This is a genomic window from Pseudomonas sp. BF-R-01 (assembly GCF_019946615.1).
GTDB lineage: Bacteria > Pseudomonadota > Gammaproteobacteria > Pseudomonadales > Pseudomonadaceae > Aquipseudomonas > Aquipseudomonas migulae.
Genome location: NZ_JAGYFX010000001.1, coordinates 225,900 through 283,570, shown reverse-complemented (window position 1 = coordinate 283,570; position 57,671 = coordinate 225,900). Strand labels below are relative to the sequence as shown.

Below are 57,671 nucleotides of genomic sequence, written 5' to 3'. Positions count from 1 at the left end.
GCTGCTGACGAACGCGATTCCGATCAACCTGCCGAAGACCGAAGCGGTGACACCGGTGGAACAGAAAGATCCGCTGGTGGTGAGCATCGATGACAAGGGCAAGGTGTTCATCAACAAAGACGAGATTCAGGCGGATCTGCTCGAGTTCAACCTACAAGCGGCCAAAGCGAAAAATCCCGACGTGCGTGTGCAACTGCAGGCGGACAACGGGGTGAACTATGGTGAAGTGGCCAGGGCCATGGCGTCAATCGAGCGAGCGGGGAACACCAAGTTGTCGGTGATAACAGCGAAATAGGAAATCAGGCTTTCCGAACGCCGCTGATCCGTTGCCGGGAACGCGGCGTCAGTGTCTGGCGTTTGACGCTAATTATAATGTTGCTCAAACATCGCTACCTGATCCGGCGTGATCAGTTGAAATGGCTCCCGGACATCCGTCTCGACAGGCTCCCCTTTGATCATCTTGATGGCCGCGTGGTCAGCACCCGTGGCGAGCGTCGGCTGTACATCGCTTGCGTGGAAATCCTGCCGAACATGCTCAACCCGGTGCTGACGGATCTGGGGCTGCGCTTCGGTTTCATCGTGCTGCTGCTCAGTGGCATGAGCTTCCTCGGCCTCGGCGTACAACCACCGGATGCAGACCTTGGTTCGCTGGTACGGGAAAACGTCGGCAGTCTCAATCAGGGCGCGCCAGCCATCGTGATTCCGGCGCTGGCCATCGGCACTCTTACCATCGGCGTGAATCTGTTCTGTCAGCACCGCCGTGGAGCTATTCGTCCAAGCCTATGCGTGAGACGCGGGTTCCCAATTGGATTGCCGCTGACCGCTGGGAGGTCGTTCTCTGCGTTTTATCCCAGGCCGCCGCACGCCTTGATAGAGACATGCGGGCATAGACGGATGGCGCGAAAGCTAGTTGGCTTTGTGAGGTCTCGGTTGAATGCAACCACGGCGCGATGACTAAGGTTGCGGGCAAAGAGTTCAGGGAGGTGCGCGTTGAACGCCTCCCGCTTTTGTGCAGCCGCTCCCTTCACTGCGGCCGCGAATGCCTGTCGCATCTCATCTGCCGAGTAGTCACAGCTAGCAGCTGACGGTACTTCACCGGGACGGCTTGTCCAGACGCACCGTGTGTTTAGAGGTTCCCCCGCGAGTGGTATACCCCCTTACGGAATCCGCCCCCGCCATGACAGTTTTCATTGATCGGGCAGAGCTTCGTCGCAAGTTCGATAGTCGGTGGTACGATTTGCGCTCACCGCTTTGAGATTTTCCGATACTCGTTCGGTGACTGTCCAAACCAGCGCCGGAACGCACGCGCGAAGGCTGTAGAATCACCGTAGCCAAGCTGAAACGCTAGATCTTCCTGCTTCATCTCAGTATTTTCCAACAGTTGCCCAGCGAGTTGTTTACGCTCCGCCTCGACGAGTTTGCGGAAAGTAGTGCCTTCCTCTGTCAGCCTGCGATGCAGGCTGCGCGGAGCCATAGCCAGCTGATTCGCAACATCTTCGAGGGAGGCTGCCAGCCCCGTTGCCCCCAAGAGAAGTTTTCGGACCTGGCCGGTGATGCCGCCGACTTGCCGTCTCTCCAGTTGCGCGCGGCACTGCTCTTCCAATAGCCGGACCAGATGTACGTCGTACATCGGCAGAGGCAACTCCGCATCTTGCCGACGCAGCACGATGGCGTTGCGCGAGCATCCATAGTGTGGCGCGATGCCGCTGAGTGCTTCGATCCGGTCCGCGTGCGCCGGCGGCCTGCCCTGAAATTCGAGCCGCAGCACGTGCAACCCCGACAACGCGAGCTCGTCGAACAGTCGGATGCCTGTCGCCATATCTCGCTCCAGCAGGAACTGCCGCAGGTGGTGCGGGATCGCTGAGGCGTCGACGCTAGTGCCGTATTCGTGCTGATCGCAGAAGATCTCCAATCGGCAGTACGCCGTGCTAAGCGGCAGATAGCGCAGCGCGCACTGAATGGCCTCGCGCACATTGCGACTGGTTCGCAGCGCAAATCCCCAGATGCCGAAAGTCGCAACGTTGTACCGCAGGCCAAGTTCGAAGCCAAGTGCGGGAATGTCCGGCAAAGCGAGCATCAGGTTTTCAATCAGGCGCATCTCCTGCTCGCGTGCGATCAGGGCGTCCGCGTCCCGCAGCTGAGCTTCGATGATGCCGGTACCTAGCAGGCAGGTCTGTGCATCGACGCCGTAGCGCGCAGCGAAATTCACCATCACCTGACTGATGGCGACGGGGTGCTTAAAGCTCGCGTACTTTGGTATGCCCATGCCGGAATCTTCTGACACAACGGTGTGATACGGCCTGGCCAGAAATGCATGGCAAAAGGCTCCCCATATCCTACTAAGGGTACACGACTACCCGCTAAGGTTGCGTAACCAACAAACAACAAGAACGTCCCGGGAGGACGACCATGGATCCGGATCTCAACGCGCTGAATAAACAGGCCGTCGCCACGGCCCGCGAATACACCACTGAACTAGCCTGGCCGACGATAGTACTGGTGCTATTGGTGTGGACATCGCTTATTGGGAACTTTTACCTGTTCGCGATAGGCCAGTTGTCGCTGACAACTGCAACACTGATCTATGCCGTCGTCACATACATATCCTATACACCTCTGCATGAGGCCGTGCATGGAAACATTCATGGTGATCATAATCGACTGCAGTGGCTCAATGATCTTTGTGGGTACCTAGTAGCGCCTTTGATGATGGTGCCGTTCTCTACTCACAAGGTCGAGCATTTCACGCATCATCGTTACACCAACCAGCCGGACAAGGATCCAGACTACGTCGTTAACGGCATGAGCGGTGGATTTCTCGCCTTCTTGGTTTGCGGATTTCGCTTTCTGTGGATCCAGAACACCTTCTTGTTCCGCGACTATTGGCCGACCGCTCCGCGGCGGGTAAAGGTAGCCTATATTGCGGAAGTGCTGTTCGCGATCGGCTGGCGGGGCGCGCTCATTACTCTCATTGAGCGAGAACATACCTGGGCGCTGCTGGTGTTCGGCTACTTGGCTGGCGGATACTTCGTCGCGTACTGGTTCGCATATCGCCCTCACGTGCCGTACAAGGAATCCACTCGTTACCGGAACACCAACAGCCTGATCATGCCCGGATGGATGAAACTGTTGGAGTGGTTCTGGCTCGGCCAGAACCTGCACTCCGTGCACCATCTGTTCCCGCGGGTGCCGTTCTATCGCTACCATGCATTGCATCGTCGTATCGAGCCAATCATGCGTGCTCACGGTACACCAATGATCGGCACCTTCAATCGACGCAATGTCGAAGCCGCACGGCGTCCTGAGTAACAGGGGCTGCGACACAACCTTCGGAAATATGAGTGTGCGATTGTTGAAACGGGAGGTAAAAAAGAAACATTGAGTTGCCGCAACCCGCTGCGGACAAATCAATTCCCAGCACTTGTATTTCATTATCACTGCCTAATCGCGCCGAGGCGGCGTATTGCCATCTTTGATGGGCAACCGTGCCTGCTTTTGGCTTATCCCCAGCGGCAGCGCTGACCCGTAGCAGTGGGTCTGGGTGTTGGCGCTGATGCGATTTTGACCCAGGCTGCTGATTTTAGCTGCCCCATGTGCAGCCTCTTAAATCCCATGCAGGGCCATCGATTGCTGAGTATTCGTATGGGGCAATGATTCCGACGGATTGGGTCAAAATCGCATCAGCGCCAACACACATTGCCTCAAGGCTATCTCGCTACCGACATCGCGCGCGCTCTGACTGAGCAGCTTCGTAAAGCAGGTGTGATTGGTTCCTTCCTGGAGTTCTTCGGCCCGGGTGTACCCCAGCTGTCGCTGGCAGACCGTGGAACCTTGTCGAACATGGCCCCGGAATTCGGTGCGACAGCAGCCATGTTCGCAATTGATGATCGTACGCTGCACTACCTCCGTATGACAGGGCGTGGTGGTCAAATCTCGGGCCTGACGGAGGCTTACGCACGTGCACAAGGTCTCTGGCATGACAGTCTTGCCGATGCCGAATGCAACCGTGTCGTGACACTTAATCTCAGTTCCGTTGCACGTTCGAAAGCCGGGTGTTGGCGCTGATTGAAAACTGACCCACCTGCCGAGCTGACCCAGCCCGACTCCTCTCGAACCATTGCCTATGCTGGATTTGTGCCGATTAGGCGATGGGGCAGGCTGGCGTCGGCACGAGGGTCAATTCGGCATCGTTGTGAACAACCTGATTGCTTTGGCTGCAAGGTTGTTCCCCAGGCAAAGCATCCTGCGTCGTTCGGAAATGGATTTTGATCGACCTCACCGTGACACCTGATGAAAAGGAAAAGCTTACGAAGCTCTGTCTGCTTCCCGCGACGCAATTCGCTCATGAAGTAGTCCTGGACAGCAGAGGGCGCTTTCAACCAAGTATGTGGGTGCGCAGCAATTTTGGAGTGTCCTTCACCGAAGGCTGCATGTTTGAAACCAAAAATACCGTCTACTTGCTCTCAGGGGCAGGCCAAAAAAAAGAGGCTAGCGTGGCTGCCGCGTTTTCGATGTCCGCTGGGTGAGCATGACGCCACAAACACATAGTGAGTCATTTTGGAGATTTGGCCGGATGCCTGAAGAAATTGCAGTGGAAATCCACGGTAAGGATGTGAGTGACTTTCAGCTGGGTCGCTTGGTGAGAGCAAGCCATAGAAAATACTCCGTACCGATTACAGCTTTCATCAGTAACGCTTTCATCGCTGAGGATTCGTGCGTAGGTATTTCTTTTGAGCACTCCGAACGAAACGAGGCATACGGCAAAGCAGATGGCTCTATCCTTCGAACCGAAAAAATACACTGCACACGGAAAGAAGGGCGTTTCTGGCTGCTTGAAACTCGAGACGGCAATTACGTCATTGGCAGCTTTATGCGGGATGTCGGACGGCGGAGTTTTCTGAAGTTTCTGCGCGCCGGCGAGTGCATCTGTGGTTTCAGTTAAGGAGCTCTGAAACCACAATTCGCTGCCCATAATTTGGTCGGCTCTGTCCTGTGCTTCGTTGGATGTTCGTAAGCAATTAAATTCATATATCTGGCTATTGTGTTTGACATGTATTGCAATTAATTATGAGGTTTGACAAGGAATTATGTCTGAACATGTTGCTGAAGTTAACTGGGAAAACATACCCATGCGGATGACGCTTCTACCTACTCACGTAATCATGTTGGTCGGTTTGAAGGACAACAGAAATTTAATATTTCTGCTGCGGTTGAATACAAAGGCGATGCGTTATGTGCGGATCCAGAGCAGCTGATGGTCACTGCCGCAGCTAGCTGTCACATGCTTTTTTTCTGGCAATCGCTGAGCAACAGTGATTCTCACCGAGTCCTATAGCGACACTCCTGTGGGCTACCTTGAGAAAACTGACGGCGGCGGGTTGGAAATTACCCTGATTGAGCTTTATCCAAAAATAGTATTTTCTGGAGAAAAAACCGATGAAAGCGCTATTGCTCGTATACATGCAGGAGCACACAAAAAATACTTCATAGGGAACTCCATAAAGCGAAAATTACGGTGGGTAATTACTCCTGAGTGAATAAAACTGGCCTGCGCAGATAGTTGAAAATATGCGCAGGTATAAAGGTGATGATCCATGTCTAATGTAGATGATATAGTCTTGCACGAGCGTCGAAACGACGTTGTGACGTTGTGACGTTATGGCTTAACAGGCCGCAACCGTACAACGCGCTATCGGAAGAAATGCTAAGTGTACTGAAAGAACGGTTAGATTTAATCGCATCCGACTCCAGCATTCACTGTGTCATCTTAGCCGCTAAAGGAGATGCATTTTGCGCAGGTCACGATTTGCGCGAAATGCAGCAAAACCAAAATATCGTTTTTTTACCAGAACTTATTTAGTTTATGCAGTGATGTAATGGTAAAAATTCAGTCGTTATCTGTGCCCGTAGTTGCCCGAGTACAAGGAGTTGCAACTGCGGCAGGCTGCCAGCTCGTAGCGAGTTGTGACTTGGCAGTTGCGACATTTGGTACCCGCTTTAGGGTTTCAGGTATAAATTTGGGGATTTTCTGCTCTACGCCATCTGTTGCGCTTAGGTTGGAAAAGGTTCTTGAAGGCATCGAGTCGGCAATAGCGGCAGGCTTCAAGCGGCTTAATATTAATAGTGTTATTCAAAGTGGGGTCAATAGTGATGAGGTGTACGATCTAGCTATTTACGCATTAAGTCGAGGTTTGGATATTAATTTTATTGAGGAAATGCCGTTAGGAATAGTGGATAGTCATGATCGTAGTAGAGCGCTAGTAACCAGCGATGAAGTGCTTGAGCGTTTGAGTGACAATTTATATTTGATGCCAGTAGCAAGGCGCACTGGAGGATCTTCAAAATATTATAGCGTAAGGGGGTATGATAGTCGCATAGGCTTTATATCGCCCCATAGCCATAATTTTTGTAGTGCGTGCAATAGAGTTAGAGTGATGGCGGACGGTAAGCTTGTTCTCTGCCTTGGGCAAAATAACGCAATTGATCTTAAGAAAATATTACGTGATACTAGTTACAGTCGCGACGCGATGAGATCAATAATTGTCGATGCAGTGAAGTTAAAGCAGGCTGCACATAGTTTAGAATGCGCTCACGGCGTTCAAGTGATTCGCTTCATGAGCATTACTGGTGGTTAAATGTGGGTCATTACGTTTTCGTTGATAAGTTTATTAGATTTTTTAATAGAGGTGGGCAGGTAAACCATTTTTTTCCATGAGCACCTAGCGTGTGTTGATAATGATCTATTTTATCTAAAATAAATTCTGAGCCAGGCGAGGTTGCACTTTGCATCGGGGTTTTATGCTGCAGTGGCAACTTAAACTCTTGAGAGTAGACGTGATCAATGTCTTGAAAAGTCACACCTGGAAATTCTTTTATTAAGTTTGCACCTTCGATTATTAAGGTTGTTAGGAGGCGCTCTAAAATTTCTTGCTCAGTGATGTGAGGCCGATAGATGATGTCTGTTTCTTTGGCAAGCATCGCTGCTATTAATGAAAGTTCAGGGTCTGGTTTTTTTGATGAGTTTTCATACATATAAAATCCTCTTCCTGATTTTTTTCCATACCTGCCTAAAATAGATAGTTCTTTGCCAAGTGCAAAGTAGCTAGGGTCGGTGTTATGCTGTTTGCGATTTTTTATGCGCTCCCAAAAAAGCAAATCTATACCGTAATGATCATTAGACGCTAATATCCCCATATTAGATTTCGAGATCTCTATGATACTGTCCACGTCTGCAGGCCTTGCGCCCTCTAGGACTAAACGATGGGCTTCCCGATTTAAAGATTCAAATAGACCTTGAACGATATTAGTGCGGTAACGGATCGGTAGGTGAGTGTCAAATCCCAGTGCCTCGGTAAAAGATTCTGTAGCCTCAGCGGGAATACAAAGGTTTTTCGATGGCTGTTCGACATCTCTAAGCATAAAAGCTAAAGGCAGTAGGTTATTCATCATTGGCTTCTTATTGTGCTCTGTCGTGATATATGAGTAACTCTTATTAGTAATCTTAAGCGAAGCCTGTGCGAACGCCAAGCAGCTCCAGCTTGTTTGTCGTGTTCTGCATAATCGCTGGCCTATATAGCAAATTTTTATTGCTGTACCCTTATAGGATTGAGATTCCTAGGTGCGATCTAGGTAGGTCAATCAGTTAATTAATGCTTGAGTGAGGCATATATGAGTAAAAATCGTAATAGATTTTTTATTGACGGCGCTTGGATTACTGCAATTCACATGGTCTCTCTCCCCAATCGGTATAACGCCGGAGGCGAGGGTTTCGCCCCTGCCGTTATGCGCGGCAGCCATTTCAGCGCCGCGCTGGCTTCGCCGGTTTAGGCCTGCCGGGCGCAGAGCAGCGCCCGGTACAGCGCACTTACTTGGTCGCCATCACCGCCGCATGCTGATGCGCCGGCTGCAAGGTGTCGGTATCGGCGACGTCCGGCTGGATGCAGACGAAGGCAGGCAGGCCGTCCTCGTGGGCATAGGCCGGCAGGTTGGAGTTGGAGGTGCACACGCGGCCATCCTGGGTGAACTCGAAGTCACGGAACCAGATCACCCGGTTGGGCATCGGGTAGGCGATGAACTTCTTCTGCGCCGGGATATAGCGCATCACCCGATCGGTATTGTTGGTGGCGATCCACACGTCGCCGTGCTTGTCGACGTTCAGCGCATAGGGGATCTCGTACTCGTTCGCCGCCAGCAGAGGCAGCGCGATGCTCTCGAAGGTCTTGCTCTGGGTGTCGAAGCGCATCAGGTAGCCCTCGTCGAAAGACGGAATCCACAGGCTGCCATCCGGCCCGAAGCGCAGGCGGCGTGGGCCCTTGTGCGGCACGTCGTACTCGGTGACCTCATGGGTGACGGGGTCGATGTGGCCGATCTTGTTGGCCAGTACCTTGCTGTACCAGACGCCGCCATCGAGCGGATTGATATCAATGCCGTAGGGCCAGTTGAACACGTTGCGGCCGCCGTTGAGCCACTTGTGGTGCGACAGCGCCAGGTGGAAATTCTGCTCGGGGAACCAAGCGGAGATCTTCAGCACGACGCCGATGAAGGTGTCGGTGATCCAGCGCAGCACGCCATTGTGCGGGGTTTCGATTTCAGTGAATTGCTCGGTCTTGGTGTCGAACTTCATCACCGTGTTGGAGATCAGCACGGTGAACCAGACATTGTCATCATTGTCGACGCGGATGGTGTGCGAATACAGGCCCTTGCGCCAGAGGAAGCCCTGCGGGATCGGGTAGAGCTTCCAGGCCTTGGTCGCCGGGTTGAACATGATCAGGTTGCTCGACAGCGCGCCGGTGAAGAAGATGCGCCCGTCGGAGATCTGCGCGCCGCTGTGCGGGCCGTGCTTACCGGTGAAGATGCCGATCGGCATCTGCATGCCGCGGAAGTTGCCGCCCTTGACCTCGTCGGTCACCGGCATCTGGTAGGTGTCGATCTGCCCGCTCTGGCGATCGAGGATGTACACCTCGTCGCGGCCTTCGTCGATGCCCATCAGCTTGTCGTCTGCCAGCACCATGGTGTCGTGCAGGAAGGACAGGGGCGTGGCCGCATGCCACTCCTCGACGCGCGCCTTGGCCAGTTCGGGGCTGAATTCGTGGCTCTGGATCGCCTTGATCGGCTTGCCGTCGTAGCCCTCGGCGAACATCTTGGCGATGCTCTTTTTCTCGCCATAGGTCAACGTCGCCAGATAACCTTCCATGCGACTGATTGTCCCCCCCCACTGCTCCTCGCTGCGCGGCGTGCGAGTGAGTGCGTTGCCCTGCTGGTGGCAGAAGCTGCACTGGGAAATGAAGGCTTCCTTGGTCGACGCATCCGGGAACGGCAGGGTCGCGGCATGCGCCGAGGCGGTCAGGCTGTTGGACAGCTCCTCGGCCGAGGCGATCTTGGCCACGCGAAAATCCAGGCGCTGCCGATCGGCAGCGGCCAGTTCCAGCGGCTGCACGATATCCTTGAAATAGGGGGTGCGCGTGCGCACCTGTAGCTTGCCGGCGAAGCCGGTTTCCAGCGAGTAGCGACCGTCGGCGTCGCTGTAGACGGTTTCCTTGCGGTTACGCGCTTCGTTCCAGACGGTTACCATGCTGCCGGCGACCGCTTTGCCGTCGTCGGTCATGACGTGGCCGCTGAGGGTGGCGGCGCTGGCGCTGGCACCGAATAGCAGGGTGAGCAGACCGAGGGAGTAGGCTGATTTCATGGGAGGCATCTCGCTCAACCGAAGTGATAGAAGTAGAAGTGCAGCGCGGCGACGATCACCACGGGCATGACAATGCTCAAGACGATGTATTTGCTGATGGATTTCAGGATATGCATGCTGTTTTTCTCCAGATTCATGGGATGGCCAGGGGGCCATGCTCAGTTCGTCAGCTGGCGGCGCAGGCCCGCGAGCGCAGTATTGAGCTTGTGTTCGAGCAGATAACGCAGGGGCACACCCAGGCCGGGGATGCGCGAACGGAAGCGGATCTGCCAGTCGACGCGGGTGCCGCCGCCGCAGGGGGTCAGGCGCACTTCGCCTTGATGGCAATACACCGGCGAACCCTGGAGCACGCGATAGCGATAGCCCCGGTTCGGACTGAACTCGGTGATCTGTTCGTGAATGGCGCCAAATGGCGAGTCCAGCACCCGTTCGGCACCATAGCCGTTGACCTCGCCGGCCCCCTGCTTGACCAGGCGGCACTGCCCCAGACCCGCCCAGCGTCCCAGTTCCCGGTGGTCGCTGAGCAGGGCGAAGACCCGCTCCGGCGCGGTGGCGATTTCGATGCTCGCGGCGCAGGCCTGGTTGTCGGCGAGCGGGCGCCGCTCGCGCGGCAGCGGCAGGAAGCCGAAGTCACGATGCCCTCTGCCCGGGCGGGCCCACATGAACTCGTAGGAAAACCCCAGCGGATCGTTGACGTAGACGCAACCGGCCAGCGGCAGATGGATCGGCCGGCAGTTCGCCTTGGCGCCCGCGGCCAGCGCCCGCTGGTGCATGGCGTTGACGCCATGGCGGTTGCGCGGATCGCCAAAACAGATGTTTAGGATGCCCTGGTCGTTGATCCGGTAGCCCGCCTCGCGGCACCGCCCCGGGTCGCGGCCATACTCGACGATCTCCAGCAACAGGGTCGGCCCGCCGAATACCCGGCGCCTGGCGCCGGCGTCCGCCAGTCCCCACAGCGCTTCATGGGCGTCGTCGTGCAGCTGCAGGTCGTGCTCGGGCACGCCCAGGCCGCTGCCGACGAACGCGCTGGAGGCGGCCAGATCCGGGGTGGTCATGCTCACGTAACGGATCGCCACCGGGCAGTCCTGGCGACCACGAAGGTTCTCCTCGGGTAGTGGATCCTGCTCCAGCAACTCGACATAGACCCCGTCGGGATTGCGCACGCAGACGCGGCGCGCACCGGCTGCACCGAGCGGCGCCGTCAACGGCTGGGTACCGAGCTCGGCCAGACGGGCCAGCGCCAGGTCGAAATCGGCCACCCAGACGCCCATGCGGCTATAGCCGATGTCGTTGGGCTGGCGATCGGCCGGCATCAGGCGCGCCATCGGCCGCTCGTATTGGAACAGTTCCAGCTGACACCAGTCGTTGCGGCCGACCAGGCACCAGCAGGTCATCGCCGCGCCGGGCAGGTCGACGATGGTGGCGCTCAGCGGGCCGCGCATCATCAGGCGGCTGCCGCCAGCCGGGAGGAAGCCCAGACCGTCGCACCACCAGGCTTCGGTGCGGCGCAGATCGACCACGCTGAAGGCGATCTGGTTCAACGGCAGGGGCAAGGGCGAACGTGCGTTCAAGGTCGTCGTGCTGTTCATAGCAGGGCCACCGCGCTTTGCGGGTCGATCAGGATCTTCGCGTGCTGCTCCGGATCCTTGAGGGCGTCGAACGCGTTGGCGACCCCGTCCAGGCCGACGGTGCCGGTGATCATGGGCGCACAGTCGACCTTGCCCTCGGCGATCATGTGCAGGGTGTCGCGGTATTCCAGCGGCGAATGGCCGAAGACGAAGCGCAGGTCGATCTCCTTGTGGATCGCCAGGGCCGGCTCGTAACGGTCGACCTGCATGCACACACCGACCACCATCACCCGCGACAGCAGCGGCGCGCCATCGATGATCTGCTGCAGCAGCCCGGGCAGGCCGACGCACTCGAAGATCACCGGACGCTTCGGCGCCCCGACACCAAGCTTCTCGGCCAGGCGCCAGGCGATGTGCCAGGGCACCGGCAGCTTGCCGAGCTTCTCGCGGGTGCCCAACGAGAGTTCCAGCAAGCTGGGCAGATCGCGGATGAAATCCTCGCCGGGACGCTCGGCGTAGGGCGAGCCCTCGCGCGGATCGATCAGCACATCGGCCCCGCACCGCTGCGCCAGGGCACGCCGCCCGGCGGAGAAGTCGCTGGCCACCACGCGCGCCACGCCCCGCGCCTTGAGCAGGCAGATCAACGCCAGGCCCACCGGCCCGCAACCGATGATGATGGCCACGTCCTTGCGCTGGATTTCGCTGCGGCGTACCGCATGCCACGCCACCGCCATCGGCTCGGTCAGGGCCGCCATCTCGGCCGACAGGCCATTGGGCACCGGCACCAGCGCCGACTCCTGCAACAGCATGCGCTCGGCGTAGCCGCCGGTGGCCAGCGGCGACAGGCCGGCCAGGTGGATCGCAGCCCCGATACGCAGGATCGGCTGGGCCACCACCCGGGTACCGGGCTTGAGTTTCTTGTTGCACCCGGCGCCGTACTCCAGCACCTCGGCACATAGTTCATGGCCGAACACCACCGGATCGCTGCTGGACGGCAATACCTTGGCGAAGCCGACCTTATCCACCACGGCCTTGAACTCGTCGCAGTGGTGGCGCATGTGCAGGTCCGAGCCACAAATGCCGCAGCGCAGCACCTTGACCAGTGCCTGACCCTTGGCGGGTACCGGCTCCGGCAACTCGACGACCTGCAATTCGGTGTTCTGGCAAACAACAGCTTTCATCCGCTACCTCCGGAATGTTGGATGGGGTGGGGCCGGGCAGCGGCTGCCGCAGCGGCCAATGTAAGTTAGTGCGCAGGGCGCGGACCCAGGCCGCGGCCAGGAACAGCAGGCCAGCGCTGAGCCGGCCGGTTCAGCGCAGCAGCAGGCGCAGCAGACCCTCGGTGAGACGCCCATAGGGGGGTTTGAGCAGGAAGCTGCCATTGAAACGGGCCTGGTAGAAGATTGGCCGCATCTTGCTGAAGGTCTGGAACCCCTCCTGCGCGTGGTAATGCCCCAGCCCCGAGTTGCCGACACCGCCGAACGGCAGGTTTTCCTGTAGCACGTGAAGCATCACGGTGTTCACCGAGACGCCTCCTGATAGAGTCTTCCTCAGCACCTGCTCAACCCGCGCCTCGTCCTCGTCGAAGATGTACAGGGCCAGCGGTCGCTCATGCGCATTGATGTAGTCCAGGGCTTGCTCCAGCTCGCGATAAGCGAGCACCGGCAGCAGCGGGCCAAAGATTTCCTCCTGCATGATCTGCATGTCGTCGCGCACATTCAGCACCAGGTGCGGTGCCAGCTTACCGGCGCGGCGCGCCTCCTCGGCATCAGCCAGCGCCACGACTTGCGCGCCCTTGTCGTGGGCATCGGCGAGCAGAGCCTCGACTCGGGCCAGTTGCCGGGCATTGATCATGCAGCTGTAATCCGGGTTGCTGCCAAGCGGCCCCGGGTAGTAACGTGCCACGGCGCTCCGCGCCTGCTCGATGAACTGCTGCTCGCTACCCTCGGGCAGGAACAGGTAATCCGGCGCGACACAGGTTTGCCCGGAATTCAGGCACTTGCCCCATAGGATGGTCTCGGCGGCGCGCTGCAGCGAATAGCCTGGCGCCACCAGGGTCGGCGACTTGCCGCCAAGTTCCAGAGTCACGGGGGTGAGGTTCTCACTGCAGTTGCGCATGATCTGCCGTCCGACGCCCGGCGAGCCGGTGAAGATCAGGTGATCGAACGGCAGGCGGGAGAACTGGTCGTTGATCCCGGGTCCCGGCTGGATCACTGCCACCAGATCTTCCGCGAACCGCTCGCCCAACAAGCGCGCGAGCAACGCCCCGTAATGGCTGGAGTCGCTGGCGATCTTGATCATGGCGCGATTGCCGGCAGCCAACGCACCACACAGCGGCCCCAGGGTCAGGTACAGCGGATAGTTCCAAGGCGCCGCAATACCGATCACCCCGAGCGGCTGCGCCAGCAGAGCAGCACGCCCAGGCTGGAACCACAGACCGACCCCGCGCTTGTGCGGCTTCATCCACTGTTTTAGGCATCTGAGCGCGTGGTTGATTTCGCTCACCAGGCCAAAGATGTCGAGCAGCTTGCTCTCGTGGCTGGAGCGGTGGCCGAAGTCGGCGGCGATGGCTGCGGCGATCGCATCGGCATTGTCCAGCACCACCGCCTTGAGTGCCTGCAGGTTGGCCCGGCGCACCGGGTACGACGGATAGCGCTCGCGGGCGAAGGCGGCCCGCTGGCTGGCGAAGACCTGGCGCATCTGCTCGACGGCCGGCCCGACTTGTTCAATCGACATGAGAGGAACTCCGAATAAGGGGGGAATCATATGGGGAGGCTCCGCGACAGCCGGCAGCTCTCGCGTAGCTTCGCCGCCAGCCATGGTTCAGCTGCGACTGCGACGCAGCGCGCGGACCCAGGCCACAGCCAGGAACAGGATCAGCAGGCCAGCGCCCAACTGAGCATGGGCGGGATCAGATTGCCCTGCTCCTGCGCTGGCCAGGGCAGGTTCTGCTCTAGGCGACTCATGTAACCGTCGATCTCGTCGGCGCCGAGCTTGCTGCCCGGCGTGTGCCACTGGGATAAGACGAGGAGGCGAGCAGCGGCGCCGTCAGGGTCAGTTCGAAACGATAGGTGTGCATGTGAATTCCTTGCTCAACGCAGGCAGTCGAGTAGCAGTGGATTGAGTTTTTCCGGCGCGTGCAGCTGCAGCCAGTGGTTGGCGCCGTCGATGCACTCGTAGCGAAAAGGGCCGTCCACATGGCGCGCGGTGTCGCGCATCTGCCCTTCGGTCAGGAAGCGGTCGCCGCTGCTGTAGATGCCGCACACCGGCACCCGAGCCTTGGGCCAGGCGTGCGGCAGGATCACGCCGGGGTTGGCACGGTAATAGTTGATGCCGGCCGTGAGGCGCCCCGGCCGCGTCAGGGCCTGCCGCCAGTGGCCAAACTCCTCGGGAAAGTCGGTGACCCTGCGGAATAACCACCAGAAGCCGGCCTTCAGCAGCCACTCGGGAAAGCCGCGCAGCTGGAACATCAACACGTACCAGCCCTTGAGTTTCTGTGCCAAGCCGCCGCTGCCATAGGCCGCCGGATGGCCAACCGACAGGGTAATGTAGCGCTCCACCCGCTCAGGATGGGTCAGGGTAAAAAACCATCCCTGCATCGCACCCCAATCGTGGCCGACCAGGCGCACCCGCTCAATGCCGAGGGCATCGAGCAGCGCACGCAGGTCCGCCACCAGCAGGTCGCGGTGGTAGTCGGCGACCCGGCTCGGCATCTGCGACTCGCCGCAGCCGCGGGTATCCGGGGCGATCACCTGGTAGCCGGCCGCGACCAGCATGGGGATCTGCTTGCGCCAGACTGCATGGGTGTCGGGAAAACCATGCACCAGCAGCACCGGTGGACCTTCGCCGGCAATCAGCACGTTCATTTCCAGGCCGTTGATCTGCAGTCTGCGCATCGGATAGTCCATCTCGTTCAATTTCCCGGGGCGTTGGCCAGACGCTCAGGCAGGTGGCCGAGGAAGGGACGCACCAGCGCCCACGGGAAGGCCGATACCACGCCCGACTTCACGCGCTTGTCGGCCATCTCGCCCGAGGAGGCGCCGGTGATCACCACGGTGGAGACTGTATCTGTGTGCATGGGGCTATTCCTCTTTCTTAGAAATGGTCTGGGGTGGGGCGTGAGGCCATGGCGGGTCTCAGTCGATGGCCAACACCGAACGCGCCTGCTCGCGCAGGACGAATTTCTGAATCTTGCCGGTCGAGGTCTTGGGCAAAGGGCCGAAGACGAACTGCTTGGGCACCTTGAAGCGGGCCAGGCGTTCGCGGCAGAACGCGCTCAGCTCGTGCGCACTGGGCGCATGGCCATCGCGCAGTTCGAGGAAGGCACAGGGCACCTCGCCCCAGCGCTCGTCGGGAGTGGCGACCACAGCGGCGGCCAGCACGGACGGGTGGCGGTAGAGCACGTCCTCGACCTCGATCGAGCTGATGTTCTCGCCCCCGGAGATGATGATGTCCTTGCTGCGATCCTTGATCTTCACGTAACCATCCGGCTCTACCACCGCCAGGTCGCCGCTGTGGTACCAGCCACCAACGAAGGACTCCTCGGTGGCGCGCGGGTTTTTCAGGTAGCCCTTCATTATCAGGTTGCCGCGGTGCATGATCTCGCCCACGGTCTCGCCGTCATGGGGGACTTCCTCCATGGTCTCGGAATCGCGCACGCTGATGCCTTCCTGGCAGATGCTGCGCACGCCCTGACGCGCGCCGAGACGAGCCTGCTCCTCAAGTGGCAACGCATCCCACTCCGGGTGTTTGGCACATACCGTAGACATACCATAGGTTTCGGTGAGGCCGTAGCCATGGGTCAGGTCGAAGCCCAACTGCTTCATACCCTCGACCATCGCCATCGGCGGCGGGGAACCTCCGGTTATCGCCGACACCCGATGACTGATACCCTCGCGCCATTCAGTCGGCGCATTGATCAGTAGCGACTGCACGATAGGTGCGCCGCCATAGTGGCTGACCCGGTGCTCGCGGATGGCCTGGAAGATCAGTTGGGCGTCGACCTTGCGCAGGCACACGTTGGTGCCGGCATTGGCCGCCAGGGCCCAGGTGAAGCACCAGCCATTGCAGTGGAACATTGGCACCGTCCACAGGTAAGTCGCATGCGGCGGCATGCCCCAGGTGACGATGTTGGACAGCGCACTGAGGTAGGCGCCGCGGTGGTGGTAGACCACGCCCTTGGGATTGCCGGTGGTGCCCGAGGTGTAGTTCAGGCTAATCGCGTCCCACTCATCGCCCGGCAACGACCAGGCGAACTGCGGGTCGCCACTGGCGATGAACGCCTCGTACTCGTAGCTGCCGAGCGGTTCGCCGGGACCGTCGTATTCGCTGTCGCAGACATCGATGACCAGGATGTCATGGCTGACCCTGGGCAATGCCGCCCGGATGATCGGGGCGAACTCGCGGTCGGTGATCAACACCTTGGCCTCGCCATGCTCGAGCATGAAGGCGATGGCTTCGGCATCCAGGCGGGTGTTGAGGGTGTTGAGCACAGCCCCGCACATCGGCACGCCGAAGTGGCACTCATACATTTCCGGGGTGTTGGCCAGCATCACGGCCACCGTGTCCTCTTGCCCCACACCGGCGTCCGCCAGCGACGACGCCAGTCGACGACAGCGCGCATAGGTCTCGGCCCAGGTATATCGACGTCGACCGTGAATCACCGCCGGACGCTGCGGATAGATGTAAGCCGAACGCTCGATGAACGTCAGCGGGCTCAACGCCATGTGGTTGGCCGGTTGCTTGTCCAGCCCTACGCGATACGGACTCATACGACACACTCCTCAAGTACTGCGTTGTTCACTGAAATGGCATCAATCTCGCCATCCTGGCGAATGATCGAAGCACTGGGTTTACTTCACCAAGCGGCACGTTCAGCGCAGGCCGCTGCAGGTCAGGCGGGATGCCAGCAAGGGGTGCTGCCAGGATTCGAGCGTTCATGGGGTCTCCAGATACCTGTGCAATTGGCGCGGAGGGGGAGCAGCAGTCCGCCATACCCTTCCACGCTGCCACCATAGGCCGCCCGGACCGCGGCTCCGCCCCCCTCGATGGGGGGGCGTCGGAATCCGATCAGACTCGGCGCAAAGAACGTCTGGACTTCTGTTCGTCGGCAATGGCCAAATGAAAAGATCGCATCGCGTGCCGGCAGCATCGCCAGCCGGCGGAAACGGATACAGAATGGTCCGACAATAAGAACCGCCAGCGGCGCACCGTAGCCAGCTGGAGACCGCACTCCGTCAACCGTGAGAACAGCACTTGAGCCTAGTGAGTACCGAACCCGGGTTGGTCCTGAAGGCCACCCCGCCACGCTTGCAGAAGTCCGCCACGGCGCGCCCCCGGCTGAGCCTGGACTCCGCCGAGCTGGCCGACAAGGCAGTGATCGCGCTGCAGGCACCGGCGGGCTTTGGCAAGACCCAACTGCTCGCCCAGTGGCGCCGCGACTGGCTGGCGCAGGGCGGCGTGGCGATCTGGCTGGCCCTCGACGAGCATGATGATCCGCTGCGCCTGGCTCACGGCCTGGCCGTTGCCAAGGCGGTCGGCAGCGGTCGACCAGTAATGCCCCAGAGTAGTACCAGCCTCTTCGGCAAGGGCGCCGACGACCTCGACGACCTCGACGAGCTGACCAGCTGGCTGGCCGAAATCGCCGACCTGGGTGCCGAAACCCTGCTGATTCTGGATGACGCGCACAGCCTGCCGGAGGCGACGGCACGCCACTCGCTGACCTACCTGCTGCGCAACACACCCGCCAACCTGCGCGTGGCCATGGCCTCGCGCGGACGCATGACCCTGCCGATGGCCGACCTGCTGGCGCAGGGTTACTTCGGCGTGGTCGGCGTCGAGGACCTGCGCTTCACCCTCGACGAGACCCTCGCCCTGCTCGCGACGCGCTTCGGCCAGCGCTTGGAACTGGACGACTGCGCACACCTGCACGAGATCACCGAGGGCTGGCCGCTCGGCCTGCAACTGACGATCTCGGCGATCGAGCGCAGCAGCGACCTGCACAGCGCCATTCGCGACCTGGCCATGAGCAATGGCAATCGGCAGAATTTCTTCATCGACTCGCTGCTGTCCCGCCTCTCGCAGCAGCAGACCGACTTCCTCACGCGCATCTCGCTGTTCGAGATGGTCCATCCGCAACTGTGCGTCGTCTTGCTCGCCGATGAACGCGCCGCGGCATGGTTGCAAGAGCTGCTGAGCAGCACACCGATCCTGATCGAGGGCGTGGACAGCGATTGGTTGCGCATCCATCCGCTGGCCCAGGAGTTGCTGCGCAGCCGCTTCGCCGCATTGCCCGAAGCAGAGCGTCAACTGCTACACCAGCGCGCCGCCGAATGGCTCGCTGGCCATGGCCTGCCAGAGGCCGCCGCGCGCCAGGCACTGCTGGCCGGGCAAACCAGGCAAGCCTATGCACTGGCCGAGAGCTGCCTGTACGAATTGATGTTGCGCGGTCACTTTACCCGGACGCTGGACTGGATCGAGCAACTGCCCAGCCACGAAGTCGAGCGGTGTCCGCGCCTGCGCCTGGTCGTGGCCTGGTCACTGGCCTTGAGCGGGCACCAGACGCAGGCCGTGCAGATGATCGAGCAGGTCGGCAGCGACCCGAACGCCAGCGCAGAAGAGCAGTGCGAAGCGGCGGCGATCCTCTCGACCGCCGCCTTTTCCGCCGACCACCCCGATTCCTCGCAGCAGATCATCGAACCCTGGCTGGACAAGGCACCCGCCTTTTCCATCAAGTTGCAGGCCATCCTGGCCAACCACAGGATTCGCCTAGCCCTGGCGGCGGGGCATACCGAGCGTGCCCGCCATTACTGCCAGAATGCGCCGCGCTTCGAATGGACCTCCGGCATGGATGCCGTACGCGGCCATCGCGACTGGCAGTTCGGCTTGTCGTATTTCTGGGAGGGCCAGATGCTCAGCGCCGAGCGGGCGTTGCGCGCCAGCCTGAGCCAGGCCGACCAGGATATCGGCCGGCGCAGCGGCATCGCCTTGCTGATGGCCACGACCTTGGCCAACGTGTTGCTCGAACGCGACGCCCAGATCGAGGCCAGCACCGTACTCGCCAATCGCCTGGACTTGCTGGCGCGCCTGGCCGCCCCCGAGGCGATCGTCCAGGGCTATGTCAGCGCGGCCCGCCTGGCGGCCCTGCAGGGGCAGACCCACCGCGCCCACGACCTGCTCGACGAACTGTTCGCCATCGGCGAGACCCGGCAGATGCCACGCCTGTGCATCAGCGCGCTGGCCGAACAGCTGCGCCAGCACGCCCTGCGCGGCCACAGCGAAACCTGCCAGGCCCTGTGGCAGCGCCTCGACCAACTGCTGCCCGACTTCGTCCGCGAACCAAGAGGTCTGCTGGGCCCCGAACTGGCCCTGTACGCACAACTCGGGCATGTCTATGCCTGCGTCTCCAGCCATGACTGGAGCGGCGTACTGGCGCTGCTGGAGCAAGCCGCGCCACTGGCCGAGCGCCTGCGCCGTGGCCGTGAAAGCGTACAGATATTGCTGCTCCAGGCACTGGCCCGCCAGCGTCTCGGCGAGGACGGTGTGCCGGCCCTGCGCGAGGCCGTCAGTCTGGCCGAAGAATACGGCCTGCTGCGGATCCTCGCCGACACCCACCCGGACCTGCCGGCCTGGGCGGCCCAGCTACAGGGCAATGCCCCGACGGCCGCCGTGCAGCCACCCGCCGCAGCGCCCGGCCCGCCGCGCAAGCACTCGACGGTGAGTGTCTCGCCGAGCCGGATGCTCACCCCCAAGGAGCGCGAGGTCTTGCAATTGCTCGCGCGCAACATGTCGAACAAGCAGATCGCCCTGGCCCTGGAGGTCGGCGAAGAAACCGTGAAATGGCACATGAAGAACCTGTTCGGCAAGTTCCAGGCCGGCAACCGCAAGCATGTGCTCGATCGCGCCTATCTGCTGGGCATTCTGCAGCCCTAGCAGCCTCTCCCCGACCTCTCGCACACCCCCCCCCATCGCCGGGGGGGGCAAAGTAGCGCGCCGGGAATAATCTCGATCCCATGAAGAACCGCCGGCAGGTCTGCTGACGGCTCGGTGCGACGCCGATTGCAGCGTCGCGCTATCGACCTCGGGACAGAGACGATGACGCACAAGGTACTGATCGCAGGTGTTGGCATGACCCCGTTCACCGCATTGGGCAGTGGCAATGCCACTGAACTGACCAAGTCGGCGGTGAATCTGGCCTTGGCCGACACGGACCTCGATCTCGATCTGATCGACCAGACCTTTTTCGCCTGCGTGCACTCCGGCTCGGGCATCGGCGAGCGCTTGATGGCGCCTCTCGGACTGATCGGGACCAGCCTGGTCAATGTCCGCGATGGCTGCGTCTCTGGACATGCGGCCTTTCACCTGGCGCGCCAGAGCCTGCTTGCGGGCGAGGCCGAGTGCGTGCTGGTGGTTGGTTGCGAAGCCATGCCGGCAGGCATTTCCAGCCGGGCGTTCTTCGATCTGGGCGAACGCGAGGGCAAACCGCATGACCTCACGGCGGAAAATCATCAAGCCCTCGAACAGCTGGAACGACGGCAACATCCGGCAGAACTGTTCGCCGCCCAGAACAGCCATCTGCTTACCGGTCTGGGGGTCTCGGAGGCCATCTACGAACAGGTTGTGCTGGGGGCCAGAACCCAGGCACGCCTCAATCCCTATGCCCTGTTCAACCAGCTGGATGAGGTCGATAGCTGGCTTGCCCCTTACTTGAGTGCCCCGGCATGCGGTGCCGCCGTCCTGATCCTGTGCACGCCGTCGTTCGCCCAGCGCTACGGGCTGCGTGCCGATATCGCCTGCCTGGTCAGCCTGCGCGGCGGCGAAAACGATGCCGATCAGGAGTCGTTCAGTGCACTCGACGTGCTGGGCCGCGCCGCTACCCGGCGCCTGTCGACCCGTGCCTACGAGTTGGCCGGTCTCGGCCCGGAAGATATCGACCTGGTCGAGCTCCATGACCAAAGCGTCGGCGACTACCTGATCAACTGTGCCGCCCTGGGCTTCTGCCGTGAGGATCAGCTCGCCGCCTTCGCCCAGGGCCGGCATAACGGTGACGGCGGCGGCGTGGCGGTTTGCCCGTCCGGCGGCCTGCTCGGCCGCGGCCACGCACCCGGCGCCACTGGTATCGCCCAGTTGGTCGAGCTGGTCTGGCAACTGCGTGGCGTGGCGGGTCCTCGTCAGCTGAGCAGGGCCAGAACCGCCCTGCAGCACAGCACGGCGTTAGGCCGCGCGGTCTCTCTCAGCATCCTGCAACGGATTTCCCAGTAACGGCCGTAAGAGGTCCGAAATGTTTGCTGCACAACCAACAACGACAATAAAAAGGTGCATCAGCCCATGAAAAGCAATAACAGCCACCTCAACCTGCGGCAAAGCCTGCTGGCCTCGGCCATTCTGGCGGCCGCCATGCCAGCCCGTGCGCGCCGAACCGCAGCAGGATAAAGGCCGCGCCGAGTTCTATCTCAGCCGCGCGGTGCTCGATCTCGACGAACTGGCGATGACGGTGCTCGACTCGAGGAGCAGAGCTGAGAGGCGGTAAAAAATTCTCTCCTACGGGAGAGAGTCTCGCTACGGCGCTCGATATTTTCACAACCTCTGAACCCCATCGCCTTCCAACAAGCCAATCAATGCCTGATCCAGAGGCCTCACCGACAGACATTCCAACCAGCGAGCTACCCATGGCAATTGCACAACTGCAAGGCAAACAGATCCTGATCACTGGCGCGGCCTCCGGCATCGGCCGCGCGTCCGCCATTGCCTTCGCCCGCGAGGGCGCCCACATCATCGCCAGCGACTTGCAGCTCGACGCGCTGCGGAGCCTGCAGGAAGAAATCCACGCGCTGGATGTGCAATGCCACATCTACACGGTCGACGTCAGCAGCGAAGCGGCCATGCGGGGCTTCTGCGAGCAGGTGATCGCCGAACTGGGGGCACCTGACGTACTTTACAACAATGCCGGCATCGCCCACCTCGGCAAGTTCCTCGACAGCGACCTGGCCCACTGGCAGCGGGTGATCAACGTCAACCTGATGGGCGTGGTCTACGGCTGCCACCTGTTCATTCCGCACATGCTGGCCGCCGGCGGCGCGCGCCAGGTGGTCAATGTCTCCTCCACGGCGAGCTTCGCCCCGGCGCCGTCCATGGCAGCCTATGCGGCCTCCAAGGCGGCCGTCGCCGGCCTCAGCGATGTGCTGCGCATGGAACTGGCCGGTAGCGAGATAGTGGTCACCGACGTCTGTCCGGGGGTGATCAACACCGCCATCACCACCAGCGGCAGCGCTACTTCCCCGGGCATGACCTCGGCGCAGTTGCAGCGCCTGCAGAGCTACTACGCCCGCGAGGGATGCTCCCCGGATGTCGTGGCCAACGACGTGCTGCAAGCCGTGAAAACCGGTAAGACCCTGGTGCTCAGCGGTCCTTATGCGAGCCTGGCCTTTCACCTCAAGCGCATCTCGCGGCGCCTGTTGCAGAAGGTGACGCTTGGCAACGCCCGCAAGGCCGGCTATCTCTGAGGTGCAGCAGACGCCGAGTTGGCAACGCCCCGCACTCGACAAGGAGTGCTTTACCGCTTGGCGCCAGCAGCAACGGCCATCCGATACTTGGCCGGCGTCACCGCATGCGCAGCCCGAAAACAGGCCGTCCGGTGGCTTTGGCTGCTAAACCCGCTTTCCTGGGCAAATGCGCGCAATCGGCATGCTGGACATGGTCAACAGCTTGCGCGCCTGCTCCAGGCGCACACTTAGAACATATCGATGCGACGGCATGCCCGCGGCATCTTCAAAAACGCCGGAAGTGGGCACGGCTCACTTCGGCACGCGCCGCCAGAGTGTCGGCAGACAACTCCTCGGCCAGGCGGCCCTTCTGTAATTCGTTTATCAGCTGCAGAGCCGCGGAGCCCACCAGCGCATCGCTGAACGACATCGAGGTTGCCCAGATTCAGCAGATGGATCAGCAGATCGCCACCGCAGCAGAGCAGCAAAGCAGTGGCGGAGGAGATCAATCGGGGGTGTTACGCGTAATCCTGTGGTCGATGTCGGTAGCGCCGAAGCAGATCCCACCAGAGCGCAAAGAGGGCGGCGTAGAGCAGGGCGCGCCACCATCGCAGATAAGGTCGTGCGGATTCGAATGCCTGCTGCCAGCCCTCGAAACTACCCAGCGCAGTGCGGCCGATCCAGGCGACCAGTGCGGCGGTCAGGATCATCACCGCGGCAATCCCCAGACCTGAAAGCAGAGTGAATAGCGGTGAGCGTTTCATGGCTCACTTGCGTCTAGTGTCAGCATCATTGAGTCGGACCGGCTCTGGGTCGCCTTGCTCGACGGTACGCGAAGCATCGGCACCACCCGCATGTCGATCGAGCACCAGGCTGGCGGTATTGGTGGCGAGCATCTGTCGGACCTGCAGCTCGGTTTGTAGCAGACGTATTTTGCGCTCCAGATATTGGGTTAAAGAGAAAAGACGGTCGTTGATCTGGATAACGGTTACATAAAGTAATATAAAAAATCTGGCTCAGACTCTGTAGTTATTTTAGTCGCCATGTTGATATTCCTCCTCCTGGATAAACATCGCCGCACGGACACCGATCATTGCGCAAGGTACTTGGGTGTTTCCCGATATGAGTGTGGGCATCACTGAAGCATCCGCAACCCTCAGTCCTGCAACTCCTCGCAACCGTAGCTGTGGATCTAGCGGGGCAGAAGGATCACTGCCCATTCGGCAGGTTCCAACCGGATGATAAATAGTGTCACCATGAAGTTTAATAGCCGCACGCAGCTCTTCTCCTTCGAGTTTCTCGAACCCGTGAAGCGACCTGCCGGAGTACCTGCTCATTGACGGTGCCGAGAGTAGTTTTCGGGCAATACGGATTCCGTCGACTAACGTTTGCAGATCCTCAGGCTCCGAAAGAAATTGGGGATCGATCAGTGGTGGATGACGGGGATCGGCCGATCGGAGCCTTACTACGCCCCGGCTTTTTGGTCTGAGGCCACAGACATGCAGTGAAAAACCACGTTTGAGGTGCATACGTCGGCCATGCCTATCAACTATCCCCACGCAGAAATGGAACTGAACATCTGGTCGAGAAGTCTCCGGCCGAGTTGATACAAAAGCTCCTGCCTCTGCTACGTTGGTTGAAAGCAGTCCACCCAGCCCCTTCAAATAAGATAATAGACCCGTTAATAATTGTGGTACTAACGAAGGCACCAGGCCCAGAAGGCTTTTATCATCAACAGCCCGGGAAATGGTGACATCCAAGTGATCTTGCAAATTATTGCCGACTTCGGGACAGTCTTTATGAACCTTGATGCCTAAACTGCGAAGGTGATCGGCGGGCCCAATGCCAGAAAGCATCAATAGTTGAGGCGTACCGAATGTACCTGCGCTAAGCACGACTTCGCGACGGGCACTAAAACAACCCCCATCAGCCAATTCGACACCTGTCGCTCGCCCTTCTACGATTAAAACTCGAGTCACCTGTACACCCGTCAATATCGTGAGATTTTGAGGCTGTGGATTGAGAAAGGCTTGGGCAGCGTTGAATCGCTGGCCGTTATGCTGAGTGACTTGATAAAGGCCGACGCCAGCTTGATGGGCGCCATTGAAATCTGTGTTGAGTTCGATCCCGGACTCGACACCTGCGGCCACGAATGCTTTAGCGCACGAACTAGGCGTTCCGAGATCAGCGACTTTCCAAGGGCCACCGTCACCGTGCCACGTATTTGCACCACGCGCATTGCACTCCATCTCTTTGAAGATGGGCAGCACCTGATCCCATCCCCAGCCGTCTGCTCCGTTTTTTTCCCAACTGTCGTAGTCCTCTGACTGGCCGCGGAGATAGATCATGGCGTTGATAAGACTTGATCCTCCCAATCCTCTCCCGCGGGGCTGCAGACCACGTTTACCGTTCAATCCTGGCTGGGGGACCGTTCGAAAAGCGTAATTATGACGGTTTCGCCAAGGTACGAGCGCCGCGACCGCAATGGGCATGCGAGAAAGCCAGCTTGCTTTCGCGGGACCTGTCTCTATGAGCGCAATCTGCCTCTCCGGAAATGCAGTAGCCAGCCGAGCTGCGCATGCGCTGCCAGCTGGGCCGCCTCCAACGACCAGATAATCGTACGATCTCGTGTCTTCGCAGCAGGGCATAGCGCCTCCTTATTTTTATTGTGAGAGGTCTTCGTTATACCTATGTTGACAATTAGTGTAAATACTCTAGTTTTGGCTGGTGATTGTTTAAATCACTAAAGGCTCAGTGTTCAGGCACCTGAAAATCCTTGTCGAGCGTGGTTACTTGAGTCAAAACCTTCAGCCCTCAAAGTATCGACTGGGCATCCAGGCATATTTGCCGGACGGGTACTGATCCGGGCTCTGTCGATTGTTCCTACTGCTATTCAGCTCAGGTGCAAGCGTTCTATTTATTCCCCCCTCCTGACGTCACCCCCCCCACCAATGGGGGCGACTGACTGTGCGCGACGCAATAGTCTCAGATCCACGGTGAGTTTCTCCTCTGATTGGGTTGCCCGGCGGTATCTGGCGGCGCGTCACAAAACAGATCGACGATTATCACCGTCTGTATCGACTATCGAGGCGAGCGTTGAAGGGGGGAAATCCCATTTGCCCCGTTGAGTGTTCGCGATAGTAAGGCTTCGCTGGCCATTCAGGCTAACCACCCTGTAGTGCACCTAAGGAGAGGTTCCTACGTGTAACGGATTCAATGAATAACTTTTCGTGAACCACAGAGAAGGTGAGCAAATTAGATGAATAAAAATAATAAGATCTGCCATGCCAACATCCGTCGAGGCCTTCTTGCTTCAGCGATACTGACAGGGCTGGGGATTGCTCCCGTACAGGCTTTCGAAATCAATACGGGTAACGAGGATCTGTCGGTCCGTTTCGACAACACTGTCAAGCTTAACTACGCCCAGCGCGTGCAAGGTGCCGACTCCAAACTGACTAACTCGTGGAACAACAACGACGGCGACCGCAATTTCTCGGTGGGCGAGCCCGTCTCCGAGCGCGTCGATGTGCTCTCCGAGCTGGATGTGGCCTTCAAGAAGACAATGGGTTTTCGGGTCAGCGCCAACAGCTGGTACGACCACGCCTATAAGGATGTCGGCACCTACAACCCGTCGACCAACCAGCTCAACAATGGCAAGCCCGACTCGAACCACCTGAGTGGTTATGCCGACCGTTACTACAACGGTCCTTCCTCCGAGATTCTCGATGCCTTCGTTTTTGGCAGTACGGAAATCGGTGAGCAGTCGTTGCTCAGCGGCCGGTTGGGTAAAACCACCCAGTACTGGGGCGAAAGCATTTTGTCCTTCACCCATGGCAACAGCTATGGCCAGTCTGGCCTGGACATTACCAAAGCACTGACGGTGCCGGGTACCGAAGCGAAGGAATTGTTTATACCGCGTAGCCAAATATCCACCAACCTGACGATCAACCCGCAGTGGACCATCGGCGCGCAGTACTTCCTGGACTGGAACGCCGCGCGTCTGCCGGAATCAGGTACTTATCTGGGCTTCAATGACGGCATACAGAATGGCGGGCACAACCTGTCGCTGATCGGCGCACAGAATCCTCTTTTTGGTACGCCGGGCCCGCTCGGTGCGAACGAGTTCCTGCGACTGGACAATGGCCATACCTTTACCCCGAGCAAGACGGGCGATTTCGGCCTGATGGCCAAATGGAGTCCGGAGTGGCTGGACGGCACGCTGGGTTTCTACTACCGCAAAACCTCCGACATTCTGCCTAACGTGGTCCTGCAGCCGACCGCAGTGGGTCCAGCGCAACTGATCTCGGGCAATATCGGCAGCTACAACCAGTTCTATGTCGATGACATCGATATCTACGGCATCAGCCTGTCGAAGAACATCGCCGGCGTGAGCGTCGGGCTGGATGTGAACTATCGCAACAACATGCCATTGTCCAGCGTCCCGGCCACCGTCAATCCTTCGCCGGCGGCGGCTGGCACACCCGGCGTCATCTCAAGTTTTAATGGTGAAAACGGCGTCGCACGCGGTAATACCGTGCACGCGGTGCTCAACGGGCTGACCACTTTTGGTCAAACGCCGGTGTGGGATAGCTCATCGTTGCTGGTCGAACTCGCCTACAGCCGCTGGCTGTCTGTCACCGATAACGAGCAACTGTTCAAAGGTGAAGACTGGTACCACGGCATCGACAAGGTCACCAAGGATAACTACGTCCTGGGCGTCAACTTCAACCCGACCTGGTACCAGGTGTTTCCCGGTATCGATATGTATATGCCGGTCACCTATAACGTCGGCCTCAAAGGCGAGTCCTCGGTTCAAATGGGCGGCAACAAGGGCGCGGGCAACTACTCGGTCGGCGTCGGCATGGATGTGCGTAATCAATACCGTTTCGACCTGAAGTACGTGGCCAACTTTGGTGATTTCGATATGTGTAATGCACCAGGCAGCGCGGGTAAACCCGGCGATGGTACATCGCCTGGTGCCAACGGACAGTACAACTGCACCCTTGGTCAGCCCACCGCGTTCGCAGGCACATTTGCCCAGATCAGTGATCGCGGCATGGTCACCGCTACCTTCAAAACCACCTTCTGATCGAAGCGTTGCGTGATAACAGGAGACCCCCCATGAAATTCGTTAAAACATTACTGGCTACTACGTTGGCGCTGGCCGTCGCCGGTGCTGCTCAGGCGGCCGTATCCCCGGACCAGGCTGCGAAGCTCGGTACCACGCTGACGCCTGTCGGCGCCGAGCGGGCTGGCAACGCCGACGGCACCATCCCGGCGTACACCGGTAGCCCGATGGCGATCCCGGCGGGCTTCAAGGCGGGCGACGGGTTCCGTCCGGATCCGTTCGAGAGCGAAAAGCCGCGCCTGGTGATCACCGGCAAAAATGCCGCCGAGTACGCGGACAAGTTGACGGTGTCGACCCAGGAACTTTTTAAGCGGTATCCGACCTATCGGGTGGACGTCTACCCGACTCACCGCACTGTGGCCTTGCCGCAGAAGATGCTGGAGAACACCGCGGCAAACGCCGTGACGGCCAAGACCACCGAGGGTGGGCTGGCGCTGGAGAATGCGTTGCCAGGGGTGCCGTTCCCGATCCCCGCCGACGGTTACGAGGCGATGTGGAACCACTTGTTGCGTTACCAGGGCGTGGCCATGAATACCAAGTACGACTCCTGGATCAACGATGCTTCCGGCACGGCGACGCTGAGTTCGACCGGTGTCGTCTCCATTGAAAACCCATTGTCCGATCCGAAGCGTCCAGCGGGTCCGATCGCCGGGGATGAGGCCTATTACAAACTCAAGGTGTCCTACAGCGGGCCGGCGCGTCGCGTGGGTGAAGCAATCTTGGTTGTCGATTCGGTCAATCCGCTGAAACAGCCACGCCGTGCCTGGCAATACTTGCCGGGGCAACGTCGAGTCAAGCTGGCGCCGGATCTGGCCTACGACACGCCGAACCCGGGTACCTCGGGCATCATGACCTACGACGATACCTTCCTGTTCAACGGCGCCATGGACCGTTACGACTTCAAACTGGCCGGCAAGAAGGAAATGCTTGTTCCGTACAACACCTACAAGCTGAACTACCACAAGACCGCCGACGATCTGGTCACCGCCAAGCATTTGAATCCAGATCTGGTGCGCTGGGAACAGCATCGCGTGTGGGTGGTCGAGGCCACTCTGAAACCGGGCAAGCGCCACATCTACAGCAAGCGCACCTTCTACATTGACGAGGACAGCTGGACCGTTCTGGCCTCTGACGAGTATGACGCTCGCGGCCAACTGTTCCGTGGTGGCTTTGCCCACATGACCTACAGCTACGACGTGCAGGCGCCGGACAGCAATAACCACATGCTCTACGATTTCGTCGCAGGCTCCTACAACATCAACGGTTTCTACGGCCCCTACGGTGGCCTCAAGTACAACGAACCCCTGTCCAAGGCCCAGTGGACGGCCGAGTCGCTGGCCGGCACCGGTGTCCGCTAACCGCATCTGAAACAGCTGTACACCACCGGGGGTTTCCACTCATTCCCCGGTGGTTTTCAACCGAGATAATAATAATGACAACCTCAAAGTGGATCCTGCTCTGCACCTTGGCGACAGCGCTGGCGCTGCCGTTTACCCGTCCTGTGGTGGCGGCGGATTTTGCCGATGTGCTGGACACCCCGGCGGTGCACAGTGAGCTTGCTGGCAAAGGTCTGCTGACAGGGCTTACCCGCGCAGGTGAGCGTCTGATCGCTGTCGGCCAGCGCGGCCATATTCTCTATTCCGACGACGCGGGTCAGCATTGGCTGCAGGCTCAAGTGCCAGTCAGTTCGGACCTGGTCTCGGTGTATTTTCCTTCCGCTCAACAGGGCTGGGCCGTCGGACATGACGGGGTGGTCCTGCACAGTAGCGACGCTGGACAGACCTGGAACCGTCAGCTGGACGGGCGCCAGGTGGGCCCGCTCCTGTTCGATTATTACCAGAAGCAACTCGCCAAGCAGCCGGACAATCCGGAACTGCAGGCGCGGGTTGCCGATGCTCAACGGATGAAGGAAGAGGGCGCCGACAAGCCCTTTCTCGATGTCTGGTTCGAAAATGATCAGGTCGGTTACATCGTCGGTGCCTTCAACCTGATTTTCCGAACCGATGATGGTGGCCACAGTTGGACGCCGTGGCTGGACCGTACCGACAACCCGACGGCGCTGAACCTCTACGCGTTGCGTCCGGTAGGCAATGATCTGTTTATCGTCGGTGAACAGGGGCTGGTGCTGAAACTGGACCGGAGCACCGAACGCTTCAACGCCACTCCCACACCTTACAACGGCAGTTTTTTCGGCATCACCGGCAAGCCAGGCTTCGCCCTGGTGTTCGGTCTGCGCGGCAATGTCTATCGCAGCGTCGATGGCGGGGCGAGCTGGAACAAGATCGACCTTGGCCTGCCGCTGAGCATTACCGCCAGCACGATCACCGCCGATGGGCGGATCGTGCTGGTCAGCCAGGCCGGTCATGTACTGGTCAGTGCCGACGATGGCGCCAGTTTCAAGCTCCAGCCGAATACCGTACAGGCGCCGGTGGCCGCCGCACAGATATCCGCTGTCGGTTCCCTGGTACTGGCAGGCACCCGTGGCCTGCGGCAGTTGCCTCTTGAATAAGTCCGGCATTACAAAGAGAACACCATGATGGGTCACTACGAAACCGATACGATGCCGGTGATCCGCGAGCTCAAGGGCTTCGATGCCCGCTCCGGAAACCGGCTGGAACGCCTGATCTTCAACAACCGGTTACGGGTGGTGCTGACTTGCCTGCTGGTCACCCTGGCGTTGAGCTACTTCGCCAGCACCCGGCTGACGCTGAATGCCAGCTTCGAAAAGATGATCCCGCAAAGTCAGCCCTTCATCAAAAACTACCTGGAAAACCGACAGGCCTTGCGCGGTCTGGGCAATGCGGTGCGGGTGGTGGTGGAGAGCAGCAACGGCGACATTTTCGACCCGCATTACCTGGACGCCTTGAAGGAGATCAACGACGAACTGTTCGTGACCCCTGGCGTCGACCGTGCGTGGATGAAGTCGCTGTGGACCCCGGCCGTGCGCTGGACCGAAGTCACCGAGGAAGGTTTTCAGGGTGGCCCGGTGATGCCCGACTCCTATGACGGCTCGGCCCTAAGCGTGCAGCAACTGCGGCAGAACATCGCCCGTTCGGGGATCGTCGGCAGCCTGATCGGCAACAACTTCAAGTCGAGCATGATCTTCGTACCGCTGCTGGATAAAGATCCGATCACCGAGCAGGGTATCGACTACCACCAGTTTTCGAAAACCCTGGAAGAGAAACTGCGTAACAAGTATGAGTTCGAAGGCAGCGCACGGGTCAGCGGGGAGGAGGGCCGTGGCCCGATCAAGATCCGTGTGATCGGCTTCGCCAAACTGGTGGGCGATCTGCTCGATGGCCTGATGCAGGTCATGCTGTACTTCGGCGCCGCAGCATTGATCGCCACGGCGATCATTTTTTACTTCACCCGTTGCGTGCGTAGCACGGCACTGGTGATCCTCTGCTCGGTCATCGCCGTGGTCTGGCAACTCGGGCTGGTGGCGCTGTTCGGTTTTGCCCTGGACCCGTTCTCGATTCTGGTGCCGTTCCTGGTGTTCGCCATCGGCGTGTCCCACGGCGCGCAGAAAATGAACGGGATCATGCAGGACGTCGGCCGCGGTACGCACCAATTGGTCGCCGCACGCTACACCTTCCGCCGCCTGTTCCTCGCGGGCCTGACCGCCTTGCTGGCCGATGCCGTGGGCTTTGCGGTGCTGATGCTGATCGATATTCCGGTGATCCAGGACCTGGCGATCACGGCAAGCATCGGGGTGGCGGTGCTGATCTTCACCAACCTGGTGTTGTTACCGGTGCTGCTGTCCTATACCGGCGTGAGCCGCAAAGCGGCCGGGCGCAGCCTGCGTCAGGAAAACAAAGAGCTGCGTGGCAAGGGCCTGGGCGCCTTCTGGAATTTTCTCGATCGCTTCACTGAGCGCCGCTGGGCCACCGTGGCGGTCGCGGTGACGGGTCTGCTGGCGGTCGGCGGGCTGGTCGTCAGCAGCCATTTGAAAATCGGTGATCTTGACCCCGGCGCCCCGGAGTTGCGTTCGGACTCGCGGTATAACCGTGACAACGCCTACATCACCGCCAACTATTCGCTGTCCAGCGACCAGTTCGCGATCATGCTCAAGACCCCCAGCGAAGGCTGTCTGAAGTACGAAACCCTGGTGGAGGCCGATCGCCTGGGCTGGCTGTTGCAGCAGCAACCGGGGGTGCAAACCACGGTGTCGCTGGTCAATGCCGTGCGGCAGATCACGGCGGGTTCCTACGAAGGCAACCCGAAGTGGCTGACCATCGCGCGCAATCAGAACGTGCTGAACTACGGTGCGCAGCAGGCTTCGGTCAGCAGCCCGGATTTGTTCAATAACGATTGCTCGATGATGCCGATCGTGGCCTACCTGTCGGATCACAAGGCCGAGACCCTCGACAATGTGGTGCGGGTGGCCGAGAGCTTCGCCCGAGAACACAGCACGGGCGACCGTCAGTTCATGCTCGCCGCCGGCAGTGCCGGGATTGAAGCGGCGACCAACATCGTCGTGCGCGAAGCCAACCACACCATGCTGTTTTACGTGTACGGCGCGGTGATCGTGTTGTGTTTCATCACCTTCCGTAGCTGGCGTGCAGTGGTGGTGGCGGTGGTGCCGCTGATGCTGACCTCGATCCTCTGTGAGGCGCTGATGGTCTGGCTGAACATGGGTGTGAAAGTGGCGACCTTGCCGGTCATCGCGTTGGGCGTGGGCATTGGCGTGGACTACGCGCTGTACCTGCTCAGCGTGCAACTGGCGCAACAGCGTGCCGGGTTGTCGCTGACCGAGGCGTACAAGAATGCGGTGGCGTTCACCGGCAAGGTGGTGGCGTTGGTGGGCATCACCCTGGCGGCGGGCGTCATCACCTGGGCGTGGTCGCCGATCAAGTTCCAGGCGGACATGGGCATCCTGCTGACGTTCATGTTCATCTGGAACATGGTCGGCGCCTTGGTGCTGATCCCGGCGCTGTCGCATTTCCTGCTTAAAAAAACGCACTGATCAACCAACGCGCCATGCTCCGCCAAAATTATCAATCAAAGGGGGGGCGATGGGCGCAATTGTAGATCCGCCCCCCTGACGAGAGGGGCGGCTGACAAATAACGACGCTTTAAGGTGATTGCAGCGACGGTCATCACCCAGTCGCAATGGCGATGAGCGTAGCTTGATTGGTTCGGTTACGTATAAGTGGTGATAGCCCAGAGGCGGTTTTGAGGCGCTACGCACGCAGTGTGGAAGCTGAGTGCGAAACGGTCGGAAGTTGTTGGCGTGTTTGAGCGGATCTGGCCGCTTTCTCACCTCGCTAGCGGTCGAACACCCTAATCGAAGAGAGAGCAACTGCACGGTCAGCGAATAGTCATAGTAGCGTCGCTGCACGGCGCCGGTTCAGGTGGTGATTGAGAAACCAAGTAAGGTGTTTTCTTTGCCAGACTACGGTGTGTCCCATTGCCAGCGCTCAGCGATTACTGTTTGGATAGCCTTCGCCTTGCGGAGGTGGCGTTGGCGTGTGGCATGCGAACCGGTCAGCATGCCCGCCAGGAACAGATCTATATAGAATGGCATGGTCATGGTCGACCCCCGATGTACGCGCTACTAGGTCGATACGGCCATGCCCCAGCTCATAGCTAACCTGCTTTCGGGCTTTTTGATCGAGCGCTCGGTCTATCTGGTAGCACTTGCCGTTGTTGATCTGCGCGGGATGATGGGTGATTTGCTCATAGCGTTCGCACGCATACGCCACCCGCAACTCATGAAAGCTTTTGAGGTGATGTATGTGGGGGATATCCCGGGCGGGGCGGACCAAGCCCTGCAAACTTCGAGGTAGCTTCCAATCGGTGCAAGCAGGTTGCTGCTACCGTTGGGCGAGCCGGCATTATGTCTGCCTTGTGCGTATCCTTGGGAGGATGCCTACACACAATTTTTTGTGCGGTCGGGCTCACGGCGCTGCTGGCTACCGGCCTAGGAAAAGATTGAGCAAAACACCGATGATATTTTGATAGGTGAGCTCGCTGCGCTCGCTCAACGGGCTATGTGTTTTGGCCATTGCCTTTAGGTCATCCAATTCAAGCCCAACTGTTTGAAGATCAAGTAAAACATCTTGATGGTGCTGCTGTAGAGCGTTGAGCTCTCGTAGCAGGGTGTCCCGATCTGCTTGCAGCGCAAGAAAGGTTCCTAGATTGATTTTCTCTTGATCTTCTCTGCGTGACCCAAACAGAAAGCTTGGCTTTTGATCAGGATGGTAGACCTGCATCCAATGACGTAAATCAGAGTGACGGGTTGTTAGCTGAGCTGGCTCGACATGACTTCCCAAAGGGACTGAAATACCAAGACTGCCATACGGTAACTCTTTGTTTCGTATGGCATCATAGATTTTTTCAGTAGCTATATACAGACATGGCCATTGAGGGAGTAGGGCAGAAAGCTCATCAGGATAGGACCAAGTTGCTTGCATGATTTGTGCTTCGAAATGAAAGAGATTGCACCAGCGCAATGCCGCTTCAATTGGGCGATAGAGAATTTTGGCGTGTGGATTGTATGTGTCGGACATAAAACGATGGACCTCCATTCCTCATGGAAGGCCTCTGCCGAACACCTGTATTTCAATCAAACTAAGGGTAGTGGCTGTTTACTCGGATTTATGATTCGGTGAGGTCATCCATTCTCGTCGAAACATTGCGCGTAATTTGCATTGGTCGATACTAAGAACATCCCCTCCTCGACAATGAATGACGAATAAGCTTTGAACGCTTTTGCTAAGAAAGCTGCCACATACTCGTCAGAAAATTGCAGCATTATGAATGAATGCCCATCGTGGCGAAACAACGCAAGGAGTTTAGCAATAGCTTGGGACCCGATTTCATTTCGCCTGTGCTCCGGAAAAATAAACAAACGACGAATTTCAGATGTCGTACGACGAAAAATGCAAAAGCCGACAGCTTTGTCGCGCAATAATATGATAAGACACACATCGTCTAGATCCTTGTCAGGCTCATTGAACCAAGCGAGCTCCGGCTTGGCGACCACCTGAACGGTAGCAATCATTGCCAGACGCTGCTCCTTGCTAGCTAAAACAATCGTTAATTGCCTTACCATGTTGCTTGCTCTTTCGCAGCTGATCGCTTGACTATCATAGGTATCTGACTTTCCAGTATTAGTCGGCCTTGGGATCGGACTGTCCAATTGGCTATTGTCAGATGGCTACAGGCAATATCATTTGGAAGTTCAATATTAAAGGAGCTGCAATTTTTATTATTGACTGAAAAGGCACTCATGTTTTTAGACTCAAATCGTACGGAATTCAAGGTTGTTAAAGCTTTGGCAGTGTCGCAGTGAACATAAGTACACAACCTTCCCGTTTGAAGGTGACATTGCGAAAATGTTGTTTCAGATGGGTTTCAAAACCTGCTTCGGTATCCGCGCTATTACCGAAATGCCCTTTCGGTTGTAGATTGTCATCAGCTTGCGTCCAAAGCCATTGTGGTCGGCGGCATCACTCAGAATGGTTGCACCGAACAATATGCCTTGGGGATCGACAATGGTCAGGAAACCCAGTTCGTCGAACCTGCCGATATCGCCGATCAGGAAAGAGCCATCTGCGGTGAATGCCAAGGTATTAGCGTCTGGTTTGTTCCAGTAGCCGCGCAGCAGATTTCACCCGCTTCGCCAATGGCGACTTCGATGCCTTCTTCGTTGAGCAATTTGATATCGGTGCCAGGTACTGGCAGGCCGGTTGTGGCAGTGAACTCTCGGATTGACGCTGGATTGAACGAAAGGATCGGCGCTGTTTCTGAGAGACCATAGCCCTCGCGTACAAGCGTTCCAGTCAGGGTTTCCCATTTTCTTGAAGTGACGTCCAGAACAGGGGCGCCACCTCCACCCGCCAAATGCAACCTGGAAAAATCGACCTCGCCAATACGAGGATGCGCATACAGCGTATTCACCCCCATGAAAAGGCTCGGCCTAGCTTGAATGAGTATGTCAATGAACCCATCCAGATCACTAGGGTTGGCTACAAGCCAATTCTCCGTGCCAATTGAAAAACAGGTGATGAAGTTCACCATCAAGGCAAAGATATGATAGAGCGGTAACGCGGTCACCAGGATTTCCTCACCTGGCCGCAGGGTGCCAGCCATCATTGCCTGGAACTGCTCGGTATTCGCTAAGAGATTACGATGCGAGAGCGCTGCACCTTTTGATAATCCCGTGGTGCCGCCAGTGTACTGCAGGAGCAGCAGATCATCGCCCCCGATATCTAACGGAATACGCTGCAGCGTCGATCCCTGTTGCAGGACGGCATCAAACGCGATCGTATTGCTCAGTCGCGCACCAATCGGCAGGGGAGCGGGGGGAGACCTATTGTCATCGTCAACGCTGACACCCACTGAAATGACCGTTTGGAGTTGAGTCTTGTCGATGATGGCCGATAAGGTAGGGCTCGACCCGTTAAAGATAACGATTATGCGGCACCCTGAATCATTCAATTGGTGTTCGAGTTCTGGCACCGGGTACAGCAGCCACTGTTTCATGATGGTTGTATTCATATTGGTTCTTGGCTCGACACCGCGCCCGGTATTTTTGCATTGGCACTGGGCGCAAAATTGGTCGTCGCGGCTGTTAGCTCGTCCTTTACGCTGCAGACTTAGAGGACTTTTTTGGACAGGCTATTGCAGGCCACCCACAGGAAGAACAAGCCAAAGACCAAGTCTCCCGCCCCATAGATTGAATAGAAAATTGCGGTCAGCGGCGACTCAGCAAAGAGTGCCGGCAGGGTGTTGGAGTTTTTACTAAGCCACATCAGCCAGGTCAGGACGTAGAGCATCTTTCCCACGAAAAACAGCAGCACGAGATAAGGCACAGCTCGATAGGCTTTGGCCACTGACGTATAGGCCACGCCCCAGAGCATGATGAAAACCAGGCCAAGCCGGGAAAAGATAGTTGGGTCGGTGGCCGAGAGCAGGGTATTGGTGAAGAACTGTGAGAACGTCAGGACCCCCAAAATGTTGTAGCCACCAGCGAGCCAAAAAACCTTGGTAATAAGCGAGTTGGTGTGTTGATTATTTGGCATTGTTTGTTTCTCTCTGGGTAATGGTGGCGGGTAAGCCACGCACTTTTAGCACTCAAGATGTCGCGCAAAGATAGGCTCTCCGAGCGTTAGGCGTTTAGCTCGATATGTATATCTCTGGCGTCTGAAAATCTTCAAAGCCGCTCATCGGCGTCAGCAAGATTTAGGCTATGTCCCAGTTATGTGTTGAGCGCCGCACACCTTGTGGGAGGGGCTTTAGCCGCGATGGGCCACGGCAGGCAGTACAGCATCAATTCATGGTAGCCAAACGGTGGACTGTTCGCTGCGCTCCTGAGTCCACCCTACAATTTGGCCTTCAATACGTAACTGGTACAGAGCCTAATCAATGTGGTTCTCACGCCGCACTGGGCTCCGCGTCCAACAGCTCGGCTGGCTGCGACTGGCTTGCGCAGGTGACGAACTCGTAGTCCGCATCGCGCACCCGCCGGGTCTGCAGCCAAAAGCGCCAGGTGGCACCCGGCCAGATCAGCACGTTCTTGCCACCGGCCTGCTGATACCAGCTGGTGCAGCCGGACGACCAGGCTGTGCCGACAAATTTGGCCTGCAGCTTCTGGTTGAACTCGCGCTGCACCTGCGGCTTCACGTCCAGATAGTCGGCACCTTTCTCCTGCAGGCGCTTGAGGCACTGCATGATGTAATGCACTTGAGCTTCGATCATGAAGATGACCGAGTTATGCCCCAGGGCCGTGTTGGGGCCGAGCAGTTGGTAGAAGTTCGGAAAGCCGGTCACCGTCGTACCGTAATAGGCTTCCGGACTCTCTTTCCAGTCCTGCGTCAGGTCGTGGCCCGGCAGGCCGGTGCAGGGAAAATCCTTCATGTAAATGCGGGGGTCGGTGACGAAACCGGTTCCGAGAATGATGCAATCGGCCGGCAGCTCACGACCATCGCGCAACAACACCGAGTGCTCGCGCAACTCCTTGATGCCAGCGCCAATCAGCTCGACGTTGTCGCGATTGAACATTGGCAGCCACTTGTTGGAAATCAGGATGCGCTTGCAACCGATCAAATAGTCCGGCGTCAGGGCCTTGGCCAGCGCTTGGTTCTTGACCTTGACGTTGATAAACAGCTTGGCCAGTTTCTGTATAACTGCCGCTACCCGTGGCGCAAACAGCGGCCAGGCACGCGACTCGTTGCTCCAGTACAGGCGTGCACGGTGCAAGGTGCGGCTGAACGGCAGGCTGACGAACAAGCGTTTTTCCCAATCGGCATACGCCCGCTCGTCACGCGGAATCACCCAGGCCGGGGTGCGCTGCAAAATGCTCAGTCGGGCCACTTTGCGGGCAATTTCCGGGGCGTACTGAATGGTGCTGGCACCGGTGCCTACCGAGACCACCTGTTTGCCGCTCAGGTCATAGTCGTGATCCCACTGCGCCGAATGGAAAATCTTACCCTTGAAATTTTCCTGCCCTGGAAACGTCGGTATCGAGGGCACATGCAACGGGCCAGAAGCCAGCACCACATGGCGCGCGACAAACCGCTCGCCGGCGGCGGTATCGACTGTCCACAGGCCCTTGGCCTGATCGAAATGCATGCCGCACACTTCGCGATTGAAGCGCAGAAATGGACGGATACCGAACTTCTCCGTGGTATCGAGAATGTACTGCTGAATTTCCTGCCGCTCTGCGTACCGTTTGCTCCAGTCGTTTTTCGGCGCAAAGGAGAACGAATACATGTGCGATTGCACATCACAAGCCGCGCCCGGATAGCTGTTCTCGCGCCAGGTGCCGCCGACATCGCCGGCCTTTTCCAGCACGACAAAGTTGTCGTTACCGGCTTCGCGCAATTTGATCGCCATGCCCAGGCCGCCAAAGCCCGAGCCAATAATCACCACATCGACAATCTTGCTGGTGCTGGTGCTGGTGCTGGTTGCGGCTGACTTGTGCATGGGCGCTCCTTGACAGGGATAAATGGCAATGTCGCCAGTCTAGGAGCCACCCTATAGGAGAGATATGCTAGGGTTGGCAATAAATTGACAGTTTCGGCAAGACAATAAAATCAATATGGCCAGTCATTCGATCCTTGGACTCACCTACATCTTCAACAGCCTGCGCAAGCAGGGCGTGGATGTTTCCCCGCTGCTGCAACGCTACGGCCTGGATCTTGAGCATCTGGCGCCGGATGCGCGGATCGATCGCAGCCTGGAGCTGCGGCTGATATGCGAGCTGGCCGGGGAGCTGAACCAACCCTGCGTCGGCCTGAGTATCGGCAACGGCGTCGGCTTTGCCGGCTATGGCCCCCTCAGCCTGCTGTTGCTGACCTGCGACACGGCCCAAGAAGTTCTGTATTGCGGCATCCGCTACCAGCAACTGACCTATCTGTTCAGCGAGGTTAGCTTTCAGCCCGGGGAGAGAGTCAGCGCCCTGACCCTCGCGTCACTGCCGCTGGCCGAACCCGCACGACGGATGCTGATCGACATGCAGATGGCCGGCACCTACAAGCTGATCCTCGATGTTCAAGCCAGCCTGAACATGGACCTGTATGCCATTCAGGTTGACCTGCCGTATCCCAAGCCGGCCGAGGCCCAGCTGTATGAGCAGTTTTACGGCTGCCCGGTGCACTTTGACGCCAGCATTGCGCGGTTTTGGATGCGCAATGAACACCTGCAGTTGCGCCTGCCCAGCGGCGATCGCAGCGCCAATGCGCTCTACCGCCGGCAGTGCGACCAGCTGCTACTGGGGCTGCAACAGGAGCAGGCCAGCGGCAACTCGGCCGATCAGGTGCGTGCGCACCTGAGCCTGTTCACCGCGGGTTTTCCGACGGCCTGCGAGGTGGCCGCGGCCCTGGGGTTTTCCGAACGGACCCTGCGCCATCAGCTACGCAGCCAAGGCACCTCGTTCCGGCGCATCCTCGAAGAGCTGCGCTTTGCCCGTGCGCGGCAATTGCTCGAAAGCAGCCAGCTGTCGGTAGAGGCCATCGCCGGGCAGCTGGGTTATGCCGAGTCGGCGGCCTTTATTCACGCCTTCCAGCGCTGGTCCGGCAGCACCCCAGCGCTCTATCGCCGCCAGCACCAGTTGGGGCGGGCGCCTGAATTGCCCCGACCTTGTCCGGTGTGATTTTGGGCTTGATTTTAATCGCTGCTACCGCTGAACGGCTGCAATAGTTCTTAACCGGCAAGCCATAGCAGGCAGCTGCCGGCTGGCTAGACGCGGCTCATGGGCATGGCCACAGGGAATCAGTAACAGTGCCGGCACTGTATGTCGTTTTCCCCCCCCCGCCTTATGTCGAATTGCAAAATTCGACACCCAGGCTGATCAAGGAGTTAAGTGTTCAACAAAAAGTCAGGTTGTAATCATTTCCGAATCCAGCCTGGATGCGGTCGAGTGCGCCCTCTGACTCTGCTCGTGTGTGTTTGCGAAAAGGCAGCCATCCTATTTAGTCTGCCGAATAATCAGAAAATACGAGCCACAACTTCCGCATTGGCATGCTTTCGTGTGCCGAGGGTGGGGTATTCGTCATGCCGTTTGTACCCATCCACTACCGGGTTCAGCCGTTCATGACGGCGATGTCCGGTTCTGTCTTGATTGCGCTACTTGCGCCGATGGCCCTGAACGGTGGTGGCGGGGCACGACTGGCATTACTTACCACCGCAATCACGATGCTGATTATGAAAAAGCCGCTCCTGGCGATTACTGCCGGAATTCTGGATGCAGCCTTGTTCAGGCATTTATAACTGTGTTCTGACAGCTCTGCTTTTAGCGGTCTAGTGCGAACTCGGTGAAAAACTTCCTTTAGTCAACGCCGTCCGAGTCTATTCGCCCTGTAGGATTCTGCACGAGCGGCTGCTAGTGTCCGCGAGCCTGCAACAGTTTTAACGGAGGGTAATGAACATGGCGCATAACCCTGCGTTACCCTTGGTGCGAATTCCCATGCTTCATGCTCGACGAATCCCTCTGGGACTATTCGCTGCTGTGCCACTTCTTCCGATAATAGCCGGGGCTTTCTCCGGTCCACTGCTTGAACGCCCGGTGAAGCGCACTGGCCTCGCAGAAGCCGGCCTTCTCGGCGATCGCGGTGATGCTCAGGTCGGTGTTGCGCAGGCACTCGAAGGCGATGGCGCGGCGTACCTCGTCTTTGAGCTCCTGGAAGGAGAAACCTTCTCGCTGCAGCTGGCGGCGGAAGCTGGCGATGCTCAGGGCGCGCTCCTCGGCCATGTCGGCCAGGGTCGGCCAATGTTCGTAGCGACAATTGCGCAGCTGTTTGTAGACTTCGGCGCTCAGTCCCTGGCGATTGCTGAAACGCACGATCAGCCATTGCGGCGAGGTGCGCAGGAAGGTCTTCAGCGTCGCCAGGTTCTGTACTAGCGGCAGCTCCAGATAACTGGCGGCGAACTCGATTTCGCTATGGGTGGCCTCGAAGGTCAGGTTGGGTCCCCAGAACAAGTGGTCGTCACCATGCTCCGGTCGCGGGTGGGTGAATTGCGAGCTGTCGATGGGGATGCGCCGGCCCGCCAGCCAGCACAGCAGGCCAAGCACCACGGTTAGGTAGGTTTCCTCGGCGACGCTGCGCGCCTGCGGGTCTGGCTGGCGGTTGTGCAGGCGGATCACGGCACGGTCGCCGCGTACCGACAGGCTGCCGTGGATATCCCGCAAGAACAGACCGAGGCCGCTCAGGCACTGGAGCAGCGCCTGGCCGAGGTTGTCGGCCTGGATCAGGCCCCGACAGATCAGGGCGAAGCTGCCGGTTGGCATCCCGTGCGAGTCGAAACCGAGGAACTCGTCGTCGAGCTCCCGGGCGACGGCCAGCCAGAGTCTGGCAAAGGCCGAGGCTGCGATGCGTACCGATTTGTCGCTCAGTTGCTGTTCGGGAATACCCGCCGCGGCCAGTACCACCGCAATCCGCTCGGGTTGCCCGTGCAGCCCGTAAAGCGCTGCACGGGCAAAATACACGGCCACTGAATCCTTCTCTTGCATAACGCTCGCTCGCTGCGGGTCAGTTGCCTGGGGGTTGCAAAAAGTATCAGCCAAATCAGTAATTTTCGGCATAGGCCAATGTTCATCGGCTCCCTAGACTACCCCACGCCTGGGCAGTGCGCCGCCATAGCGTGCGCAGTCTACGCATCAGTTGGATCTCAATGCCACCGGAGTCTCCTATGCCTAATCCCGAAGTCTATATCGTCAGCGCTGTCAGAACTGCAATCGGTTCCTTCGGCGGTACGCTCAAAGATACCCCGCCATGCGAACTGGCCACGACCGCGGTCAGCGCCGCCCTGCAGCGCAGTGGTTGTGACGCCGAGCGTATCGGTCATGTGGTGATGGGCAATGTCATTCCCACTGAGACGCGAGATGCCTACATTTCCCGGGTGGCCGCGATGAATGCCGGTATCCCCCAGGAAGCACCCGCATTCAACGTCAATCGCCTCTGCGGTTCCGGTCTGCAGGCGATCATCTCGGCGGCGCAGAGCCTGCTGCTGGGTGACTGCGACATCGCTATCGGCGGCGGTGCCGAATCCATGAGCCGCGGCCCTTATCTGCTGCCCGGCGCGCGCTGGGGTGGCCGCATGGGTGATATGCAGGCCGTGGACTACATGCTCGGCATCCTCCACGACCCGTTCCAGCGGATTCACATGGGCATTACCGCCGAGAATATTGCCGAACTGCATGGCATCAGCCGCGCAGAGCAGGACACCCTGGCGCTGGTCAGTCAGCAGCGTGCGGCGCGTGCGATTACCGAAGGACGTTTCGCCGGCCAGATTGTGCCGGTTGAAATCAAAACGCGTAAAGGCTCGCAACTGTTCGAGGTCGATGAGCATGTGCGTGGCGACACCTCGATCGAGCAACTGGCGGGCATGAAGACCGCATTCAAGCAGGGCGGCACGGTCACCGCCGGCAACGCCTCGGGACTCAACGACGGCGCGGCGGCGGTAGTCCTGGCCACGGGGGCGGCGGTGCAGGCCGATAACCTGCGCCCGCTGGCCCGTCTGGTCAGCTACGCGCATGCCGGTGTCGATCCGGTGTTGATGGGCTTGGGGCCGATCCCGGCAACCCGCCTGGCCCTGCAACGTGCCGGCCTGAAGGTCGCTGACCTGGATGTGATCGAGGCCAACGAAGCCTTTGCCGCCCAGGCCTGCGCCGTGGCTCGAGAACTCGACTTCGACCCGGCCAAGGTCAACCCGAATGGCTCGGGCATTTCCCTCGGCCACCCGGTCGGTGCCACCGGAGCGATCATTGTCACCAAGGCCGTCCATGAACTGCATCGTACCCAGGGCCGTTATGCCCTGGTGACTATGTGCATCGGTGGCGGCCAGGGTATTGCCGCGATCTTCGAGCGCGTTTGAGCAGGGGGGAGACGACCATGAGCGACGAAATTATCGGTGTCATTGGTGGCGGCATCATGGGCAGCGGTATTGCCCAGGTGTGTGCCCTTGCGGGCCTGTCCGTCGTGCTGGTGGATATATCCGAAGCCGCCTTGGCCAAGGCGCGGGTGTCCATTGATCACAGCCTTGGCCGGCAGGTGGAAAAGGGCACGCTGACGGAACAGCAGCGCGCCGCTGCGCTAGGACGCATCAGCACCAGTACCGACTATGCCAGCCTGAGCGACGCCGGCCTGGTGATCGAGGCGGCCAGCGAGAACCTGGACCTGAAGCTACGCATCCTCAAGCAGGTTAGTGAGCAGGTCAGCGCTGAGGCCATCATCGCCAGCAATACCTCGTCGCTGTCGATTAGTCAGTTGGCCTCCCAGGTGCAGCGCCCCGAGCGCTTTATCGGCCTGCATTTCTTCAACCCGGTAGCGGTCATGACGCTGGTGGAAGTGATTCGCGGGCTGGCAACCACCGAGGTTTTCCATACCCGCACCCTGGCGTTCGCCGAGCGCATTGGCAAGACCGCGATCAGCACGGGTAACCGCCCGGGCTTCGTGGTCAACCGGATTCTGGTGCCGATGCTCAACGAAGCCATCTTCACCCTGCAGGAAGGCCTGGCCACTGCCGAGGATATCGACACCGGCATGCAGTTGGGTTGCGGTCTGCCCATGGGGCCGCTGGCGCTGGCTGATCTGGTTGGTCTGGATACCCTGCTGGCGATTCTGGAGTCCTTCCAGCAGGGTTTCGGTGATCCCAAATACCGCCCGCCCTCCCTGCTCAGGGAGCTGGTGGCAGCCGGTCGCCTCGGGCGCAAGAGCGGTCATGGTTTTTATCGCTATAGCTGATTAGCGGTTGCCAAGGATGGGCTACCGCTGGCTTTTCCCGGGAGTCGTGTCGTCATGAATACCAAGCGATCATTCATCTCAGCATGCCCGGGCGAGTCAGGCAAGGCACCGCTCTCGCGCCTCGAGCAGATGCGCAGGCGCTATGGAGGAGAAGCTCCTGGCGCGCTTGCTGGAGGCCGGCGCTACAGGCCCGCTGCCGGTGCTCAAGGCGACCGTACAAACTAACGGCGCCAGGCTCAACAACCTGCCGGCCTGGCTGGATCAGGCTGGTTTGTCCCCGACGCAGCGGCAGGAGGTGATCGGCGGGATCGTCCTCGGCTCGCTGTCCGGCGTTCTCAAGCAGCCGCCAGCGGCTGCAGATAGCGCAACCGTAGTTACGTTGCGCGTCCCTGGTGCAGGCCCGCGCGGCTGACCTTTCTATTAATCGGGGCATGCTCAATGCCCGCACACTGTCTGAGTAATTCAATCATGTCTGACTACCAAGCTCCCCTGCGCGATATGCGCTTTGTGCTCAATGAAGTGTTCGAAGTCTCCAAACTGTGGGCCCAGTTGCCGGGCCTGGCTGAAGTGGTGGACGAAGACACCGCCGCGGCCATCCTCGAAGAGGCCGGCAAGGTCACCGGCGGCGTGATCGCCCCGCTAAATCGCAGCGGCGATGAAGAAGGCTGCTCCTGGAGCGACGGTGCGGTGAAAACCCCGGCCGGCTTTCTGGACGCCTACAAGACCTACGCCGAAGGCGGCTGGGTCGGCCTCGGTGGCGACCCGGTATTCGGCGGCATGGGCATGCCCAAGGCGATCTCGGCTCAGGTCGAGGAAATGGTCAGCTCGGCCAACCTGTCGTTTGGCCTCTACCCGATGCTGACCGCCGGCGCCTGCCTGTCGATCAATGCCCACGCCAGCGAAGAGCTGAAAGAAAGATACCTGCCGAACATGTACTCCGGCATCTGGGCGGGCTCCATGTGCCTGACCGAGCCGCATGCCGGCACCGACCTGGGCATCATCCGCACCAAGGCCGAGCCGCAGGCTGATGGCAGCTTCAAGGTGTCCGGCACCAAGATCTTTATCACCGGCGGTGAGCACGACCTGACCGAGAACATCATCCACTTGGTACTGGCCAAGCTGCCGGACGCTCCAGCAGGTCCGAAAGGCATCTCGCTGTTCCTGGTGCCGAAGTTTATGGTCAACGCCGACGGTTCTCTGGGCGAGCAGAACAGCCTGTCCTGCGGTTCCATCGAACACAAGATGGGCATCAAGGCTTCGGCCACCTGCGTGATGAACTTCGACGGTGCCACCGGCTGGATCGTCGATGCGCCGAACAAGGGCCTCGCTGCCATGTTCACTATGATGAACTACGAGCGTCTGGGCGTGGGCATCCAGGGCTTGTCCCTGGGTGAGCGCAGCTACCAGAACGCTGTGGAATACGCTCGCGACCGTATCCAGAGCCGCGCGCCGACTGGTCCGGTGGCTAAAGACAAAGCCGCTGACCCGATCATCGTGCACCCGGATGTGCGCCGCATGCTGCTGACCATGAAAGCGTTGAACGAAGGCGGTCGTGCCTTCTCCAGCTACGTCGCCATGCAGCTCGATACCGCCAAGTTCAGCGAAGACGCCGCCACCCGCAAGCGCGCGGAGGAGCTGGTTGCCCTGCTGACCCCGGTGGCCAAGGCCTTCCTTACCGATATGGCACTGGAAACCACCACCCATGGCCAGCAGATATTCGGCGGCCACGGTTATATACGTGAGTGGGGCCAGGAGCAGCTGATTCGCGACTGCCGCATCACCCAGATCTACGAAGGCACCAACGGTATCCAGGCGCTCGATCTGGTCGGCCGTAAAGTGGTCGGCAGCGGCGGTGCGTTCTACAAGCACTTCGCCGAAGAGATCAAAGCCTTCACCGATTCGGCCGACAGCAGCCTGGCCGAATTTATCGAGCCACTGAAAGGCGCCATCGCGAACCTTGAACTGATGACCGCTGACCTACTGGAGCGGGCCAAGGCCAACCCGAACGAAGTCGGTGCTGCCTCGGTCGAGTACCTACAGGTGTTTGGCTACACCACCTACGCCTATATGTGGGCACTGATGGCACGTACCGCCCTGGCCAAGCAGGATCAGGACGAGTTCTACGTCAGCAAGCTGGGCACCGCACGTTTCTTCTTCGCTCGCCTGTTGCCGCGTATCCACTCGCTGACTGCTTCGGTTAAAGCCGGTAGCGAGAGTCTGTACCTGCTGGATGCGGCGCAGTTCTGATCGTCCCATGCCCAGGCTCCCAAGCCTGGGCAAACTCCTGATCGCGGCATGCCTGCCGTTGTACGTACTGCGCGCCGATCCAACATTCAAGCCCTCAACAAGAACCAGGTAGGCCTCAGCATGCTGAAGACAAAAATAATTACCTCCGCGCAAGGTGCCTACAGTTATCCCTTGCTGATCAAGAGCCTGCTGCTGTCTGGCCAGCGCTAGGAAGCAGAGCAGGGACTGCGCCAGAACTGTCCCGGCGTAGCGCCTATGATTAACTTGTAGACCCGAGTTAGGGGCTGGTCGGCGACCCACGAGGTGATGTCTACCTCAGCCAGGCTGATAGCAGTTCCCAACAGTTTGTGCGTTCGCCGCACCCGTGCATTCTTAAGAGCGGGCCCTTTGGACCCTTCTTCACGGCAACATCAATCGCCAACTGTCAGCGATCTCCCGACCGAGCCGTTTCAGTCTGGAGACCCTGGGCACTCCGGGGCAAAGCCTTTCCACCACTCAGGTCGGTCAGGTTGCTGCTGATAGGTCTGCACCTGATCAGCCGCACTGCCCAGCAGTTGCTCGACGCTGAGACCTCGTTTGACTACATATTCATCCAGCTCGCGTACAGCACGGGACAACACTTCGTAGCCGCCCGTGAACACCGCAGAGGTCATCTCTGTGGCGCAGGCCCCGGAAAGTAAAAAGCGCGCGACGTCCAGCCCGCTACGAGCGCCGTTGGTGGCGATCAGCGGGTAATCGTCGCCCATGGCTCTGCGCGTCATCATCAGCCAGCGCGCGGTCAGTGGTAGCGCCCAACCGCCACCTATTGCGGCACTGGTTCCCAGCACGGGCAGCCCGGTTTCCAAATCCGGCAGAAAGCCCATGAAACGTCCCATCATCACGACACTGTCGGCTCCGCCCCTGCGCGCGGCCTGAGCCAGGCCGACGACGTCCTCGCTTTGCCCGGTGAGCTTGATCCACAGCGGTAATGTCGTCGCCTGCCGGATACGCGACACAATGGCTTCAATGCGTGCGGCGCCCCTCTCAAGGACGATGGCGCCCTTGGCAGCTTCTTCACCGTGAGGGGCACCAATGTTCAGCTCCAACACTCTCAGGCCAGCCTGTTCGATCTGCCGGGCGTACTCCGCACATTGTTCAAGGTCACTGAGGATCAGGCTGGGAATAACGTAAGCATCTTGCTGCCGAGCTTCCAGATCCAGCTTAACCAGGTCGTCGAGCCATTCGGCAAAACCGCGCTGAACCAAGCCTGAGCGACCGAACAGGCTGGCATCAGGCGGCGGGGAAAAGTCCCACGGCAAACGGTTCCAGTTCGAGTCCAGCAGCACATAGTCCGTCTTGTCGAGCTGGTGCTTGGCGGCTTGTGATTCATTGGTGGATTTGGCTACCACCGCACCAGCACCGGTGGCCAGGGCTGCGCGGATAGCATCGCGAGTCATGGACTGCTCGCCAGCTCCACAGATGACCGGGTTCTTAAAGGACAGTGTCCCAATTTGTGTGATAAGTCGCGTCATGACCGTGCACTCACAGGTTCATCAAGCGGGAAGCGTTGCCGGAGGTCATCTTGCGAATATTCTCGTCGCTGTAGTTCAGATCCAGCAGTTGGCCAATCACGTTACGAAAGCCCTCGGCGATGCTTGGATTGCCTTGCTGGCCCAAGTCGGAACCGAGAATGGTCAGGTCCACGGTTCCCGCTTCGATCACTTGTTGCAGGAATTGATCATCGTAGAATTTGAACTTCGATCCAGGCACCCACATGCACATGGAGTGCTCCATGTAGACGCCAGCACGTGCCAGTTCGCGCATGTCATCGAGCGTGGCGTCGACCACGTAGGTCGGATGGTTGACCAGCAGTCTTTTAACCCCACGTTTGCGAGCTTCTTCGAACAGCGGCCAGATTTCCTTGATGTTGAGGTGACCGGCAGACAGCACCACGTCTTCTGCGGCAATCAGGTCCAGGATCGCTTTCACTTCTTCCTTCAGACGACCGTTGTCATCGAGCACGGTCAACGGGATCGGCTGCAGCATGCGTTGGGTGGTTTGTGGGAATTTCTCGGTGAATTTCTCGTCCTGATGGTGATGGGCAATGTGGTTGGCCGAGGAAAACGTCGGCATCCAGACCAGTTTCGCCCCCAATTTCAAGCCGTGCTCGACGGCATGGACGTTGAGCCCGCCGACCGAATTGTTCAGGGGGACGCCCGACAGCATGTGAACGCCAAGCTCGTTGAAGTGTTTGTTCAGCAGGGTCGTCACCGGTGTGCAGCTGTAATAGTGATCCTTGAGCAACACCGCCTTCAAACCAGCCTCGCTGGCTTCGCGCATGGCTTCAACATGGTCGCAGTAGCGCGGCATGACCGAGGGACCGCTGTGGCAGTGCAGGTCGATGGCGCCGCGCATGAGGCTGTCGATTCGCGCTTCACGTTCTTCGTTGGTGGATGTATTGATGATGGCGTTCATGGGGTTACCTATTGTTGTTTTGCAGGCGGTTCAGCGAGTCAAACTGTGGAAATGACGCACCTGTTGAGTCCAGCCAGCGCGTAGCACCGCCTGGTCCGAGCCCAGAATGAAAAAGCGCATCCCCTTGTTGCTGAAGCGCTCCAGGTCTTCGCTGTTGGAGACAAAAATTCCGGCAGCTTTGCCGGCTTGAAGTGCGGCGTCGATCACACGGCTGACAGCCGACTCGACGCGCGGATCATCCAGCGTATTGACGCCGAGCGAGACGGCCAAATCGGCTCGTCCGACCAACAGGCAGTCGATCTGCTCGACGCTTGCGATCGCCGCGAGGTTGTCCAGTGCCGCGCGGTCCTCGATCTGGGCAATGATCGCGTGACGACCATCCTCAGCGGCCATGTGTTCGACGAGGTTGGCGTTGCCATAGCGGCCGGCCCTGGGCGAGTTGGAGAAACCACGGCTGCCATGGCGATACCGGGTTGCCTGCAATATCTGACGTGCCTGTGCAGCATCGACGATATGGGGCAAAACCAGGCCGTCGGCACCCAGGTCCAGCGCTTGCAACAGCGTGGTGGGGCGTTCGTCAGCGACGCGTACCAAACCGGCCACCTGCGCCGCGCGACAGGCCAGCAGACTACGATCAAGGCTGCTTTGATCGAAGGGCGCGTGCTCGGCGTCCAGCACCACTGCATCCAGCATGCAGTCACCGGCAATTTCCACCACCGCATGGCTTGGTGTTTTGATGAACGTGCTGATCAGTGACTGTCCAGCGCGCAGTCTGGAAGAGAAACTCATGCCGTTCATGACTGTGCTTGCCCGGCGTCGGCGAATTCGCCAGCCTGGTATTCGATCAGGTGCCGATAGTCATCGCGAATCGGCGAGAACACGTCCAGGTTCATCACCACGTCGTCACCGATCGGTTCGGCGTAATGCACCACATGGGGTGGTATGCGGATCATGCTGCCCGGTCCCCCTTCGACCACGTCGTCACCCAAATGAAAGCGCACGCGTCCTTGCACGATGATCACCAACTGTTCGAAGGTGTGGCTGTGGGGAAAAACATCCATGCCCGGGGTCAGCCAGTTCATGACGCACAGCGTGTTATCGCCACGGAAAGCCACGCGCTCAACGCCTTTACGGACGGTTTCGCGAGGCAGGTCATCCCAGTTATGAAGCAGTGCATTGGCAATACTCATCGGTTCGTACCTTTATTTCTCTTGTAGGAATTATATTTCTCTGTGAGATAAAGCTAGCGCGCTCGACAATAAGTGGTCAAGCGACTTTTTTGGCCTTGACATCCAAGCTTTTTGACTCCTAGGATTGCGCTACACAGAGAAACAATGTTTCTTTCAATGAAACTGGTTGCGTTCAATTCTCCAAAGGTCAAATTACATGCGAGTTATCGAATCCCTGCTGATTGACGGTCAATGGTCTGCTGGCGCCCACGAGCGTCAGGTCGATGTGTTTAACCCAGCCACCGGCGAGTTGATCGCTAAGCTCAGCCTGGCCGCGACCGCCGATCTGGACCGCGCGCTGGCGGCGGCACAGCGTGGCTTTCAGGTGTGGCGCAAGACCTCGGCCTACGAGCGCTCGAAAATCCTGCGTCGTGCGGCCGACCTGGTGCGTCAACGTTCGGATGAAATAGCAGCGCTGATCACCCTGGAACAAGGCAAGCCGCTGGCGGAAGCCAAACTTGAAGCCTTCGGCGCTGGCGATCACATTGATTGGTACGCCGAAGAAGGACGTCGCGCGTACGGCCGAGTGATTCCTGCGCGTGCCCGAGGCGTCCGACAAACCGTCTTGCGCGAGCCCGTAGGGCCGGTAGCGGCTTTCAGTCCCTGGAACTTCCCGGTCAGCCAACTGGTGCGCAAGATTGCCGGCGCACTGGCGGCCGGCTGTTCGATCATTGCCAAAGGCCCGGAGGAAACCCCTTCATCCTGCATCGAGTTGTGCCGGGCGTTTCAGGATGCCGGCGTGCCTGACGGCGTACTGAACCTGGTGTTTGGCGTACCGGCCGAAGTGTCCGATTACCTGATCCGTTCCGAGATCATTCGTAAAGTGTCGTTCACCGGCTCGGTACCGGTCGGTCGCGCGTTGGGTGCGCTGGCGGGTCAGTACCTCAAGCGCTGCACGCTGGAACTGGGCGGGCATGCACCGTTCATTGTTTGCGATGACGTTGACGTCAAGGCCGTGGCGGCGTTGGGGGCGGGCCTGAAATTCCGCAATGGCGGCCAGATCTGTGCCTCGCCTACGCGTTTCTATGTGCAATCGGCGGTGTATGAGCAGTTTGTTGATGCGTTCTGCGCGGCCGGTGCAGCCATCAAGATCGGTGACGGCCATGATGCTTCGACGCAGTTGGGCCCGTTGGCCAATCCACGTCGCGTGGCCGCTGTGCAGGAGTATGTCGATGATGCTCTGGCCGTCGGCGCTCAACTGGCGCTGGGTGGTAAAACCGTCGACGGCGCAGGCTTCTTCTATCCCGCCACGGTGCTGACCGATGTGCCGGAAAACGCACGGGTGATGAACGAAGAACCGTTCGGCCCGATCGCGTCCATTGTCCGCTTCGATACCGTCGAAGAAGTCATCGAGAAGGCCAATGGCTTGTCCTTCGGGCTGGCAGCGTTCGCGTTCACACGATCGATCCAGCGCGCTACGTTGCTGGCAGATGAATTGGAGTCCGGCATGGTCTCCATCAATCACTTCGGCCTGGCTGCACCGGAAACGCCGTTCGGTGGTGTCAAGGACAGCGGTTATGGCAGCGAGGGCGGAAGTGAAGGGCTGGACGCGTATTTCACCACCAAATTCGTCAGCCAGATCGGCTGAACAAGGACGCCCAACACCGAGAACAATGCCAATGCAAACCTTCGATTTCATTGTGGTCGGGGCCGGTTCCGCTGGCTGTGCCTTGAGCGCACGGCTGGCGAACGCTGGCAAACAGGTCCTACTGCTCGAAGCAGGGCCGGCTGACAATCATCCTTACATTCACATTCCCGGCACCTTCATCCGGGTTCACGGCTCCCGGCGTACCTGGATGTATCGCACCGAACCCGAGCCTTTCGTCAACCAACGCCAGGTCTACATTCCACAAGGCCGCACACTGGGGGGTGGCAGTTCGGTCAATGCGATGATTTATATTCGCGGCCAGGCAGAAGACTATGATGATTGGCAGGCCAACGGTTGTCCCGGATGGGGATGGCAGGACGTTCTGCCGGTGTTTCGGCGCTGTGAGTCGAATGTCCGATTAAGCGGTGTCTTGCACGGCCAGTCGGGCCCGCTGACTGTCAGTGACCCGGGGCACCGGCATGCCTTGAGCCGCGCCTTTGTGCGGGCGGCTGTCGAAGCGGGGGTGCCCGAGACAGATGATTTCAATGGCGCGAGGCAGGAGGGCGCGGGCTTCTATCAGACCACCACTTCACACGGTCGGCGCGCCAGTTCGGCGGTGGCTTACATACGGCCTTTGCGCAACAACATAAACCTCAAGGTGCTCACCGAGACCCATGTCACCGAACTGCTGTTCGATGGCCGTCGGGTCACGGGTGTTCAGGCCGTGGATCGTGAAGGCGCTGCGATCAGCTTTGCCGCCCGTGCAGAGGTCATTGTCAGTGCCGGAGCGATCGCTTCACCCAAGCTTTTGATGCTGTCGGGGATCGGGCCACAGGCTCACCTGGAAGAAATGGGCATTGCAATGCGAGTTCACTCGCCGGGTGTGGGCGAGAATTTCCAGGATCACCTCAGTGCTTCGGTTTATGCGCAAACGCGTGAACCTGTCAGCTTACTCGGACATGACCGAGGCTTGCGGGCGTTGGGGCATGGAATCAAGTACCTGGCCAACCGTTCGGGCCTGCTCAGCTCCAACGTGGTCGAGAGCGGGGCCTTTGTTGATGCCACCGGTTGCGGCCGGCCCGATGTGCAATTTCACGTGGTGCCCGCGCTGGTCGGTGACATCGACCGGTTGCCCCCCAGTGGCCACGGTATTTCGATCAACCCTTGTGCCTTGCGGCCACGCTCGCGCGGCCAACTGCGCCTCAAAAGTGCTGACCCGATGCAGGAAGTGTCACTCAAGGCTAATTATCTGAGTGATGAGCACGACCTTCGTACCATGGTCGCTGGAGTGAAGTTTGCTCGACGCATCCTGCGTGCACCATCGCTGGCCTGCGTGGTGGAAAACATGCTGTTGCTTCCTGATCACGACGACATTCCAGATCATGTGCTGGAGGACTACGTGCGCAGTGTTGCAAAAACCGTTTTCCATCCTGCGGGAACCTGTCGCATGGGGACGGATGCCAACGCAGTGGTCGGGCCCGATTTGCGGGTGCATGGCGTGCAGGGGCTGCGCGTCGCCGACGCGTCGATCATGCCGACCATCGTCAGCGGCAATACCAATGCGCCCTGCATCATGATCGGTGAACGGTGTGCCGATTTCATTTTGGGGAGCGCAGCCTAGTCCGTTCAAGCCCCACACCTCTTCGCATGCACAACAATTACAAGAGTACAGCGATGAACCTCATATCCCGCAGCACCTTCGACAATGAACAGGACAGCCTGCTCTACAACCGTATCGCCTGGCGCCTATTGCCGTTTCTTTTCGTTTTATATGTGGTCGCTTTTCTGGATCGCGTGAACGTTGGCTTTGCCAAGCTTCAGATGTCGGCCGATATCGGTTTGAGCGATCTTGCGTTCGGTTTCGGCGCCGGGGTTTTCTTCATCGGCTACTGCCTGTGCGAGATCCCCAGCAATATGATCCTGCAGCGCGTAGGGGCGAGGTTCTGGATCACCCGGATCATGATCACCTGGGGATTGCTGTCGATCTCAATGATGTTCGTCAAAACGCCAACTGCCTTCTATATCCTGCGCTTTCTGTTGGGCATGGCAGAGGCCGGTTTTTATCCTGGGGTCGTGCTGTACATGACCTACTGGTTTCCTTCCTACGCGCGGTCCCAAGGCATGGCCTGGTTCAATCTGGGCATTGCGATGGCCGGCGTTCTGGGTAGTCCGCTGTCCGGCTGGATCATGCAGACGTTTGCCGGCGTAGCGGGCATGGCGGGCTGGCAATGGTTGTTCTTGCTGGAGGGGATACCGGCCGTACTGCTGGGTATCGCGGTGTTCTTTTACTTGGACGATCGACCTGGCAAGGTGCACTGGCTGAGCCCTGAACAGAACGCCCGTGTGGTGCAGCAACTGGCGGCTCAGCGTCAGCAGCATGAAGCGGCAGGGGCTGGCCACAACTTCCGCGCGGCATTCGTCAATAAAGATTTGTGGTGCCTGATCTACGTCAACTTTGCATTACTCTGCGGCACCTACGGTGTGTCGTTCTGGTTGCCGCAGATCGTTCAGGGTCTTGGAGTGAAGAGCCTGTTTCAGACCGGGTTGATCGCTGCCATTCCCTTCGCGGTGGCCTCGGTCGTCATGGTATTGGTCAGTCGCCACTCGGATAAAAAACGTGAACGACGTTGGCACGGTACGCTTTGCAATCTGGCTTCTGCCCTGGGGCTTGCCATCGCGGCCTGCTTCCATGATCAACCTGTGTTGTCGTTGGCAGGGTTGAGTCTGGCCATGTCGGGTGGTCTGGCGGGTTTCTGTGTCTTGTGGGCGCTGCCCGGTGTGCTGCTCACCGGGACTGCAGCGGCGGCGGGGATCGCGTTGATTGCCACCGTCGGTAATCTGGGCGGCTATGCCAGTCCGTTCATGATGGGGTGGGTCAAGCAGAGCAGCGGGCATCTGGAATATGGTCTGTATGCACTGGCCGGAATGACGCTGATAGGGGCATGGGTGATGTTTTCAATCAAGCCTCCAGGCGCCAGGGACGCTAAGGGATTGCCTGAATTATCGAGCGTCTGATATCGCAGATCAACACAAGTGTTTCGGCAGGAGATACAATCGGGCTTTTCCAGTTATCGACTAGAGGTGACCTCTTGGAACAGGATGATGAAAAGCCCACCACTGGCCCCGTATTGCTGGAATCGGTGGAAATGGTCTTCCGTCTGCTCGATGAGCTGACGGCCGCGCGCCGCCCTTTGGGGGTGACCGAACTGGCGCATCTGCTTCAAACCGCCAAGCCCAGGACCTACAGGCATCTGGCCTCGATGCGTCAGCTTGGCATCCTCGAGCAGGATCCCGTCAGCGAGAAATACCTGCTCGGGGCCCGCCTGGTTGCCTACGGTGAAGCGGCCGGTGAGCAGTTCGACCTGCGCGCCATTGCTGATCCTTACCTGACGCGTATTCGCGACGCCACGGGGCAAACCGCACTGCTGGCGGTCGCCACCCATGACACTGCGCTGGTTGTGTCGTGTGTCGAGTCCAAAGCCAATGTGTGTATTTCGGTCAAGCCGGGTAATCGTGTACTGCCTTACTGTTCAGCACAGGGGCGCACGGTGCTTGCGTTCTCCGATGCCGCCAGTCAGCAACGAGTGATGCGCCGCAAGATGCCGCGCCTGACCGAGCGCACGCTGCATGATCCAGACGCGCTGATGCAACGACTGGAGTTGATACGCCAACGCCTGTATGACGACGCCGACGGTGAAGTGACCATGGGTATCAATGCTTTGTGCTGTCCGATTTTTCGCGAAAATGACCTGATTGTCGGGACTATCGGCATTGTCGGCCCTAGCGCGGCAATTGCCACGCCGCCGCCTGCGGCCATGCTGCGTGAGTTGCAGTCGGCAGCAGCGGAAATCAGTGAGCGATTACACGCGGGAACGTACCGGCGGTTGTAGTCGATGCCCAAGCCACCTCTTGTATCGAAATGGTAGCTTGGGCGCTTCCAGCCAGGTTCGGCGGATCAGAAGAGGTTGATCGGATACTCGGTGATCAAACGCACCTCGTTGAGGTTTACGCCTCGATCAGGACTCCTGAAGCTTGCTTGGCGTACCCTGAATGACAAGTCCTTGGCTCGTCCGGATTGCAGCACATACTTGACTTCTATATCCCGCTCCCATGCGTGACCGTCATCGGTCTGCGCGGTGTGGAAGTCCGTCCCCTTCAGATAGCGCGTCATAAAACTAAGCCCCGGCACGCCGAGGGCGGCAAAGTTTAAGTCGTAGCGGGCCTGCCAGGAGCGCTCGTTTTCGTAGTTGAAGTCCGAGTATTGCACTGAGTTGGCCACGAACACCGTGCTGTTGCCGTCCACGCCGTAGCTGTATTTGCCATGGCCGGTGACGCGCTGGTGGGCAATCATGAACGTGTGCGGCCCGGCTGCCAGCGAAGCCGCCAGGCTCCAGATGCGGTTGTCCAGCACACCGCCGCGCTGCTGGCCCTGGCTCTTGGTGTCATAGCCGTTGAAGTCGAACTTGGTGGTGTAGCCGTCGCCCAGGGGCAGGCTGGCAGTAGCGCCCACGTAGTATTTGCGCCAGTAGTCCTCGACATCCGAATGGTAGACCCGGGCATTGAGGTTGCGGTTGATCTGGTAACTGCCGCCGATCAGGTCGAGGGAGGTGAGACGGCCGCTGTCATGCTCGCTTTGGTCTCGGCTGCGCATGGCGGTGAAGTGGCCGGCGTGCAGGGTCAGGTCGGTGATTTCCTTGCTGGTGACGAGCCAGCCCTGGGTGGTTTCCGGCAGCAGGCGATTGTCGCTGGTGGCCAGCACCGGCAGGTTCACCAGTTGCTCGCCGTACTTGAACAGGGTGTTTGACAGTTGCGCCTTGACCGCCACACCGCCCTTGGCATATTGGGATTTGGCGCCGTCACTGTCCTCCTCGAGCAACAGCGTCCCACCGCCCTTGCGGCCGTTGCCGGTGTCCAGCTTGATGCCGAGCAAACCGATGGCGTCCACACCGAACCCGACGGTGCCCGTGGTGAACCCGGATTCGAAAACCCCGATAAAGCCTTGGGCCCACTCTTCCGAATAGTTTTGCGACGTGCGGTTGTCGAGGAAGTTGCGGTTCATATAAAAGTTGCGGGCTTTTATGGAAAAGTGCGAGTCCTCGATAAAGCCACTGTTGTCGGCCAACGCGCTCAGGGGGAGGGTGCAGGTCAGCGCAACATGAAACACATGTTTGTTCTTCATTTTCACATCCCGGGTGCAGGGGCGCACGCGCCGGCCAATGGGCTCGGCCGAACGCTGCGCTTTTTAGTTATGTGTTGGCGTGGCAGGTTTTATTGGAGCACCGGGCGTTTGGTGTTGACCCAATCATTATGTTGCTCATAGGCATACGCCAGCTTGAGCAGGCCCAGGTCATCCCGCGGGCGTCCGATCAGTTGCATGCCCATGGGCAGTCCCTGGGGGCCGAAACCCACGGGAACGCTGATGATCGGACTGCCGGACAAGGTCCACGGGAAGCAGGTTTCCATCCACCGATGGTAGGTGTCCATCGAGCGGCCATTGATCTGCTTGGGCCAGTGTTCTGTGATGTCAAACGGGAACACCTGGGCGGTGGGCACTGCTAGATAGTCGTAGGTTTCAAACAGCGTGACGAGGGTCTTGTACCAGGCGCTCCGGGCTTTGCTGGCGTTGAAAAAGTCTGCAGCGGACAGCTTCAGCGAACCCTCGACTTCCCAGATGGCCTCGGGTTTGAGCTGCGCGCGCTTGGTCGGGTCCTCGTAGTACTTGAGCAGGCCGTTGCCGATGCCGAAATGACGATGCACCAACCAGGTGTCCCACAGGCTTTCGGGCGAAAACGGTGACTTGAGCGGCTCGACGATCATGCCTTGGCCTGCGAGATTGCCCAGGGCTTTTTCGCAGAGCTCAAGGATGCCGGGCTCCATGGCCAGGTAACCGCCCCAGTCCCCCAGCCAGCCGATTTTCTTGCCGGTTTGTCGGGACTCAAGCGCGTGCTCGACGTTATGCGGGGTCAGCGCAGCCAATTCGGCCGAGATTTCCAGGGACAGCGCGTCGGACATGTCCAGGCCCGACTGGGTGGCCAGCAGCAACGCCAGGTCCGGCACCGTGCGCGCCATCGGGCCACTGTAGCCAAGCTGCGAGATAAACAC

Annotated in this window: 47 protein-coding genes and 8 pseudogenes (2 of these 55 cut by a window edge); 27 read left to right on the top strand and 28 right to left on the bottom strand. The window is 59.1% G+C overall.

Translation table 11 applies throughout. From position 1 onward, the window contains the following. Nucleotides 1-295, top strand: the 3' portion of a protein-coding gene (locus KGB27_RS01395; RefSeq protein ID WP_223552659.1) for an ExbD/TolR family protein. 107 nt of this gene lie to the left of the window's left edge; the window shows 295 of its 402 coding nt (coding positions 108-402); its start codon lies beyond the left edge, outside the window; it ends in the stop codon at nt 293-295. Between the two features lie 68 nt (nt 296-363). On the opposite strand, the pseudogene KGB27_RS01390 reads toward KGB27_RS01395, so the two are convergent. Next, nucleotides 364-489 (bottom strand): annotated as a pseudogene (locus KGB27_RS01390) (rhizopine-binding protein); the annotation flags it as partial. On the opposite strand from KGB27_RS01390, the pseudogene KGB27_RS01385 reads away from it, so the two are divergent. Continuing rightward, nucleotides 469-747 (top strand): annotated as a pseudogene (locus KGB27_RS01385) (ABC transporter permease subunit); the annotation flags it as partial. The pseudogenes KGB27_RS01390 and KGB27_RS01385 sit on opposite strands and share 21 nt — an antisense overlap. Nucleotides 748-1,243: 496 nt before the next feature. Here the strand turns inward: KGB27_RS01385 and KGB27_RS01380 are convergent. Continuing rightward, nucleotides 1,244-2,266, bottom strand: a complete 1,023-nt coding sequence (locus KGB27_RS01380) for an AraC family transcriptional regulator (protein ID WP_223552657.1) — start codon at nt 2,264-2,266, stop codon at nt 1,244-1,246. Between the two features lie 143 nt (nt 2,267-2,409). On the opposite strand from KGB27_RS01380, the gene KGB27_RS01375 reads away from it, so the two are divergent. From KGB27_RS01375 to KGB27_RS31375, 7 genes and pseudogenes are all read left to right on the top strand, one after another. After that, nucleotides 2,410-3,309 (top strand): fatty acid desaturase family protein, encoded by a 900-nt coding sequence (locus KGB27_RS01375; RefSeq protein WP_223552652.1) that lies wholly within the window; start codon nt 2,410-2,412, stop codon nt 3,307-3,309. 396 nt (nt 3,310-3,705) lie between these two features. After that, a pseudogene (locus KGB27_RS01370) lies at nt 3,706-4,053 on the top strand (aconitase family protein); the annotation flags it as partial. 212 nt (nt 4,054-4,265) lie between these two features. Then, nucleotides 4,266-4,526, top strand: coding sequence for a DUF6957 family protein (locus KGB27_RS01365; protein ID WP_223531735.1), 261 nt, complete (start codon nt 4,266-4,268; stop codon nt 4,524-4,526). A gap of 47 nt (nt 4,527-4,573) precedes the next feature. Further along, nucleotides 4,574-4,942 carry a hypothetical protein gene (locus KGB27_RS01360; RefSeq protein WP_223531733.1) on the top strand — a complete coding sequence of 123 codons (369 nt, stop codon included), beginning with the start codon at nt 4,574-4,576 and terminating at the stop codon, nt 4,940-4,942. A 370-nt stretch (nt 4,943-5,312) separates the two neighbouring features. Beyond that, complete coding sequence (locus KGB27_RS01355; protein ID WP_223531731.1) at nt 5,313-5,537, top strand: OsmC family protein; 225 nt, start codon at nt 5,313-5,315, stop codon at nt 5,535-5,537. A 164-nt stretch (nt 5,538-5,701) separates the two neighbouring features. Continuing rightward, nucleotides 5,702-5,860 carry an enoyl-CoA hydratase/isomerase family protein gene (locus KGB27_RS31495; protein ID WP_411736691.1) on the top strand — a complete coding sequence of 53 codons (159 nt, stop codon included), beginning with the start codon at nt 5,702-5,704 and terminating at the stop codon, nt 5,858-5,860. Beyond that, nucleotides 5,784-6,635, top strand: coding sequence for an enoyl-CoA hydratase-related protein (locus KGB27_RS31375; protein WP_263290011.1), 852 nt, complete (start codon nt 5,784-5,786; stop codon nt 6,633-6,635). The genes KGB27_RS31495 and KGB27_RS31375 overlap by 77 nt, the downstream gene beginning before the upstream one ends. A 10-nt stretch (nt 6,636-6,645) precedes the next feature. On the opposite strand, the gene KGB27_RS01340 is transcribed toward KGB27_RS31375, so the two are convergent. The 8 genes from KGB27_RS01340 to KGB27_RS01305 form a co-directional block, all read right to left on the bottom strand. Next, nucleotides 6,646-7,446: a 3-hydroxyacyl-CoA dehydrogenase family protein gene (locus tag KGB27_RS01340; protein ID WP_223552647.1), complete on the bottom strand. Its 801-nt coding sequence runs from the start codon at nt 7,444-7,446 to the stop codon at nt 6,646-6,648. 418 nt (nt 7,447-7,864) lie between these two features. After that, the gene (locus tag KGB27_RS01335) at nt 7,865-9,685 is read right to left on the bottom strand and encodes a carboxypeptidase regulatory-like domain-containing protein (protein WP_223531726.1); all 1,821 of its coding nucleotides are present in this window, start codon (nt 9,683-9,685) and stop codon (nt 7,865-7,867) included. A 158-nt stretch (nt 9,686-9,843) separates the two neighbouring features. Beyond that, nucleotides 9,844-11,274, bottom strand: a complete 1,431-nt coding sequence (locus tag KGB27_RS01330) for an SRPBCC family protein (RefSeq protein WP_223552645.1) — start codon at nt 11,272-11,274, stop codon at nt 9,844-9,846. Beyond that, nucleotides 11,271-12,434, bottom strand: a complete 1,164-nt coding sequence (locus KGB27_RS01325) for a zinc-binding dehydrogenase (protein WP_223552634.1) — start codon at nt 12,432-12,434, stop codon at nt 11,271-11,273. The genes KGB27_RS01330 and KGB27_RS01325 overlap by 4 nt, the downstream gene beginning before the upstream one ends. Nucleotides 12,435-12,564: 130 nt before the next feature. Further along, nucleotides 12,565-13,989, bottom strand: a complete 1,425-nt coding sequence (locus tag KGB27_RS01320) for a coniferyl aldehyde dehydrogenase (RefSeq protein ID WP_223531721.1) — start codon at nt 13,987-13,989, stop codon at nt 12,565-12,567. A gap of 356 nt (nt 13,990-14,345) precedes the next feature. After that, on the bottom strand, nt 14,346-15,149 hold the full coding sequence (locus KGB27_RS01315) for an alpha/beta fold hydrolase (RefSeq protein WP_223510776.1): 804 nt from the start codon (nt 15,147-15,149) through the stop codon (nt 14,346-14,348). 17 nt (nt 15,150-15,166) lie between these two features. Beyond that, nucleotides 15,167-15,331 (bottom strand): hypothetical protein, encoded by a 165-nt coding sequence (locus KGB27_RS01310; RefSeq protein ID WP_223552632.1) that lies wholly within the window; start codon nt 15,329-15,331, stop codon nt 15,167-15,169. 58 nt (nt 15,332-15,389) lie between these two features. Then, a complete protein-coding gene (locus KGB27_RS01305; protein ID WP_223552629.1) occupies nt 15,390-17,024 on the bottom strand; it encodes an acyl-CoA synthetase in 1,635 nt (544 codons plus the stop codon). Between the two features lie 493 nt (nt 17,025-17,517). Between KGB27_RS01305 and KGB27_RS01300 the strand changes: the two genes are divergently transcribed. From KGB27_RS01300 to KGB27_RS01290, 3 genes are all read left to right on the top strand, one after another. After that, nucleotides 17,518-20,184: a helix-turn-helix transcriptional regulator gene (locus KGB27_RS01300; RefSeq protein ID WP_223552626.1), complete on the top strand. Its 2,667-nt coding sequence runs from the start codon at nt 17,518-17,520 to the stop codon at nt 20,182-20,184. Between the two features lie 162 nt (nt 20,185-20,346). Beyond that, nucleotides 20,347-21,513 carry a thiolase C-terminal domain-containing protein gene (locus KGB27_RS01295; protein WP_223552618.1) on the top strand — a complete coding sequence of 389 codons (1,167 nt, stop codon included), beginning with the start codon at nt 20,347-20,349 and terminating at the stop codon, nt 21,511-21,513. Between the two features lie 407 nt (nt 21,514-21,920). Next, entirely contained in the window at nt 21,921-22,754 is an 834-nt protein-coding gene (locus KGB27_RS01290) for an SDR family NAD(P)-dependent oxidoreductase (RefSeq protein ID WP_223510780.1), read from the top strand. Between the two features lie 265 nt (nt 22,755-23,019). On the opposite strand, the gene KGB27_RS01285 is transcribed toward KGB27_RS01290, so the two are convergent. The 4 genes and pseudogenes from KGB27_RS01285 to KGB27_RS01270 form a co-directional block, all read right to left on the bottom strand. Then, entirely contained in the window at nt 23,020-23,163 is a 144-nt protein-coding gene (locus KGB27_RS01285) for a hypothetical protein (RefSeq protein ID WP_223510781.1), read from the bottom strand. 97 nt (nt 23,164-23,260) lie between these two features. Then, a pseudogene (locus KGB27_RS01280) lies at nt 23,261-23,497 on the bottom strand (hypothetical protein); the annotation flags it as partial. A gap of 3 nt (nt 23,498-23,500) precedes the next feature. Beyond that, a pseudogene (locus tag KGB27_RS01275) lies at nt 23,501-23,677 on the bottom strand (integrating conjugative element protein); the annotation flags it as partial. 90 nt (nt 23,678-23,767) lie between these two features. Then, the gene (locus KGB27_RS01270) at nt 23,768-25,381 is read right to left on the bottom strand and encodes a GMC family oxidoreductase (protein ID WP_223552613.1); all 1,614 of its coding nucleotides are present in this window, start codon (nt 25,379-25,381) and stop codon (nt 23,768-23,770) included. A 611-nt stretch (nt 25,382-25,992) separates the two neighbouring features. Here KGB27_RS01270 and KGB27_RS01265 point away from each other — a divergent pair. From KGB27_RS01265 to KGB27_RS01250, 4 genes are all read left to right on the top strand, one after another. Then, the gene (locus KGB27_RS01265) at nt 25,993-27,822 is read left to right on the top strand and encodes a DUF1302 domain-containing protein (RefSeq protein ID WP_223531717.1); all 1,830 of its coding nucleotides are present in this window, start codon (nt 25,993-25,995) and stop codon (nt 27,820-27,822) included. Nucleotides 27,823-27,854: 32 nt separating this feature from the next. Then, nucleotides 27,855-29,219, top strand: a complete 1,365-nt coding sequence (locus tag KGB27_RS01260; protein WP_223531715.1) for a DUF1329 domain-containing protein — start codon at nt 27,855-27,857, stop codon at nt 29,217-29,219. Nucleotides 29,220-29,293: 74 nt separating this feature from the next. Further along, a complete protein-coding gene (locus KGB27_RS01255; protein WP_223531713.1) occupies nt 29,294-30,370 on the top strand; it encodes a WD40/YVTN/BNR-like repeat-containing protein in 1,077 nt (358 codons plus the stop codon). Nucleotides 30,371-30,397: 27 nt separating this feature from the next. Then, complete coding sequence (locus KGB27_RS01250) at nt 30,398-32,827, top strand: efflux RND transporter permease subunit (protein ID WP_223510920.1); 2,430 nt, start codon at nt 30,398-30,400, stop codon at nt 32,825-32,827. Nucleotides 32,828-33,390: 563 nt separating this feature from the next. On the opposite strand, the pseudogene KGB27_RS31490 reads toward KGB27_RS01250, so the two are convergent. The 7 genes and pseudogenes from KGB27_RS31490 to KGB27_RS01210 form a co-directional block, all read right to left on the bottom strand. Further along, a pseudogene (locus KGB27_RS31490) lies at nt 33,391-33,691 on the bottom strand (integrase); the annotation flags it as partial. Nucleotides 33,692-33,776: 85 nt separating this feature from the next. Beyond that, nucleotides 33,777-34,373, bottom strand: a complete 597-nt coding sequence (locus KGB27_RS01235; protein ID WP_223531711.1) for a hypothetical protein — start codon at nt 34,371-34,373, stop codon at nt 33,777-33,779. A gap of 104 nt (nt 34,374-34,477) precedes the next feature. Continuing rightward, entirely contained in the window at nt 34,478-34,918 is a 441-nt protein-coding gene (locus tag KGB27_RS01230; protein WP_223531709.1) for a GNAT family N-acetyltransferase, read from the bottom strand. 291 nt (nt 34,919-35,209) lie between these two features. Then, nucleotides 35,210-35,434: a hypothetical protein gene (locus KGB27_RS01225; protein ID WP_223531707.1), complete on the bottom strand. Its 225-nt coding sequence runs from the start codon at nt 35,432-35,434 to the stop codon at nt 35,210-35,212. Beyond that, nucleotides 35,404-36,366: an AMP-binding protein gene (locus KGB27_RS01220; protein WP_223552603.1), complete on the bottom strand. Its 963-nt coding sequence runs from the start codon at nt 36,364-36,366 to the stop codon at nt 35,404-35,406. The genes KGB27_RS01225 and KGB27_RS01220 overlap by 31 nt, the downstream gene beginning before the upstream one ends. A gap of 98 nt (nt 36,367-36,464) precedes the next feature. Further along, nucleotides 36,465-36,890: a hypothetical protein gene (locus tag KGB27_RS01215; RefSeq protein ID WP_223552596.1), complete on the bottom strand. Its 426-nt coding sequence runs from the start codon at nt 36,888-36,890 to the stop codon at nt 36,465-36,467. Nucleotides 36,891-37,242: 352 nt separating this feature from the next. Then, complete coding sequence (locus KGB27_RS01210) at nt 37,243-38,793, bottom strand: flavin-containing monooxygenase (RefSeq protein ID WP_223552594.1); 1,551 nt, start codon at nt 38,791-38,793, stop codon at nt 37,243-37,245. Nucleotides 38,794-38,908: 115 nt separating this feature from the next. Between KGB27_RS01210 and KGB27_RS01205 the strand changes: the two genes are divergently transcribed. Then, a complete protein-coding gene (locus KGB27_RS01205) occupies nt 38,909-39,961 on the top strand; it encodes an AraC family transcriptional regulator (protein ID WP_223510791.1) in 1,053 nt (350 codons plus the stop codon). Nucleotides 39,962-40,347: 386 nt separating this feature from the next. Next, nucleotides 40,348-40,578 (top strand): annotated as a pseudogene (locus KGB27_RS01200) (AzlD family protein); the annotation flags it as partial. Between the two features lie 226 nt (nt 40,579-40,804). Here the strand turns inward: KGB27_RS01200 and KGB27_RS01195 are convergent. Beyond that, nucleotides 40,805-41,818 carry an AraC family transcriptional regulator gene (locus tag KGB27_RS01195; protein WP_223552592.1) on the bottom strand — a complete coding sequence of 338 codons (1,014 nt, stop codon included), beginning with the start codon at nt 41,816-41,818 and terminating at the stop codon, nt 40,805-40,807. A 179-nt stretch (nt 41,819-41,997) separates the two neighbouring features. On the opposite strand from KGB27_RS01195, the gene KGB27_RS01190 reads away from it, so the two are divergent. From KGB27_RS01190 to KGB27_RS01170, 5 genes and pseudogenes are all read left to right on the top strand, one after another. Next, nucleotides 41,998-43,182, top strand: a complete 1,185-nt coding sequence (locus KGB27_RS01190; RefSeq protein ID WP_223510793.1) for an acetyl-CoA C-acyltransferase family protein — start codon at nt 41,998-42,000, stop codon at nt 43,180-43,182. 17 nt (nt 43,183-43,199) lie between these two features. Continuing rightward, complete coding sequence (locus KGB27_RS01185; protein WP_223552590.1) at nt 43,200-44,051, top strand: 3-hydroxybutyryl-CoA dehydrogenase; 852 nt, start codon at nt 43,200-43,202, stop codon at nt 44,049-44,051. A gap of 142 nt (nt 44,052-44,193) precedes the next feature. Continuing rightward, nucleotides 44,194-44,463, top strand: a complete 270-nt coding sequence (locus KGB27_RS01180) for a hypothetical protein (protein ID WP_223552588.1) — start codon at nt 44,194-44,196, stop codon at nt 44,461-44,463. A gap of 56 nt (nt 44,464-44,519) precedes the next feature. Continuing rightward, a complete protein-coding gene (locus KGB27_RS01175; protein ID WP_223552586.1) occupies nt 44,520-46,298 on the top strand; it encodes an acyl-CoA dehydrogenase C-terminal domain-containing protein in 1,779 nt (592 codons plus the stop codon). A 120-nt stretch (nt 46,299-46,418) separates the two neighbouring features. Further along, nucleotides 46,419-46,505 (top strand): annotated as a pseudogene (locus tag KGB27_RS01170) (hypothetical protein); the annotation flags it as partial. A gap of 242 nt (nt 46,506-46,747) precedes the next feature. Here KGB27_RS01170 and KGB27_RS01165 read toward each other — a convergent pair. Genes KGB27_RS01165 through KGB27_RS01150 form a run of 4 tightly spaced genes read right to left on the bottom strand, consistent with a single transcriptional unit; the run spans nt 46,748 to nt 49,942 of the window. Beyond that, nucleotides 46,748-47,809 carry a dihydroorotate dehydrogenase gene (locus KGB27_RS01165; protein ID WP_223552583.1) on the bottom strand — a complete coding sequence of 354 codons (1,062 nt, stop codon included), beginning with the start codon at nt 47,807-47,809 and terminating at the stop codon, nt 46,748-46,750. Between the two features lie 10 nt (nt 47,810-47,819). Continuing rightward, the gene (locus KGB27_RS01160; protein ID WP_223552582.1) at nt 47,820-48,752 is read right to left on the bottom strand and encodes a DUF6282 family protein; all 933 of its coding nucleotides are present in this window, start codon (nt 48,750-48,752) and stop codon (nt 47,820-47,822) included. Between the two features lie 30 nt (nt 48,753-48,782). Next, nucleotides 48,783-49,541 (bottom strand): HpcH/HpaI aldolase family protein, encoded by a 759-nt coding sequence (locus KGB27_RS01155; RefSeq protein WP_223552578.1) that lies wholly within the window; start codon nt 49,539-49,541, stop codon nt 48,783-48,785. Nucleotides 49,542-49,546: 5 nt separating this feature from the next. After that, the gene (locus tag KGB27_RS01150; protein WP_223552576.1) at nt 49,547-49,942 is read right to left on the bottom strand and encodes a cupin domain-containing protein; all 396 of its coding nucleotides are present in this window, start codon (nt 49,940-49,942) and stop codon (nt 49,547-49,549) included. Nucleotides 49,943-50,138: 196 nt separating this feature from the next. Between KGB27_RS01150 and KGB27_RS01145 the strand changes: the two genes are divergently transcribed. The 4 genes from KGB27_RS01145 to KGB27_RS01130 all read left to right on the top strand — a co-directional run bounded on the left by KGB27_RS01145 (nt 50,139) and on the right by KGB27_RS01130 (nt 55,459). Continuing rightward, nucleotides 50,139-51,569: an NAD-dependent succinate-semialdehyde dehydrogenase gene (locus tag KGB27_RS01145; protein WP_223552574.1), complete on the top strand. Its 1,431-nt coding sequence runs from the start codon at nt 50,139-50,141 to the stop codon at nt 51,567-51,569. Between the two features lie 31 nt (nt 51,570-51,600). Then, nucleotides 51,601-53,190, top strand: a complete 1,590-nt coding sequence (locus KGB27_RS01140; RefSeq protein WP_223552571.1) for a GMC family oxidoreductase — start codon at nt 51,601-51,603, stop codon at nt 53,188-53,190. Continuing rightward, nucleotides 53,157-54,584, top strand: coding sequence for an MFS transporter (locus KGB27_RS01135; protein WP_223552568.1), 1,428 nt, complete (start codon nt 53,157-53,159; stop codon nt 54,582-54,584). The genes KGB27_RS01140 and KGB27_RS01135 overlap by 34 nt, the downstream gene beginning before the upstream one ends. A 74-nt stretch (nt 54,585-54,658) precedes the next feature. Next, nucleotides 54,659-55,459, top strand: a complete 801-nt coding sequence (locus tag KGB27_RS01130) for an IclR family transcriptional regulator (protein ID WP_223552559.1) — start codon at nt 54,659-54,661, stop codon at nt 55,457-55,459. 65 nt (nt 55,460-55,524) lie between these two features. Here the strand turns inward: KGB27_RS01130 and KGB27_RS01125 are convergent, their stop codons facing one another. Further along, the gene (locus KGB27_RS01125) at nt 55,525-56,748 is read right to left on the bottom strand and encodes an OprD family porin (RefSeq protein WP_223552557.1); all 1,224 of its coding nucleotides are present in this window, start codon (nt 56,746-56,748) and stop codon (nt 55,525-55,527) included. 89 nt (nt 56,749-56,837) lie between these two features. Then, nucleotides 56,838-57,671, bottom strand: partial view of an amidase gene (locus tag KGB27_RS01120; RefSeq protein WP_223552556.1) — the 3' portion only. The gene runs 798 nt beyond the window's last position; only the last 834 of its 1,632 coding nucleotides appear in the window; its start codon lies off the right edge, out of view; it ends in the stop codon at nt 56,838-56,840.

Bases quoted from the DNA above. Each gene is read 5' to 3' on its own strand.
- KGB27_RS01380 (WP_223552657.1), bottom strand. From the start codon at position 2,266: ATGGGCATACCAAAGTACGCGAGCTTTAAGCACCCCGTCGCCATCAGT.
- KGB27_RS01375 (WP_223552652.1), top strand. From the start codon at position 2,410: ATGGATCCGGATCTCAACGCGCTGAATAAACAGGCCGTCGCCACGGCC.
- KGB27_RS01360 (WP_223531733.1), top strand. From the start codon at position 4,574: ATGCCTGAAGAAATTGCAGTGGAAATCCACGGTAAGGATGTGAGTGAC.
- KGB27_RS31495 (WP_411736691.1), top strand. From the start codon at position 5,702: ATGCTAAGTGTACTGAAAGAACGGTTAGATTTAATCGCATCCGACTCC.
- KGB27_RS31375 (WP_263290011.1), top strand. From the start codon at position 5,784: ATGCATTTTGCGCAGGTCACGATTTGCGCGAAATGCAGCAAAACCAAA.
- KGB27_RS01340 (WP_223552647.1), bottom strand. From the start codon at position 7,446: ATGAATAACCTACTGCCTTTAGCTTTTATGCTTAGAGATGTCGAACAG.
- KGB27_RS01335 (WP_223531726.1), bottom strand. From the start codon at position 9,685: ATGAAATCAGCCTACTCCCTCGGTCTGCTCACCCTGCTATTCGGTGCC.
- KGB27_RS01330 (WP_223552645.1), bottom strand. From the start codon at position 11,274: ATGAACAGCACGACGACCTTGAACGCACGTTCGCCCTTGCCCCTGCCG.
- KGB27_RS01325 (WP_223552634.1), bottom strand. From the start codon at position 12,434: ATGAAAGCTGTTGTTTGCCAGAACACCGAATTGCAGGTCGTCGAGTTG.
- KGB27_RS01320 (WP_223531721.1), bottom strand. From the start codon at position 13,989: ATGTCGATTGAACAAGTCGGGCCGGCCGTCGAGCAGATGCGCCAGGTC.
- KGB27_RS01315 (WP_223510776.1), bottom strand. From the start codon at position 15,149: ATGCGCAGACTGCAGATCAACGGCCTGGAAATGAACGTGCTGATTGCC.
- KGB27_RS01310 (WP_223552632.1), bottom strand. From the start codon at position 15,331: ATGCACACAGATACAGTCTCCACCGTGGTGATCACCGGCGCCTCCTCG.
- KGB27_RS01305 (WP_223552629.1), bottom strand. From the start codon at position 17,024: ATGAGTCCGTATCGCGTAGGGCTGGACAAGCAACCGGCCAACCACATG.
- KGB27_RS01295 (WP_223552618.1), top strand. From the start codon at position 20,347: ATGACGCACAAGGTACTGATCGCAGGTGTTGGCATGACCCCGTTCACC.
- KGB27_RS01290 (WP_223510780.1), top strand. From the start codon at position 21,921: ATGGCAATTGCACAACTGCAAGGCAAACAGATCCTGATCACTGGCGCG.
- KGB27_RS01285 (WP_223510781.1), bottom strand. From the start codon at position 23,163: ATGTCGTTCAGCGATGCGCTGGTGGGCTCCGCGGCTCTGCAGCTGATA.
- KGB27_RS01270 (WP_223552613.1), bottom strand. From the start codon at position 25,381: ATGCCCTGCTGCGAAGACACGAGATCGTACGATTATCTGGTCGTTGGA.
- KGB27_RS01265 (WP_223531717.1), top strand. From the start codon at position 25,993: ATGAATAAAAATAATAAGATCTGCCATGCCAACATCCGTCGAGGCCTT.
- KGB27_RS01260 (WP_223531715.1), top strand. From the start codon at position 27,855: ATGAAATTCGTTAAAACATTACTGGCTACTACGTTGGCGCTGGCCGTC.
- KGB27_RS01255 (WP_223531713.1), top strand. From the start codon at position 29,294: ATGACAACCTCAAAGTGGATCCTGCTCTGCACCTTGGCGACAGCGCTG.
- KGB27_RS01250 (WP_223510920.1), top strand. From the start codon at position 30,398: ATGGGTCACTACGAAACCGATACGATGCCGGTGATCCGCGAGCTCAAG.
- KGB27_RS01235 (WP_223531711.1), bottom strand. From the start codon at position 34,373: ATGTCCGACACATACAATCCACACGCCAAAATTCTCTATCGCCCAATT.
- KGB27_RS01230 (WP_223531709.1), bottom strand. From the start codon at position 34,918: ATGGTAAGGCAATTAACGATTGTTTTAGCTAGCAAGGAGCAGCGTCTG.
- KGB27_RS01220 (WP_223552603.1), bottom strand. From the start codon at position 36,366: ATGAATACAACCATCATGAAACAGTGGCTGCTGTACCCGGTGCCAGAA.
- KGB27_RS01215 (WP_223552596.1), bottom strand. From the start codon at position 36,890: ATGCCAAATAATCAACACACCAACTCGCTTATTACCAAGGTTTTTTGG.
- KGB27_RS01210 (WP_223552594.1), bottom strand. From the start codon at position 38,793: ATGCACAAGTCAGCCGCAACCAGCACCAGCACCAGCACCAGCAAGATT.
- KGB27_RS01205 (WP_223510791.1), top strand. From the start codon at position 38,909: ATGGCCAGTCATTCGATCCTTGGACTCACCTACATCTTCAACAGCCTG.
- KGB27_RS01195 (WP_223552592.1), bottom strand. From the start codon at position 41,818: ATGCAAGAGAAGGATTCAGTGGCCGTGTATTTTGCCCGTGCAGCGCTT.
- KGB27_RS01190 (WP_223510793.1), top strand. From the start codon at position 41,998: ATGCCTAATCCCGAAGTCTATATCGTCAGCGCTGTCAGAACTGCAATC.
- KGB27_RS01185 (WP_223552590.1), top strand. From the start codon at position 43,200: ATGAGCGACGAAATTATCGGTGTCATTGGTGGCGGCATCATGGGCAGC.
- KGB27_RS01180 (WP_223552588.1), top strand. From the start codon at position 44,194: ATGGAGGAGAAGCTCCTGGCGCGCTTGCTGGAGGCCGGCGCTACAGGC.
- KGB27_RS01175 (WP_223552586.1), top strand. From the start codon at position 44,520: ATGTCTGACTACCAAGCTCCCCTGCGCGATATGCGCTTTGTGCTCAAT.
- KGB27_RS01165 (WP_223552583.1), bottom strand. From the start codon at position 47,809: ATGACGCGACTTATCACACAAATTGGGACACTGTCCTTTAAGAACCCG.
- KGB27_RS01160 (WP_223552582.1), bottom strand. From the start codon at position 48,752: ATGAACGCCATCATCAATACATCCACCAACGAAGAACGTGAAGCGCGA.
- KGB27_RS01155 (WP_223552578.1), bottom strand. From the start codon at position 49,541: ATGAGTTTCTCTTCCAGACTGCGCGCTGGACAGTCACTGATCAGCACG.
- KGB27_RS01150 (WP_223552576.1), bottom strand. From the start codon at position 49,942: ATGAGTATTGCCAATGCACTGCTTCATAACTGGGATGACCTGCCTCGC.
- KGB27_RS01145 (WP_223552574.1), top strand. From the start codon at position 50,139: ATGCGAGTTATCGAATCCCTGCTGATTGACGGTCAATGGTCTGCTGGC.
- KGB27_RS01140 (WP_223552571.1), top strand. From the start codon at position 51,601: ATGCAAACCTTCGATTTCATTGTGGTCGGGGCCGGTTCCGCTGGCTGT.
- KGB27_RS01125 (WP_223552557.1), bottom strand. From the start codon at position 56,748: ATGAAGAACAAACATGTGTTTCATGTTGCGCTGACCTGCACCCTCCCC.